The 43,822-nt window shown below is 62.3% G+C and carries 48 protein-coding genes and 1 tRNA gene (1 of these 49 only partly in view); 32 read left to right on the top strand and 17 right to left on the bottom strand.

Annotation, left to right across the window (positions count from 1 at the left end):
• Nucleotides 1–435 precede the first annotated feature (435 nt).
• The 7 genes from A3AY_RS0112770 (at nucleotide 436) to A3AY_RS0112735 (ending at nucleotide 5,077) form a co-directional block, all read left to right on the top strand.
• A complete protein-coding gene (locus A3AY_RS0112770) occupies nucleotides 436–1,191 on the top strand; it encodes a GntR family transcriptional regulator (RefSeq protein ID WP_018326057.1) in 756 nt (251 codons plus the stop codon).
• A gap of 29 nt (nucleotides 1,192–1,220) precedes the next feature.
• Entirely contained in the window at nucleotides 1,221–1,976 is a 756-nt protein-coding gene (locus A3AY_RS0112765) for a transporter substrate-binding domain-containing protein (protein ID WP_234913181.1), read from the top strand.
• Nucleotides 1,977–2,051: 75 nt separating this feature from the next.
• Nucleotides 2,052–2,723: an amino acid ABC transporter permease gene (locus A3AY_RS0112760; RefSeq protein WP_018326055.1), complete on the top strand. Its 672-nt coding sequence runs from the start codon at nucleotides 2,052–2,054 to the stop codon at nucleotides 2,721–2,723.
• Nucleotides 2,720–3,379, top strand: coding sequence for an amino acid ABC transporter permease (locus A3AY_RS0112755; protein ID WP_018326054.1), 660 nt, complete (start codon nucleotides 2,720–2,722; stop codon nucleotides 3,377–3,379). The genes A3AY_RS0112760 and A3AY_RS0112755 overlap by 4 nt, the downstream gene beginning before the upstream one ends.
• Complete coding sequence (locus A3AY_RS0112750) at nucleotides 3,357–4,082, top strand: amino acid ABC transporter ATP-binding protein (protein WP_018326053.1); 726 nt, start codon at nucleotides 3,357–3,359, stop codon at nucleotides 4,080–4,082. The genes A3AY_RS0112755 and A3AY_RS0112750 overlap by 23 nt, the downstream gene beginning before the upstream one ends.
• A gap of 273 nt (nucleotides 4,083–4,355) precedes the next feature.
• The gene (locus A3AY_RS0112745; protein WP_018326052.1) at nucleotides 4,356–4,682 is read left to right on the top strand and encodes a hypothetical protein; all 327 of its coding nucleotides are present in this window, start codon (nucleotides 4,356–4,358) and stop codon (nucleotides 4,680–4,682) included.
• Nucleotides 4,683–4,810: 128 nt separating this feature from the next.
• Nucleotides 4,811–5,077 (top strand): DUF1488 family protein, encoded by a 267-nt coding sequence (locus A3AY_RS0112735; RefSeq protein ID WP_018326050.1) that lies wholly within the window; start codon nucleotides 4,811–4,813, stop codon nucleotides 5,075–5,077.
• A 36-nt stretch (nucleotides 5,078–5,113) separates the two neighbouring features.
• On the opposite strand, the gene A3AY_RS0112730 is transcribed toward A3AY_RS0112735, so the two are convergent.
• Entirely contained in the window at nucleotides 5,114–5,419 is a 306-nt protein-coding gene (locus A3AY_RS0112730) for a hypothetical protein (protein WP_018326049.1), read from the bottom strand.
• A gap of 107 nt (nucleotides 5,420–5,526) precedes the next feature.
• Here A3AY_RS0112730 and A3AY_RS0112725 point away from each other — a divergent pair, with 107 nt between their 5' ends.
• From A3AY_RS0112725 to A3AY_RS0112695, 7 genes are all read left to right on the top strand, one after another.
• The gene (locus tag A3AY_RS0112725; protein ID WP_018326048.1) at nucleotides 5,527–6,147 is read left to right on the top strand and encodes a DUF6163 family protein; all 621 of its coding nucleotides are present in this window, start codon (nucleotides 5,527–5,529) and stop codon (nucleotides 6,145–6,147) included.
• Nucleotides 6,148–6,278: 131 nt separating this feature from the next.
• The gene (gene ldtR, locus A3AY_RS0112720) at nucleotides 6,279–6,791 is read left to right on the top strand and encodes a transcriptional regulator LdtR (RefSeq protein ID WP_018326047.1); all 513 of its coding nucleotides are present in this window, start codon (nucleotides 6,279–6,281) and stop codon (nucleotides 6,789–6,791) included.
• Between the two features lie 624 nt (nucleotides 6,792–7,415).
• A complete protein-coding gene (locus A3AY_RS0112715) occupies nucleotides 7,416–8,741 on the top strand; it encodes a L,D-transpeptidase family protein (protein WP_018326046.1) in 1,326 nt (441 codons plus the stop codon).
• Between the two features lie 196 nt (nucleotides 8,742–8,937).
• The gene (glyA, locus tag A3AY_RS0112710; protein ID WP_018326045.1) at nucleotides 8,938–10,239 is read left to right on the top strand and encodes a serine hydroxymethyltransferase; all 1,302 of its coding nucleotides are present in this window, start codon (nucleotides 8,938–8,940) and stop codon (nucleotides 10,237–10,239) included.
• 13 nt (nucleotides 10,240–10,252) lie between these two features.
• The gene (gene nrdR, locus A3AY_RS0112705; protein WP_018326044.1) at nucleotides 10,253–10,726 is read left to right on the top strand and encodes a transcriptional regulator NrdR; all 474 of its coding nucleotides are present in this window, start codon (nucleotides 10,253–10,255) and stop codon (nucleotides 10,724–10,726) included.
• A 65-nt stretch (nucleotides 10,727–10,791) separates the two neighbouring features.
• Nucleotides 10,792–11,913, top strand: a complete 1,122-nt coding sequence (gene ribD / locus A3AY_RS0112700) for a bifunctional diaminohydroxyphosphoribosylaminopyrimidine deaminase/5-amino-6-(5-phosphoribosylamino)uracil reductase RibD (RefSeq protein WP_018326043.1) — start codon at nucleotides 10,792–10,794, stop codon at nucleotides 11,911–11,913.
• Nucleotides 11,913–12,530 carry a riboflavin synthase gene (locus tag A3AY_RS0112695; protein ID WP_018326042.1) on the top strand — a complete coding sequence of 206 codons (618 nt, stop codon included), beginning with the start codon at nucleotides 11,913–11,915 and terminating at the stop codon, nucleotides 12,528–12,530. The genes ribD and A3AY_RS0112695 overlap by 1 nt, the downstream gene beginning before the upstream one ends.
• A 74-nt stretch (nucleotides 12,531–12,604) precedes the next feature.
• On the opposite strand, the gene A3AY_RS0112690 is transcribed toward A3AY_RS0112695, so the two are convergent.
• From A3AY_RS0112690 to A3AY_RS0112680, 3 genes are all read right to left on the bottom strand, one after another.
• Nucleotides 12,605–14,356, bottom strand: a complete 1,752-nt coding sequence (locus A3AY_RS0112690) for an adenylate/guanylate cyclase domain-containing protein (RefSeq protein WP_018326041.1) — start codon at nucleotides 14,354–14,356, stop codon at nucleotides 12,605–12,607.
• Nucleotides 14,357–14,488: 132 nt separating this feature from the next.
• A complete protein-coding gene (locus tag A3AY_RS0112685; protein ID WP_018326040.1) occupies nucleotides 14,489–15,007 on the bottom strand; it encodes a GNAT family N-acetyltransferase in 519 nt (172 codons plus the stop codon).
• Nucleotides 15,008–15,049: 42 nt separating this feature from the next.
• Nucleotides 15,050–15,553 (bottom strand): cupin domain-containing protein, encoded by a 504-nt coding sequence (locus A3AY_RS0112680; protein ID WP_018326039.1) that lies wholly within the window; start codon nucleotides 15,551–15,553, stop codon nucleotides 15,050–15,052.
• A gap of 206 nt (nucleotides 15,554–15,759) precedes the next feature.
• Between A3AY_RS0112680 and ribH the strand changes: the two genes are divergently transcribed.
• From ribH to A3AY_RS0112660, 4 genes are all read left to right on the top strand, one after another.
• Entirely contained in the window at nucleotides 15,760–16,221 is a 462-nt protein-coding gene (gene ribH / locus A3AY_RS0112675; RefSeq protein WP_018326038.1) for a 6,7-dimethyl-8-ribityllumazine synthase, read from the top strand.
• Nucleotides 16,218–16,700, top strand: coding sequence for a transcription antitermination factor NusB (nusB, locus tag A3AY_RS0112670; RefSeq protein WP_018326037.1), 483 nt, complete (start codon nucleotides 16,218–16,220; stop codon nucleotides 16,698–16,700). The genes ribH and nusB overlap by 4 nt, the downstream gene beginning before the upstream one ends.
• Nucleotides 16,701–16,709: 9 nt before the next feature.
• Nucleotides 16,710–17,945 carry an MFS transporter gene (locus A3AY_RS0112665; RefSeq protein WP_018326036.1) on the top strand — a complete coding sequence of 412 codons (1,236 nt, stop codon included), beginning with the start codon at nucleotides 16,710–16,712 and terminating at the stop codon, nucleotides 17,943–17,945.
• Between the two features lie 220 nt (nucleotides 17,946–18,165).
• On the top strand, nucleotides 18,166–20,301 hold the full coding sequence (locus A3AY_RS0112660; RefSeq protein ID WP_018326035.1) for a sodium-translocating pyrophosphatase: 2,136 nt from the start codon (nucleotides 18,166–18,168) through the stop codon (nucleotides 20,299–20,301).
• Nucleotides 20,302–20,412: 111 nt separating this feature from the next.
• On the opposite strand, the gene A3AY_RS0112655 is transcribed toward A3AY_RS0112660, so the two are convergent.
• Nucleotides 20,413–20,946 (bottom strand): outer membrane protein assembly factor BamE, encoded by a 534-nt coding sequence (locus A3AY_RS0112655; protein WP_083925959.1) that lies wholly within the window; start codon nucleotides 20,944–20,946, stop codon nucleotides 20,413–20,415.
• Between the two features lie 131 nt (nucleotides 20,947–21,077).
• Here A3AY_RS0112655 and A3AY_RS0112650 point away from each other — a divergent pair, with 131 nt between their 5' ends.
• From A3AY_RS0112650 to A3AY_RS0112610, 9 genes are all read left to right on the top strand, one after another.
• Nucleotides 21,078–21,617, top strand: coding sequence for a ubiquinol-cytochrome C chaperone family protein (locus tag A3AY_RS0112650; protein WP_026203381.1), 540 nt, complete (start codon nucleotides 21,078–21,080; stop codon nucleotides 21,615–21,617).
• 76 nt (nucleotides 21,618–21,693) lie between these two features.
• On the top strand, nucleotides 21,694–22,245 hold the full coding sequence (locus A3AY_RS0112645; protein ID WP_026203380.1) for a YceD family protein: 552 nt from the start codon (nucleotides 21,694–21,696) through the stop codon (nucleotides 22,243–22,245).
• Nucleotides 22,246–22,447: 202 nt separating this feature from the next.
• Nucleotides 22,448–23,506 carry a phosphate acyltransferase PlsX gene (plsX, locus tag A3AY_RS0112640; RefSeq protein WP_026203379.1) on the top strand — a complete coding sequence of 353 codons (1,059 nt, stop codon included), beginning with the start codon at nucleotides 22,448–22,450 and terminating at the stop codon, nucleotides 23,504–23,506.
• Between the two features lie 5 nt (nucleotides 23,507–23,511).
• Nucleotides 23,512–24,483, top strand: coding sequence for a beta-ketoacyl-ACP synthase III (locus tag A3AY_RS0112635; protein WP_018326030.1), 972 nt, complete (start codon nucleotides 23,512–23,514; stop codon nucleotides 24,481–24,483).
• 94 nt (nucleotides 24,484–24,577) lie between these two features.
• On the top strand, nucleotides 24,578–24,916 hold the full coding sequence (locus A3AY_RS0112630) for an integration host factor subunit alpha (RefSeq protein WP_026203378.1): 339 nt from the start codon (nucleotides 24,578–24,580) through the stop codon (nucleotides 24,914–24,916).
• A gap of 251 nt (nucleotides 24,917–25,167) precedes the next feature.
• Nucleotides 25,168–25,701, top strand: coding sequence for a MerR family transcriptional regulator (locus tag A3AY_RS0112625; protein ID WP_018326028.1), 534 nt, complete (start codon nucleotides 25,168–25,170; stop codon nucleotides 25,699–25,701).
• A gap of 139 nt (nucleotides 25,702–25,840) precedes the next feature.
• Nucleotides 25,841–26,086 carry a DUF982 domain-containing protein gene (locus A3AY_RS0112620; protein WP_018326027.1) on the top strand — a complete coding sequence of 82 codons (246 nt, stop codon included), beginning with the start codon at nucleotides 25,841–25,843 and terminating at the stop codon, nucleotides 26,084–26,086.
• A gap of 65 nt (nucleotides 26,087–26,151) precedes the next feature.
• Nucleotides 26,152–26,502 carry a hypothetical protein gene (locus A3AY_RS35185; protein WP_154663288.1) on the top strand — a complete coding sequence of 117 codons (351 nt, stop codon included), beginning with the start codon at nucleotides 26,152–26,154 and terminating at the stop codon, nucleotides 26,500–26,502.
• 4 nt (nucleotides 26,503–26,506) lie between these two features.
• On the top strand, nucleotides 26,507–26,773 hold the full coding sequence (locus A3AY_RS0112610) for a hypothetical protein (RefSeq protein ID WP_018326025.1): 267 nt from the start codon (nucleotides 26,507–26,509) through the stop codon (nucleotides 26,771–26,773).
• A gap of 263 nt (nucleotides 26,774–27,036) precedes the next feature.
• Here the strand turns inward: A3AY_RS0112610 and A3AY_RS37045 are convergent, their stop codons facing one another.
• Entirely contained in the window at nucleotides 27,037–27,615 is a 579-nt protein-coding gene (locus tag A3AY_RS37045; protein WP_018326024.1) for a hypothetical protein, read from the bottom strand.
• Between the two features lie 518 nt (nucleotides 27,616–28,133).
• On the opposite strand from A3AY_RS37045, the gene A3AY_RS0112590 reads away from it, so the two are divergent.
• Both A3AY_RS0112590 and A3AY_RS41450 read left to right on the top strand, forming a co-directional pair.
• A complete protein-coding gene (locus tag A3AY_RS0112590; protein ID WP_018326022.1) occupies nucleotides 28,134–28,436 on the top strand; it encodes a cupredoxin domain-containing protein in 303 nt (100 codons plus the stop codon).
• A gap of 643 nt (nucleotides 28,437–29,079) precedes the next feature.
• The gene (locus tag A3AY_RS41450; RefSeq protein WP_154663287.1) at nucleotides 29,080–29,274 is read left to right on the top strand and encodes a hypothetical protein; all 195 of its coding nucleotides are present in this window, start codon (nucleotides 29,080–29,082) and stop codon (nucleotides 29,272–29,274) included.
• Between the two features lie 376 nt (nucleotides 29,275–29,650).
• On the opposite strand, the gene A3AY_RS0112575 is transcribed toward A3AY_RS41450, so the two are convergent.
• Nucleotides 29,651–29,727: transfer RNA gene (locus tag A3AY_RS0112575), tRNA-Pro, on the bottom strand.
• 192 nt (nucleotides 29,728–29,919) lie between these two features.
• Between A3AY_RS0112575 and A3AY_RS35165 the strand changes: the two genes are divergently transcribed.
• Nucleotides 29,920–30,594 (top strand): thermonuclease family protein, encoded by a 675-nt coding sequence (locus A3AY_RS35165; RefSeq protein ID WP_018326020.1) that lies wholly within the window; start codon nucleotides 29,920–29,922, stop codon nucleotides 30,592–30,594.
• Nucleotides 30,595–30,604: 10 nt separating this feature from the next.
• Here the strand turns inward: A3AY_RS35165 and A3AY_RS0112565 are convergent, their stop codons facing one another.
• The 5 genes from A3AY_RS0112565 to A3AY_RS0112545 all read right to left on the bottom strand — a co-directional run bounded on the left by A3AY_RS0112565 (nucleotide 30,605) and on the right by A3AY_RS0112545 (nucleotide 36,479).
• Nucleotides 30,605–31,771: a glycosyltransferase gene (locus tag A3AY_RS0112565; protein WP_018326019.1), complete on the bottom strand. Its 1,167-nt coding sequence runs from the start codon at nucleotides 31,769–31,771 to the stop codon at nucleotides 30,605–30,607.
• A gap of 63 nt (nucleotides 31,772–31,834) precedes the next feature.
• The gene (locus A3AY_RS0112560) at nucleotides 31,835–33,106 is read right to left on the bottom strand and encodes an O-antigen ligase family protein (RefSeq protein WP_018326018.1); all 1,272 of its coding nucleotides are present in this window, start codon (nucleotides 33,104–33,106) and stop codon (nucleotides 31,835–31,837) included.
• On the bottom strand, nucleotides 33,103–34,665 hold the full coding sequence (locus A3AY_RS0112555) for an undecaprenyl-phosphate glucose phosphotransferase (RefSeq protein WP_018326017.1): 1,563 nt from the start codon (nucleotides 34,663–34,665) through the stop codon (nucleotides 33,103–33,105). The genes A3AY_RS0112560 and A3AY_RS0112555 overlap by 4 nt, the downstream gene beginning before the upstream one ends.
• Before the next feature lie 57 nt (nucleotides 34,666–34,722).
• Nucleotides 34,723–35,898 carry a glycosyltransferase family 4 protein gene (locus tag A3AY_RS0112550; protein WP_018326016.1) on the bottom strand — a complete coding sequence of 392 codons (1,176 nt, stop codon included), beginning with the start codon at nucleotides 35,896–35,898 and terminating at the stop codon, nucleotides 34,723–34,725.
• A 5-nt stretch (nucleotides 35,899–35,903) separates the two neighbouring features.
• The gene (locus A3AY_RS0112545; protein ID WP_026203377.1) at nucleotides 35,904–36,479 is read right to left on the bottom strand and encodes a polysaccharide biosynthesis/export family protein; all 576 of its coding nucleotides are present in this window, start codon (nucleotides 36,477–36,479) and stop codon (nucleotides 35,904–35,906) included.
• Nucleotides 36,480–36,687: 208 nt separating this feature from the next.
• Here A3AY_RS0112545 and A3AY_RS0112540 point away from each other — a divergent pair, with 208 nt between their 5' ends.
• Complete coding sequence (locus A3AY_RS0112540) at nucleotides 36,688–38,826, top strand: GumC family protein (RefSeq protein ID WP_018326014.1); 2,139 nt, start codon at nucleotides 36,688–36,690, stop codon at nucleotides 38,824–38,826.
• A gap of 11 nt (nucleotides 38,827–38,837) precedes the next feature.
• Here the strand turns inward: A3AY_RS0112540 and A3AY_RS0112535 are convergent, their stop codons facing one another.
• From A3AY_RS0112535 to A3AY_RS0112525, 3 genes are all read right to left on the bottom strand, one after another.
• Entirely contained in the window at nucleotides 38,838–40,109 is a 1,272-nt protein-coding gene (locus A3AY_RS0112535; RefSeq protein WP_420830301.1) for a GNAT family N-acetyltransferase, read from the bottom strand.
• A 202-nt stretch (nucleotides 40,110–40,311) separates the two neighbouring features.
• On the bottom strand, nucleotides 40,312–41,055 hold the full coding sequence (locus A3AY_RS0112530; RefSeq protein ID WP_018326012.1) for a metallophosphoesterase family protein: 744 nt from the start codon (nucleotides 41,053–41,055) through the stop codon (nucleotides 40,312–40,314).
• Nucleotides 41,056–41,069: 14 nt separating this feature from the next.
• The gene (locus A3AY_RS0112525) at nucleotides 41,070–41,282 is read right to left on the bottom strand and encodes a DUF2842 domain-containing protein (RefSeq protein WP_018326011.1); all 213 of its coding nucleotides are present in this window, start codon (nucleotides 41,280–41,282) and stop codon (nucleotides 41,070–41,072) included.
• A gap of 183 nt (nucleotides 41,283–41,465) precedes the next feature.
• Here A3AY_RS0112525 and A3AY_RS0112520 point away from each other — a divergent pair, with 183 nt between their 5' ends.
• Nucleotides 41,466–42,569: a COX15/CtaA family protein gene (locus tag A3AY_RS0112520; protein ID WP_018326010.1), complete on the top strand. Its 1,104-nt coding sequence runs from the start codon at nucleotides 41,466–41,468 to the stop codon at nucleotides 42,567–42,569.
• Between the two features lie 97 nt (nucleotides 42,570–42,666).
• On the opposite strand, the gene argC is transcribed toward A3AY_RS0112520, so the two are convergent.
• Both argC and speB read right to left on the bottom strand, forming a co-directional pair.
• A complete protein-coding gene (argC, locus tag A3AY_RS0112515; protein WP_018326009.1) occupies nucleotides 42,667–43,599 on the bottom strand; it encodes an N-acetyl-gamma-glutamyl-phosphate reductase in 933 nt (310 codons plus the stop codon).
• A gap of 81 nt (nucleotides 43,600–43,680) precedes the next feature.
• Nucleotides 43,681–43,822 carry the 3' end of an agmatinase gene (gene speB, locus A3AY_RS0112510; RefSeq protein WP_018326008.1) on the bottom strand. 815 nt of this gene lie beyond the right edge of the window, so 142 of the gene's 957 nt are visible here — the last part of the coding sequence; the start codon falls outside the window, past its right edge; its stop codon occupies nucleotides 43,681–43,683.

Genomic DNA, 43,822 nt, shown 5'->3' with positions numbered 1-43,822 from the left:
GATTGCTCCAGCATCGACGGCGCCACGAAAGGAATTGCTCGTCGCAAGCCCAGTCGCCGGTCCTGATGTGTGCCTCACAGGCACGCCCCGTCCTGTTTCAGACGAGAGGGAAACCATTTTCTGCCGGTCCACCGGGCAAAGGCTCACGTCCTTCCTTAACCCGGCACCGGTCCCGCCTCGCCGCGACGCCTCGCGGGGTAGCCGATGACGGAACGCCACGATCATGGCACAGGTTTTCGGGGCGGGGATCAGCGGGGAAACTGCGGGGAGGCGGACGCAACCAGATCGATTTCGGTATCACGAGCCTTGAAGCAAAAAACACCAGATGAGCAGGTCTCCTGCCGCATTTTTCATCAAGCTCATCGCGGTAAGGTACTAAGTGCTTGACGTGGCAGCCTTTTGAAACCTGGCACGCGGTTTGCTCTCCTGTCTGGTATGCAAGATTTACATACAGCACAGACAGCGCAGGATGATATCGAGCGGTCCATCGTCGCCGGTATCCTTTCGGCGCGCATCAAACCCGGCACCCGCCTCAGCGAGAACCAGCTGGCAACGGTGTTCGGCGTCTCGCGTACGCGGGTGCGGGAGGCGATGATGCGGCTCGAGACCCGCGCCATTGTCCATGTCAGCCCGCGCCGCGGCTGGTTCGTGGCCGAACCCTCGGCCGGCGAAGCCATGACGGTATACGCCGCCCGGCGTGTCATCGAATCCGGCCTGCTTCGCTCGATGAGTGAATTGACGGACGCCGGGCGGGAGAAGCTGCACGCGCATCTCGCCGAGGAAAAGGAAGCGATCGCCGCCGGCGACAAGCAGCGCTTGACCTGCCTGATGGGCGATTTCCACATCCGCCTCGCCGAGCTCAGCGGCAATGGCGTGCTTATCGACATCCTGCGCGACCTGACGGCACGGACAATCCTGATTTCCCTGCTCTACCAGTCGGATTTCCACGCCATGCAGTCCCACCTCGGCCACTGCACGATCGTCGCTGCGCTGGAGACTGGCGATTTCGCGAGAGCCGCCGAACTCAGCATCGCGCATCTCGAGGAGGTCGAGGAAGGTCTCGACCTGACGTCGCGCCGCGATCCGCTGTCGGACCTGCGCACCTCGCTTTCCCTTCCACCCGCGGCCGCGCAATCGACAGAAGCGGCCGTCCCGTCCCGAAGAAATAATCGTAAAAGGAGAACAGCATGACATTCACCAGACATCTCGCCGCCGCGGCAATGGCCGTTGCCGCTATCTTTGCCACGGCTTCGGCCTCCCGCGCCGACGCGCTTGCCGACATCACCGCGCGCGGCACGATCCGCGTCGCCGTTCCGCAGGACTTCCCGCCCTTCGGCAGCGTCGGCACCGACATGGCGCCGATGGGCTACGACATCGACATTGCCAATCTCATTTCCGAAAAGCTCGGCGTGAAGACCGAACTGGTGCCGGTCACCAGCGCCAACCGCATCCCCTACCTGCAGACCAACAAGGTCGATCTGGTGATTTCGAGCCTCGGCAAGAATGCCGAACGCGAAAAGGTCATCGATTTCTCGACCCCCTACGCGCCGTTCTTCAACGGCGTCTTCGCACCCGCCGATGTTGCCGTGACCAAGGCCGAGGAACTTTCCGGCAAGACGGTCGGCGTCACCCGTGGTGCCGTCGAGGATCTGGAACTCACCAAGATTGCCCCGGCCGACGCCGTCATCAAGCGCTACGAGGACAATAACGGCACGATCTCCGCCTTCCTCTCCGGCCAGGTGGACGTGGTGGCGACCGGCAACGTGGTCGCAGCCGCGATCCTCGCCAAGAACCCGCCGAAGCGCCCTGAGCTGAAGTTCCTGATCAAGAACTCGCCCTGCTATATCGGCCTCAACAAGGAGGAGCCGGCGCTGCTCGAAAAGGTCAACGCCATCATCGCCGCTGCCAAGACGGACGGCACGCTCAACGGCATCTCGCAGAAGTGGCTCGGCGCCGACCTTCCGGCTGACCTCTGATCGGATCGAAAGCCGCCATCCCGCAGGCTTGCGGGATGGCGGAACCGCTGCTGACGAGCGAGGGGACGACACAACGTGACCTATATTTTCGAATTCGGCTGGCTGGCCGAATATTATCCGCAGATCCTCAAGGGCGTTCTGACAACCCTCCAGCTGATTGCCGTCGGCGCGGTGCTCGGAATATCGTTGGGCACATTCTGTGCCTGGGCGCGTGCGCTTGGACCTTCGTGGCTGAAGCCGATCGTGGCCACTTATGTCGAGCTGATCCGCAACACCCCGTTCCTGATCCAGCTTTTCTTCATTTTCTTCGGCCTGCCGTCGCTCGGCCTGCAGCTTGGCGAACTGACGGCCGCCAACATCGCCATGGTGGTCAATCTCGGCGCCTATAGTTGCGAGATCATCCGCGCCGGCATCCAGGCGACGCCGAAAGGCCAGTTCGAGGCAGGCGCCAGCCTCGCCATGACGCCCTTCGAGACCTTCCGTCATGTCGTGCTGGTGCCCTCGCTGCAGCGCATCTGGCCGGCCCTGTCGTCGCAGGTGGTGATCGTCATGCTCGGCTCATCGGTCGTCTCGCAGATCGCCGCCGAAGACCTCACCTTTGCGGCCAATTTCATCCAGTCGCGGACCTTCCGTGCCTTCGAGGCCTATATCGTCTCGACCCTGATCTATCTCTGCCTCGCGATCCTGCTGCGCCAGGCGCTGGTCGTCGTCGGCGGCTTCATCTTTCCCCGGAGGGCGGCGCGATGATCGAATTTTCCACATGGGACATCCTGCGCAATCTGTTGCTGGCGACGCGCTGGACCATCCTGCTCTCGCTCGTCTCCTTCGTAGGGGGAGGGGCGGTCGGCCTGCTCCTGCTTTTCCTGCGCATCAGCAAGCGCAAGGCAGCGCGCGCCTTCGCCAAATATTACATCGAGCTGTTCCAGGGCACGCCGCTGCTGATGCAGCTTTTCCTCGCCTTCTTCGGCCTTGGTCTCTTCGGCATCGACGTGCCGGCCTGGCTGGCTGCCGGTCTGGCGCTCGTGCTGTGGACGGCCTCGTTCCTCGCCGAAATCTGGCGCGGCTGTGTTGAATCGATCGCCAGGGGGCAATGGGAGGCGTCCGCCAGCCTCGGCATGGGGCGGCTGCAGCAGATGCGCTACGTCATCCTGCCGCAAGCGCTGAAGATCGCCGTCCCGCCGACCGTCGGCTTCTCGGTGCAGGTCGTCAAGGGAACGGCACTGACCTCGATCATCGGGTTCGTCGAGCTGTCGAAGGCCGGGACCGTCGTCACCAACGCCACCTTCCAACCCTTCACGGTCTACGGCCTCGTCGCCCTCATCTATTTCGCGCTCTGCTGGCCTCTGTCCAAGAGCAGCCAAATTCTCGAAAGGAAGCTCAATGTCGCTCATCGAAATCACTGAGGTCCGCAAAAGCTACGGCACCAACGAGGTTCTGAAAGGCATCAATCTCGACGTCGAGCCCGGCGAGGTGATCGCCATCATCGGCAAGAGCGGATCGGGCAAGTCGACGCTGCTTCGCTGCATCAACGGGCTGGAGACGATCACCCAAGGCTCGATCTCGGTCGCCGGCGCGCAACTCATCGACGACGAGGTGCACCTGAAGGCGCTCAGGCTGAAGGTCGGGATGATCTTCCAGCAGTTCAACCTCTTTCCGCATCTGACGGCCGGCGGCAACGTCATGCTCTCCCAGAGCGTCGTCAAGAAGACCGCAAAGGCCGAAGCCGAGGCAATGGCGCGCAAGATGCTCGACCGCGTCGGGCTGGGGCACAAGTTCGAGGCCTATCCGGACGAGCTTTCCGGCGGCCAGCAGCAGCGCGTCGCGATCGCACGCGCCCTGGCGATGCAGCCGATCGCGCTGCTCTGCGACGAGATCACCTCGGCGCTCGACCCCGAGCTGGTGGCCGAAGTGCTGGCGGTGGTTCGCGAGCTTGCCGCGGAAGGCATGACGCTGTTGATGGTGACGCATGAAATGAAATTCGCCCGCGACGTCTGCTCGCGCGTCGTGTTCATGCATCAGGGCCGCGTCCATGAGATCGGCCGGCCGGAAGAGGTGTTCGCCAATCCGAAGACGCCGGAACTGCAGCAGTTTCTGGGCATGCATTAAGGCCGGCAACCACGGTCGTTCGCGGCGCCTGCGGCTCGCAAGGCATGGGCTCAAGCGCTCACCGTCTTTGCCCCGGGAGACGGTGAACGCTCGCCACATCGCGAAACCGGCGTCTGTTTCGCCGCCGCTCCGGTGCATGTGTCAAACGGTTCTCGGTAAAATTGTCTTGTATGTAAGCTGCAATTAGCGCATGTTTCCCCCTTCGGCAGCAGTTTGTGCGGGCGCTGCCGCTTGAGGGCTGTCATACCCTAGCCCCAATCAAAGGAGGACGTCGTGTCTTCCACCATTCAGCAAGATTTTGTCGATTCCATCGATCTGAGATCCATCGCCGAGAGCCGCCACTGTGGCGTGGACCTGAAGCGACCGGCTGCGCCACTGGTTGAGTGCGCCGAACTGATCTATTCTCTGCACAACCGGTTCAGACTGTCCGTGCGAAGCCAGACGTCGCATGCCATGGCCAGCGGCGCGGACCAGCCGTTCTCTGACATGAATGCGCCCTGTGTCTCCAAGGCGGGCATTGCCGTCTACAGCTGGAAGAATGGGCGAAGCGCACTTCACCAGGTGAATAAACAGGACGGGAGGAGACCCGAAAATGTTTAAGTCCAGCTTGCCGGTCGTATCCGTGGTGACGTTCCTGATCAAGTCGTCCCCTGTCTTGTCGCTGATCTTCGTCGCCTATTTCGCGATGCGGTAATTGGTACCGTCTCTTGCAAAATTGAAAGTGCGTCATGACGCTCTCGTTTCCCAACAGTGCCCGCAGCTACGACGAAGCCAAGAGGCGTATCCGGTTTACCGGTTACGATGGCATGTTCGAGGTGAAATTCTTTGTGACTGCCGACGTTCTTGCCAAGGGACTGGTGACCAGGACCGCGGCGGAGCAGGACTATCTCGCCGCCTTTGACAAGCTGCGTCCGAAAATCCTGGACGTTGCGACGCGTGCCTATAATGGCAAGCGGCAGGCAATGGTGCTTCTGGATTTATCGAACTTCAGATAATTCGCGCGCAAGCCCGCCCGCCGCTCATGGCTGACGCTAGTTCTGCATGCGCTTGGCCGGGACCTGTTTCTCCAGCTTCTTGGCGTAGCGGATCAGATAGGTGCCGAGTTCCTTGGCCGCGGCGGGCGACATCGCGACCTGGAGCTGATGCGGAGAAATGTCCGTATCCCGGTAGAGATCCCACTCCTTCTTGGAGATGGCGTACCCGATCCGCATGATGACGTGGTACGGGTCCGCGGTGGCTGTGCCCCACTCGAGGAGGGTGTAGGCGGTCAGCTTGTTTTCGAGGTCGACATCCCATTTCGACATGTCGTTTTCGTTCACGGCAAGGGCCTTCCCCATGGTCGTTTCGTCACGTTGTTGTTGCGTTTCCTGCTGTCCATAATTACCTGCAAATCTCCGCAGGCGCGCTTCTCTTTTAGACGTAATGACCATCCGGAAAAGGAGAGATGCCGACCATCAGCATGAGTGCCGGCAGCCAGGAAGACGTGCCTGGCAACGGTGTGGACGGCTTTTGTCGGGGTAGCCGGACGGCCTCGGGGCATCCAAGCCGGCCAAACGTCGTCCTGGCGGCCGCCAGTCGAAAAATACCTGTCTGGCCAACCGGCGCTCGGCCGCCTATCTTCCGCGCCATGGCTCCTGATTCTGTGAAAGTGCCAAAACTGTCGCTGACGGAAACGATCTTCGGGTTGTTGCTGCGGCTGGTTGCCGTCGCGTGTTTCTGGTTCGGGCTCAATTACTGGGCGCTGTTGATCGGCTTCTCGTTCGAGGGGAGTGGGCGGTTCGACCTGTTGCCGGTGCCCTGGCGGGTGGCGGCCACGGCACTTGCCGTTGTATATCCGGTGGCGGCCCTCGGGCTGTGGCTTCTGGTCTCCTGGGGACCGGTGCTGTTCGTGGTCGCGGCAGCGACGGAAGCCACCATGTTCGGCCTCTATCCGGAGATTTTCGGGAAGAAGCCGATGCTCTTGATGATGCACGGCTCGATCGCCGTCACCTACGTGCTTTTCCGGCTCGTGATGCTCTACCAGCGGGCCAAACAGGCCAAGGCTGCAAGAAATGATTTACCTTGAGACAAGGGCTGTGGATGGTAAGGCGCTGTTAAGGCTGTAGTTTAAGTCGAATTTTATACGTATTCGATAGTGTCTCACTCAAGGCGGGAAGACAAACAGACACCGCCAAACAAAACAGTGAGGCAGTCATCATGAACACCAAAATGAAGCCGCAGGCCGTTGCCGTCAAAGATCCGCATGAAGACGCGATCCGTTCGCTCTACATGGAATCCCTCCACCTCGTCGAGCGTCTCCACCGCCGTCTCCTGGACGTCATCAAGGACGAATTCGACCGCTCGGGCCGCTCGGACGTCAACGCCGTCCAGGCGCTTCTCCTCTTCAACATCGGCAATTCCGAACTGACAGCCGGAGAACTGCGCTCGCGCGGCTATTACCTCGGCTCCAACGTATCCTACAATGTTAAAAAGCTGGTTGACCTCGGCTTCATCAACCACCAGCGCTCGCGCATCGACCGCCGCTCGGTCCGCATCAGCCTGACCGATGATGGCCAGGAGATCGCCGAGACGGTCGCCAAGCTCTATGAGCGCCATATCGGCTCCATCCAGAAGGTCGGGGGCATCGGCACCGACGAGTTCGGCCAGATGAACAAGCTGCTGCAGCGTCTCGACCGCTTCTGGAACGACACGATGCTCTACAAGCTCTAAGCGCCAATGGGCTGGGCACAGCCGTAAATGCGTGATGTCTTGCTGACGGGTGCGTGACGAGCGCACCCGTTCGCGCGTTTTGGCGCACGCTGCCTGCGTCCCGCGGGGATCTGCCCCGAACTGTCATACGGCAAGCCAAGGACGCGGTGCGAGCGCTCTATCGTCAGCGCTCAGGGCTTGGAGCAAAGCTGCAAGTTGCGATCTCACCGCAACCACGAGGCATCAAGATACATCTTTCGAAATCGCGAGTTACCGTTTAAATTGTATGCCGACCTGGGCTGTCGCGCAGGCGGCCTCGTTTTGGCGGAGCCGCGGAGCCAAGGAGATCGGTCTTGCTGTTGCGCTCTTGTTGCCGGAATCCCACGGCAATCAGCATGTTACGGAAACGGGCGATCGGCAGGGGCCGCAGGCGACACGAATTGGCCATATTACTGTGACAGCGACGAGGGCTAAGAATGCGCGTCAGGACTCACCGATTCTTCTGTTGCCGATGGGACACGGACGGCAATTTGCGGTCGCGCTCTCACGCATGGGAACCGGGCAGGGGCCGGGTATAGTTTGCGTTTGTTAACCATATCTGTGATAGCGCTGCGTTTTGCGTCGCAGCATTAAATGGTAGGGACTATGTCGAAGAAAAACGGAATTGATGCTTTCTCACGCCGCAGCTTTCTGCGTTCGGCCGCAGCCTTGGGTGCCGCGACCTGGGCCGGTGGCGCATTGGCGCAAGACGCGCTCGACGAGATCATCAACGCGCCGCGGCGCGGGAGCTGGGACGACCAGTTCGACGCCAAGGCCTCGCGCAGCGCCACCGCGGTTGTCTCCAACAATCCGATTTTCGGTATCGACACGCTCGCCAACACGCAGAACGCCATTGCCCAGTATCAGCAGATCGTCTCTGCCGGCGGCTGGCCCGAGGTCAATTCGGCGGTTCGCCTGGAGATGGGCGTTTCCGATCCCGCCGTGCAGGCGCTGCGCCAGCGCCTGATCATCTCCGGCGACCTTTCGCAGTCCGCGGGGATTTCCAATTCCTTCGACAGCTATGTCGACGGCGCGGTCAAGCGCTTCCAGGCCCGCCACGGGCTGCCGGCCGACGGTGTGCTCGGCGAATATTCCATCAAGGCCATGAACATCCCGGCGGATGTTCGTCTTGGGCAGCTGAACACCAATATCGTCCGGCTGCAGTCCATGTCAGGCGACCTCGGCAGCCGCTACGTCGTCGTCAACATTCCCGCCGCCTATATCGAGGCGGTCGAAAACGGCCGCGTTGCGACGCGCCATACGGCCGTCGTCGGCCGCATCAGCCGCCCGACCCACATCATCAACTCGAAGATCTACGAGGTTATCCTCAATCCCTATTGGACGTCTCCGCGCTCGATCGTCGAGAAGGACATCGTTCCCCTGATGCGCAAGGATCCGGAATATCTGAAGAAGAATTCGATCCGCCTCATCGACGGCAAGGGTAACGAGGTTGCGCCGGAAACGATCGACTGGAATGCCGAGAAGGCGCCGAACCTGACATTCCGCCAGGACCCCGGCAAGACCAATGCCATGGCCTCGACCAAGATCAATTTCCATAACGAAAACAACGAATACATGCACGATACGCCGCAGCAGGGGCTGTTCAACAAGCTGGCCCGCTTCGAATCGTCGGGTTGCGTGCGCGTCCAGAACGTGCGCGATCTGACGACATGGCTTCTGCGCGACACGCCCGGCTGGTCGCGCCAGCAGATCGAGGCGACGATCCGTTCGGGCCAGAACTCGCCGATCCAGCTTGCCGTCGAAGTTCCCGTCTACTTCAAATACATCACCGCCTGGGCTGCCATGGACGGTATCGTCCAGTTCCGCGACGACATCTATCAGATGGATGGCGAGCAGCAGCTTGCGCTGCAGACGACCACCGGCGTCGAGCAGGTGGTCGGTGCGGTCGAGCAGGAAAATCTGCCGCAATAAGGCCAGCGACCCGATTGAAAGGGCCGTGCCTCCTGGAAGGGGCGCGGCCCTTTTGCATTCCGGCCCTTTGCATTCCAACCCTTGCCGCTTTCCCGGCGCGGCAGGTGGGGGAAATGGCGCAAATCGCACAGCCCGTATTGCCCTTGCCATGCGAGGACGATAAACAGCGTGCCACGGTCTCACAGGAGCTTTGAGAATGAGCGTTTCTTCCGCCGCCACTGACGTTTTCTTCAGCCGTTCCCTTGCCGACAGCGATCCGGACATTTTTGGCGCGATCGAGAAGGAACTCGGCCGCCAGCGTCACGAAATCGAGCTGATCGCCTCGGAAAACATTGTCTCGCGCGCCGTTCTGGAAGCGCAAGGCTCGATCATGACCAACAAATATGCCGAGGGCTATCCGGGCAAGCGCTACTACGGCGGCTGCCAGTTCGTCGACATCGCCGAAGAGCTGGCGATCGAACGCGCCAAGAAGCTGTTCGGCGTCAACTTCGCCAATGTTCAGCCGAACTCGGGGTCGCAGATGAACCAGGCGGTATTCCTGGCGCTCTTGCAGCCGGGCGACACCTTCATGGGTCTTGACCTCAACTCGGGCGGTCACCTGACCCACGGTTCGCCGGTCAACATGTCCGGCAAGTGGTTCAACGTCGTGTCCTACGGCGTGCGCGAGGGCGACAACCTGCTCGACATGGACGCCGTTGCCGAAAAGGCGCGCACCCACAAGCCGAAGCTCATCATCGCCGGCGGCACCGCTTACTCCCGCATCTGGGACTGGAAGCGCTTCCGCGAGATCGCTGATGAGATCGGCGCCTATCTGATGGTCGACATGGCCCATATCGCCGGCCTGGTTGCCGGCAACCAGCATCCGTCGCCGTTCCCGCATTGCCATGTTGCGACGACCACGACGCACAAGTCGCTGCGCGGGCCGCGCGGTGGCATGATCCTCACCAATGACGAGGATCTGGCGAAGAAGTTCAACTCGGCCGTCTTCCCGGGCCTGCAGGGCGGTCCGCTGATGCATGTCATTGCTGCAAAGGCCGTAGCCTTCGGCGAGGCGCTGAAGCCGGAGTTCCAGGATTATGCGGCGCAGATCGTCAAGAACGCCAAGGCGCTCTCCGAGACGCTGGTAGCCGGCGGTCTGGACATCGTCTCGGGCGGCACCGACAACCACCTGATGCTGGTCGACCTGCGCAAGAAGAACGCCACCGGCAAGCGCGCCGAAGCAGCACTCGGTCGCGCTTACGTCACCTGCAACAAGAACGGCATCCCGTTCGATCCGGAAAAGCCCTTCGTCACCTCCGGCATCCGTCTCGGCACGCCGGCCGGCACGACGCGCGGCTTCAAGGAAGCGGAATTCCGCGAGATCGGCAATCTGATCGTCGAAGTCCTCGACGGCCTGAAGGTGGCGAACTCGGATGAAGGCAATGCTGCTGTCGAAGCAAGCGTTCGTGAAAAGGTCGTCAAGCTGACCGACCGCTTCCCGATGTACCCCTACCTCTGATCGAGGAGCCCGGATGCGCTGCCCCTATTGCGGATCGGAAGACAGCCAGGTGAAGGATAGCCGTCCTGCAGAGGACGGCGCCGCCATTCGCCGCCGGCGCATCTGCCCGGATTGCGGCGGACGCTTCACGACCTTCGAGCGGGTGCAGTTGCGGGAACTGATGATCCTGAAGAAGACCGGCCGCAAGGCGCCGTTCGACCGCGACAAGCTGTTGCGGTCGTTCGAAATCGCGCTGCGCAAGCGGCCGGTCGACCGCGACCGGATCGAGCGGGCCGTCTCCGGCATCGTCCGGCGGCTCGAAAGCTCCGGCGAGACGGAAATTTCGTCCGAAGAGATCGGTCTGCAGGTGCTCGAGGCGTTGAAGGGGCTCGATGACGTCGCGTTCGTCCGCTACGCTTCGGTCTATCGCGACTTCTCCCATGCGGAGGATTTCGAAAAAGTGATCGCCGAGATCAGCGCCAAGATTGCCCGCGATCCTGGGGCATGATCAAAACCGACGCCGCCGAAAGGCGGCGTTTGACATTTCCGGGTTGAGGACGAAACGGCATCGACATGGCGGATAGGGCGGACAGGGCGGACGACGAACGGTTCATGGCGCAGGCGCTTAAGCTCGCCCACCAGCACCTTGGCGCAACCGGCTCCAATCCCTCTGTCGGTTGCGTGATCGTCCGTGACGATGGCGAGGGCCAGAGGATCGTCGGCAGCGCCGTCACGGCGCTCGGCGGCCGGCCGCATGCGGAGACCGGCGCTCTGGCCGTGGCCGGGGAGGCGGCGCGCGGCGCAACGGCCTATGTGACGCTCGAACCCTGCTCGCATCACGGCAAGACGCCACCTTGCGCCGAAGCTCTGATTGTGGCCGGTATTGCGCGTGTCGTCGTTGCGGTGACGGACCCCGACGAACGGGTCGCAGGCCGCGGGCTTGCCATGCTGCGCGCGGCGGGCATCGAGGTGGTGACGGGGGTGCTGGAGGGCGCGGGCGAGCGCGAGCTCGAGGCCTACCTCATGCGCAAGCGCAACAACCGGCCCCATGTTACCCTGAAACTTGCGGTTTCCGCCGACGGCATGATCGGGATCAAGGGCCAGGGGCAGGTGCGCATCACCGGCACGCCGGCCCGCGAGTTCGTGCACAGGCTGCGCGCCGAGACCGATGCGATCCTCGTCGGCATCGGCACGGCCGTTGCCGACGATCCGGAACTGACGGTGCGTCTTGCGGGGCTTGAGCACCGCTCGCCGCTGCGCATCGTCATCGATGGCGATCTCGACCTGCCGCTGACGTCCAGGCTCGTGCAGACGGCCCGCAACGTTCCCGTCATGGTCGTAACAGGCCAGCGTGAGGGAAACGTCGCGTTTTCCGAGCGGAGCCGGGCACTGGAAGCGGCTGGTGTCGAAGTGGTGGTCTGCGATCCGGCCGAGCCCGGCGATCTGCTCGCAGCGCTGGCGACGCGGGGGATTTCCTCGCTGTTGGTCGAAGGCGGCGCACGGACGGCGCAGACGTTTCTCAATGCCGGGCTTGTCGACCGGATTTTGTTGTTTACCGGGCCATCGACCCTTGGCGAACAAGGGGTCCCATCCCCACTTGACCGGAACCTCTTGCCCGTCGGCTTCGTCCATAGGCGGACGGACACTTTCGGCGACGACCTTCTCGATACCTACGAATACGAAAGAGCTCCCTGATGTTCACCGGCATTATCACCGATATCGGCACCGTCGAAACGATCACCCCGCTCGACGAGGGCATCAAGCTGCGCATCGCCACGGCCTATGATCCGAAGGGCATCGACATCGGCGCCTCGATTGCCTGCTCCGGCGTCTGCCTGACAGTGACGACGCTGCCGGAGGAGGGCGCCAACGGCCGCTGGTTCGAGGTCGAGGCCTGGGAAGAGGCGCTACGCCTGACGACGATCTCGTCCTGGACGGCGGGACAGGCCATCAATCTCGAACGCTCGCTGAAGATCGGCGACGAACTCGGCGGCCACCTCGTCTCCGGCCATGTCGACGGCAAGGCGGAAATCCTGTCGGTCGAAACGGAAGGCGAGGCGACCCGCTTTCGCCTGCGTGCACCGGACCATCTGGCGAAATTCGTGGCACCGAAGGGATCGGTCGCCCTCGACGGCACCTCGCTGACCGTCAACGCCGTCGACGGCGAGGAGTTCGACGTGCTTTTGATCCGCCACTCGCTTGAGGTGACGACCTGGGGGCAGCGCAAGGCGGGCGATTTCGTCAATTTCGAGGTCGACACAATGGCGCGCTATGCGGCGCGTCTGGCGGAGTTTCCAGCGCCGAAGGGGTGAGGTGTTGTACCCACCCATTGCCTGTCGCAGAGGTGACGCGATCCTCGGCGACGCCGGCGCTGCGGGCGGCTATATCAAACAGCAAGGCCCAGCCGCCGGAGACCCTCGACACGCAGTTCGAAATCGGCAGGGTTCTTGTACGGCATGACATGCCGGCGGTGTTCGATCGAATAGTCGGGATCGATCTTTAACGCTTGCGTCCAGGCGGCGCGACCCTCCTCGGTTCGTCCGAGGTGGCCACAGCACGACGCCAGCAAGGCGTAGGCCGTGGCGGAGGCCGGATTGCGCACCAGCCGCTTGCGGAGCGTCTCGGCGGCGAGCTCGAAACGACCGAGCGAGACCTGCGCTTCGGCGAGAAATTGCAGCGCAATTTCAGGATAGAAGGGATCGAGCTGCATGTAGCTTTCGAGTGTCTCGACCGCGTCGGCGGCAAGGCCGCTGAAGATCTGGATGTGAGCCTTGAGAACGCGCGCGTCCGCCGAACTGGGCTTGAGGGCAATGCAGCGCGCCGCGGCATCGAGCGCGCTGTCGATCTCGCGGCTCCACAGCAGCCCCACCCCCATGGCGAAATGCGCTTCCGGCTCTTCGTCGTCCATGGCGACTGCGCGGCGGGCGAGATCGAGGCCTTTCGCCAGAGTGCTATCCGGTTCGGCGGCCCAGCCGTTCACATAGTCGTTGATGTGGGTGAAACCGGTGTACGCGTAGGCCGCCGCATAATTCGGATCGATATCGATCACCTTTGCCATCAAGGCCCGGGCGTTGATATTGCCGGCCCGCGTGTGGAGCCACATCTGGTCACGCCCCTGCAGGAAATAGTTGTAGGCGGCGATATCAACGATCCGCTTGCCGGAGAGACGGTCCTTTTCCGACGTCGTCAGCCTGACCTTGAGCGCCGCGACGATCTGCTGGGTGAGTTCGTCCTGGACGGCGAAGATATCCGTGAGATCCCGGTCGAAGCGATCGGCCCAGGCATGGCCGCCTGTCATTGCGTCGATCAGCTGCGCGGTGACCCGCACCCTGTTGCCGGCCTTGCGCACGCTGCCCTCAAGGACATAGCGCACGCCGAGCGCGGCAGCGACATCGCGGATCGAAACCGGGCTTTTCTTGTAAACGAAAGAGGAATTGCGGGCGATGACATGCAGTTCCGAGAGTTTTGCAAGATCGGTGATGATGTCCTCGCTGATCCCGTCCGAAAAATATTCCTGGTCGGTGTCCCCACTCATGTTGTTGAAGGCGAGCACGGCAATCGAGGTCTTTTCCGTTGACGACGGTTGAGATGATGCGGCGGCGAGGGCGTCACCGTTGACGAGGCAGAAAATCTCGATGGGCCGCGCGATGTTCTTGACCGTCTGCGACCCACGGCTTTCGATCCCGACGGGAACCTTGTCGCGCACCTGATCGGCGGCGGACCGGGAGATGTAGATGCCGCCGGGCTGCGCCAGGGCCTCGATCCGCGCCGCGACGTTGACGCCGTCGCCGTATATGTCGTCTCCATCGACGATCACGTCGCCGACATTGATGCCGATGCGGAACCGGATCCGGTTTTCGGGAGAGCTGCCGGGATCATACTCGGGCACTTGTTTCTGGATCTCCATGGCACAGGTCACCGCCTCGACGGCGCTGGCAAACTCCAGCAGCGCGCCGTCGCCCATCAGTTTGACCATGCGGCCGCAATGGCGCGCCACGGCCGGGTCGATAACGGCGCAGCGCAACGCCTTCAGCCGAGCCAGCGTGCCGGCCTCGTCGGTCTCCATCAGGCGCGAGTAGCCGACGACATCGGCCGCAAGTATGGCGGCAAGCCTGCGCTGAACATGCTCGCCCGTCATGGTGCAGAGCCATCCTTGTCGTGTGAGGCGGCGAACGCGCCGCCACACGGACTCTAAACCTGATCGGTCCGCTTGACCATCGCGGTGTCGCGCCTGGTATGGGGTAATGGGAAGGGCTGCGACATTCCGGACCTACCGCTCCAGCAGGATCACCTGAGCGCCGTGATAGACCGTCCGGCGCGCTTCCCTGAAGTGCAGCTTCGACGCCACCCTGAGCGAGGCGAGGTTGGCGACGTCGATGATGCAGGTCTTTTTAAGCGACGGAAACTGCTGCTCGCCCCAGCGCAGCGCAGCGCCGACGGCCTCGGTGGCAAGGCCGCGGCCGTGCGAGCGGGGGGAAAGCGCCCAGCCGGTCTCCATCGTGCCTTCCAGCGAGGGGGTGATGACGCGGTGGAGGTCGTGAAAACCGGCTTCGCCGATGAACTGGCCGGTCTCGCGGTCCTGCAGCGCGAAGAAGCCGAAGCCGAAATAGTGCCACATGCCGACCTGACGCAGAAACCGCGTCCAGGCCTGTTCGCGCGAGAACGGCACGCCGCCGATGAAGCGCGTCACCTCGGGATCGGCGAAAAGCGTGCTGTAGGGGCCGAAATCGTCACGCCGGTAAGGGCGCAGGATCAGGCGTTCTGTCTCGATGGTGGGGACGCTGTGCATGAGGCTGTTCAGTCCGGTTTAAAATGCGATATCGTCATAGGATCAGATTCCCGGCTCGCCGTCCCAATAATCGACTTCGCTTTCCCGCCGACCGACGAAGCGGAAGCGCGGCTTGCCGCCGGCGGCATCACGGGACTTTGCCAGGAACTTGCCGGAATCCGGATATTCGACGATTTCGGCCTTCGCATTGGTCGAGATCGACAGGTATTTGAGCGGTGCGGTGCCGGTATTGATCAGGTGATGGGCCGTTTCGGGGCCGCCCGAGGGGGCGCCGAGAACGTCTCCGGCCTTCACGGCGTAGCGGTCAGGGCCGAAGCGGTATTCGCCTTCGCCGCTTAGGATGACGAACAGCTCTTCCTCGATATGGTGATTGTGAAACGGACAGCCGGACTTGCCCGGCGGCACTTCGCCGTAGCCGATGCCGAGGTGCTTAAGGCCCAGTTGCGCGCCGAAGGACGCGTCGCGGGATTCGAAGAACGTGCCCTCGGTCCAGTGTTCCAGTTCGAGTTCGGCGGGGTTGACGATCGGTTTTTGCATATCTGTCATGTCCTTCTTGCCTCCGGAACGTTTTATCGAGGTGCCATGAGATTGAAAAGGCAATAGCAATTGGCGCCTTTCGCTCAGTTACCCCTGCCGCGGCCTGACCGGAATCGGCGCCTGGCCGCGAAAAATGCTTGCCAACCGGGCCTTGGCATGATTTGACCGCCGCCTGCGCTGGAGATGTCCGGCCCCCCATTTCAGACAGGTGACAAATGTCCGATACCGAGAAACCACATATCCTCATTGTGGAAGCGCGCTTCTATGACGACATGGCCGACGCTCTGCTCGATGGTGCGACCTCGGCGCTGAAAGAGGCCGGCGCGACCTATGACGTCGTGACGGTTCCCGGCGCGCTCGAAATTCCTGCCGCGATCGCCATGGCGCTCGACGGCGCCGACAATGGCGGCACCGAGTATGACGGCTTCGTCGCGCTCGGCATGGTCATCCGCGGCGAGACCTACCACTTCGACATCGTCGCCAACGAATCCTCGCGTGCCCTGATGGACCTTGCCGTCAGCGAAAGCCTTGCCCTCGGCAACGGTATCCTGACTGTCGAGAACGACGACCAGGCCTGGGGGCGCGCAAGGAAGAGCGAAGGCGACAAGGGCGGTTTTGCCGCCCGCGCGGCGCTGACCATGATCGACCTGAAACTCAAGCTGGGCGGCGAACTGTGAGCGATATTCCTTCCGATCCGCCGATCAAGCAGGCAAACCAGCGCGGGGCTGCCCGTCTGGCCGCCGTGCAGGCTCTCTACCAGATGGACATTGGCGGCACCGGCGTGCTGGAGATCGTCGCCGAATACGAAGCCCACCGGCTGGGCCAGGAACTCGACGGCGACACCTATCTGAAGGCCGACGCCTCCTGGTTCCGCTCGATCGTTTCGGGCGTCGTGCGCGACCAGCGTCTGCTCGATCCCTTGATCGGCACGGCCCTTCAGGACGATTGGGCGCTGTCGCGTCTCGACTCGACGGTCCGCGCCATCCTGCGCGCCGGTACGTTCGAGCTTCGCGAGCGCAAGGACGTCCCCGTCGCCGTGATCGTCACCGAATATGTCGAGATCGCCAAGGCCTTCTTCGAGGATGACGAGCCGAAGCTCGTCAATGCGGTGCTGGACCGGATCGCCCGGACGATCAGAACCGACGTCAAGAAGTAGGATCACCCGATGACAGTGCAGGCAGGCGCGGTGCAGGACATGGATCATGAGCTGCGCGGCGCCCGCCGCAATGTCTATCTGCTGACGGCTGCTCAGGCTATCCTCGGGACGATCGGCCCGATCGTCTTTGCCGTCGGCGGCGTCGCCGGTTATCAGCTTCTCGGCGACGACAAGTCGCTGGCGACCGCCCCGCTCACGGGCTTCAATGTCGGCGTGGCGCTTGGTGCGGTCTTCGTCGCTGCCGTCTCCAGGCTGCTTGGTCGCAAGGCGGCCTTCATGGTTGGCGCCCTGCTTGGCGCCTTTGGCGGTATGCTTGCGGCCTATGCGCTGTTTCTCACCGACTTCTGGCTGTTTGCGCTCGGCCTGTGCGTATCGGGTGTGGCCGGGGGCTTTACCCAGAAACTGCGCTTTGCCGCGGCCGATGCCTCGCCCAGCTTCTACAAACCGCGGGCGATTTCCTGGATCCTGGCCGGTGGCATGGTTTCCGCCGTGCTCGGCCCGCAGCTCGTCATCCTGACCAAGGACATGCTCGCGCCGGTTTTCTTCGCCGGCGCCTTCCTCGCGGTGATCCCGACCTGTTTCGTGGCAATTGCCATAATGGCGTTCCTCCGGCTGCCCGACCTGCGGCCGGTTGCCGGAGCCGCCCCAATCGGGCCTGTGCGACCGCTGCGGCAGATCGTCGGCACGCACCGCTTTCTCACCGGCATGATCTGCGGCATCTCCACCTATGCGCTGATGACCTTCATGATGACCGGCGCACCGATCGCCATGGTCGTCGGCTGCGGCTTTTCGCAGGACATGGCGACGCTCGGCATCCAGTGGCATGTGCTGGCGATGTTCGCGCCAAGCTTCTTCACCGGCATGCTGGTCAGCCGCTACGGCGCCGAAAGGATCGTCGCCTGCGGCCTGGTGATCCTGATGCTCTGCGCGCTGGTTGCCCATGCGGGGATCGCGCTGTGGAATTTCTGGGGCGCGCTGATCCTGCTCGGCGCCGGCTGGAACTTCGGCTTCATCGGTTCGACGGCGATCGTCGCCTCGAGCTACAGGCCGCAGGAGGCAGACAAGGTGCAGGGCTTCCACGACATCATCCTGTTCACTGCGGTCGCGCTTGCCTCCTTCGGTTCCGGCAAGGTGCTGACCGCTTATGGCTGGGACATGCTGAGCGCTGCGGTCTGGCCTGTGACGGCTTTCTGCCTTTTGTTGCTGATTTCGCTGTTTTTCGCCGAAAAGCGGCGTCCCGCCTGAGATTTGACGCCGAAACTGCTTTCCCGCTCCCGTAAGCTGCCGCCAACATACCGAAAAACGTGGGTTTTTCCGTTTATGGCCGCTTGACGATCCCGATTCGTCACCGCACTCTGCGGCCACGTCTGCTACCGTCGCTTGAAGAGGAGGCACGGTCCGCAGCGCTTTTTGGGGGCCTGTGGAACGGAGTGAGCCCGCAGGCTTAAACGGAGGAAAGTGCGATATGACCATATTACTGGGTGTTATCGCATGCGGGTTGCTTTCGGTGGTTTATGCCATCTGGGCGACGCAGTCGGTGCTTGCCGCCGACCAGGGCAATGCCCGCATGCAAGAGATTGCAGGCTTCATACGCGAGGGGGCGCAGGCCTATCTCACCCGTCAATACAAGACCATTGCCCTCGTCGGCGCTGTCGTATTCATCGCGGCCTGGGTTCTTCTCTCCGCCACCGCCGCCATCGGCTTTCTGATTGGCGCTGTCCTGTCCGGCGCTGCCGGCTTCATCGGCATGCATGTCTCCGTCCGGGCCAACGTGCGCACGGCGCAGGCCTCCTCCGTCAGCCTTGCGGCCGGCCTCGGTATCGCCTTCAAGTCCGGTGCCATCACCGGCATGCTGGTCGCCGGCCTGGCGCTGCTCGGCGTGTCGATCTACTACCTCGTGCTGACGGCCGGCCTCGGTTTGCCGGAAGGCTCGCGTGAAGTGATCGACTCGCTGGTATCGCTCGGCTTCGGCGCTTCGCTCATCTCGATCTTCGCCCGTCTCGGCGGCGGCATCTTCACCAAGGGCGCCGATGTCGGCGGCGATCTCGTCGGCAAGGTGGAAGCCGGCATTCCGGAAGACGATCCACGCAACCCGGCGACGATTGCCGACAACGTCGGCGACAACGTCGGCGATTGCGCCGGCATGGCGGCCGACCTGTTCGAGACCTATGCGGTGTCGATCGTCGCGACCATGGTCCTTGCGTCGATCTTCTTTGCCGGCGCTGCGAACCTTGCGGTTGTCATGGCCTATCCTCTGGCCATCTGCGGCGCCTGCATCATCACCTCGATCATCGGCGCCTTCTTCGTCAAGCTCGGCTCCAACGGCTCAATCATGGGCGCGCTCTACAGGGGCCTCATCGTCACCGGCCTGCTGTCGATCGTCGGCCTTGGCGCGGCGACATCTCTGACCATTGGTTGGGGCTCGATCGGCGCCATCGAGGGCAAGGACATCACCGGTGCCAACCTGTTCATCTGCGGCATTCTTGGCCTCGTCGTCACCGCACTGATCGTGGTGATCACCGAATATTATACGGGCACCAACAAGCGGCCGGTGAATTCGATCGCCCAGGCCTCCGTCAGCGGTCACGGCACCAACGTCATCCAGGGGCTTGCGGTGTCACTGGAATCCACCGCGCTGCCGGCAATCGTCATCGTCGGCGGCATCATTTCGACCTATCAGCTGGCAGGCCTGTTCGGCACGGGTATCGCGGTCACCTCCATGCTCGGCATTGCCGGCATGATCGTGGCGCTCGATGCCTTCGGTCCGGTCACCGACAATGCCGGCGGTATTGCCGAGATGTCGCATCTGCCGCCGGAGGTGCGCAAATCGACAGATGCGCTCGATGCCGTCGGCAATACCACCAAGGCGGTCACCAAGGGTTACGCGATCGGCTCGGCCGGCCTCGGCGCGCTGGTGCTGTTCGCGGCCTATTCGAACGATCTCAAATATTTCGCGGCAAACGGCGACAAGTATCCCTATTTTGCCGATATCGGGGTGATCTCGTTTGATCTGTCCAATCCCTATGTCGTCTCCGGCCTAATCTTCGGCGGGCTCATTCCCTACCTGTTCGGCGGCATTGCCATGACTGCCGTCGGCCGGGCCGCCGGTTCGGTGGTGGAAGAAGTCCGCCGCCAGTTCAAGGAAAAGCCGGGCATCATGGCAGGAACGGACAAGCCGGACTATGGCCGCGCCGTCGATATGCTGACCAAGGCCGCGATCCGCGAAATGATCGTGCCGTCCCTTTTGCCGGTGCTGGCGCCGATCGTCGTCTATTTCGGCGTGCTGGCGCTGTCCGGCTCGAAGGCCTCTGCCTTTGCGGCGCTCGGTGCGTCCCTGCTCGGCGTGATCGTCAACGGCCTGTTCGTTGCGATTTCGATGACCTCGGGCGGCGGCGCCTGGGACAATGCCAAGAAGAGCTTCGAAGACGGCTTTGTCGACAAGGACGGCACGCGGCACATGAAGGGCTCGGAAGCCCACAAGGCTTCCGTCACCGGCGATACGGTCGGCGATCCCTACAAGGATACGGCCGGCCCCGCCGTCAACCCCGCGATCAAGATCACCAACATCGTCGCACTTCTGCTTCTGGCGGTTCTCGCCTGATTGCATCCCACAGGCGCCCGGTTGCGCCTATGGGTGTCACGCCACAAGCACAAAGCCCGCGGAAGTCTCTTCCGCGGGCTTTTCGTATCGAGGGCAATAGGGTCGAGGCTGCTACTTTTTGCCGTAGTCGGAACCGTCGGAGAAGATCGACCGGGCCATGGTCTTGCCGATGCCGTTGCCGGAGAGCAACTGGCCGAGGAAGGTCATTTCCTTGCCGCCGGTCGGCGTCGTGCGGGAAATCACGTCAAAGACCTTGCCGTCCTGCATCGTGTAGTGGGCCAGTTGCGAGACGACGCCTTCCTTGTCGAAATAGACGGCAAGAACGCTCTGGTCGACCAGCTTCGGCTTCATGAAGGCAACCGGCCGCTGACGCTTCTGCGAGATGTAGTAGAACACTTCATTGTCGAAGGTTGCGGTGGTCGACGGTGTGCCGAGCGACAGCAGCACCTGTTCGCGGCTGGAGCCGACCGGTGCTAAGGCCAGCGTTTCCTGATCGACGACATAACCCTGATTGATGGTCTGGCTGGTGTTCAGCACTTCGGCCGTCTTGCAGCCCGAAAGGGTCGTTGCGCAAATTGCCAATGTAAAAGTGACGTTGCTCAGAAATTTCATGTCTGACTTGAAATACCGTTTCGTCAACGACATCTCCCTCAAGGTAACGCTGGCAGATGCGCCATTGCATTTCGTGCCTGCTTCGGTAAACCAGCTTCAGCGATCATGCAATAACAGGATGCGCGGGCCGGCGCATTTTGAAGCGGTCAAACTTGGGCTTTATGATGATATTCGGACTGTTCGGCAAAAAAAACAGCAATGCGGCCATTGTCGCGCGCCAGTACGATCTTTTGACCGCGGCCGCCCGGCGGCCTTATCTCTATACCGATCTTGGCGTTCCCGACACGGTGATGGGACGCTTCGAAATGCTGTCGGCAACGCTGATCCTCTATTTTCGCCGCACCCGCAGTTCCGGCCGGGCGGGGCAGGAGATCGCGCAGGAAATCATCGACGCCTTCTTCGAGGATGTCGATCATTCGATCCGCGAGCTGGGCGTCGGCGACGTCAGCGTGCCGAAAAAGATGAAGAAGTTCGCCTCGATGTTCTACGGCCGGCTGGAAAGCTATGCGGCGGCGCTGGACAATAAGGATGGCGACGAGCTGGCGGCGGCGCTGAAGCGCAATTTCCACCCGCAGACGGAGGATCCGGCCCTCTCCATGGATGGGCTCGCCAGCTATATGTTGCGTGCTGAAGCGCAGCTTGCGGAAGTGGGAGAGGATGTCGTAGAAACCGGCCGGATCGACCTGGCCGATGCGGCTGCCTGAGGCACCGCACCGCGACGCCGGAGCCGCTACCGGCAGCACCATCTTGGGCGGCGACGCCGCCCGAAAGGACTTGACGATGAACCACGACGAGAAACCCGCGTTTTCCTTTCCGGTCAAGGTTGGCCATATCTCCGCCAATGCCGTGACGGTTCATCTCGAGGCCAATGAAGCCGAACGCAAGGCGCTGCGCGATCTGTGGGATGTGTCGGACGTGCTGTCGCTCTCCTCCGATCTGCAGATCGCCCGCTGGAAGAAGGACGGCGTCAAGATCAAGGGCAGGGTCAAGGCGAAGATCGTCCAGGCCTGCGTGGTGACGCTGGAGCCGGTGGAAGCGGAGCTCGATGAGCCGGTCGAAGCAATCTTCGTGCCGGAGGGTTCGCGGCTGGCGCGGATCGCCGCCAATGACTCGGGCGAGATGATTCTCGATCCGGATGGCCCCGATCTTCCCGACATGTTCAGCGGCGACACCATCGATGTGGGCGTGACCGTCACGGAACACGCGGCGCTGGCAATCGACCCCTATCCGCGCAAGCAGGGGGCGAGCTTCGGTGAGCGGGTCGAAAGCAGCGAGAAGGATGATGTCCGTCCCAATCCTTTCGCCGTGCTCAAGGATTGGAAAAAGGACTGAGTCTGGAAAAGCTCGCGACACAAATCGGTTGTCACATCAGCGAAAAACGGTATTTTGGCCGAAATCCAGCCCGTTGGGCCGTTTGCCCCGCAAGCAGGGGCCGTTGCGTCTCAAACGTCATAAACACGTGTGTCTCCATCGCTCACACTGATTGCGCCGGAACGAAACATGCAGTGTGGCAGGAACAAAGGATAAGGCACGCGTGGTCAGAATTTCTCTTGATGTGATGGGCGGCGACTTCGGTCCGCAAGTCGTCATCCCGGGTGCCGCAAGGGCGCTCGAACGGCACCCCGATATCCGTTTCGTCCTGTATGGCCTCGAGGATCAGTGCGCGCCGCTCCTGGAAAAATATCCCAAGCTGAAGGCGAGCAGCATCTTTCATCCATCCGAGCTGGCGATTGCCATGGACGAGAAGCCGAGCCAGGCGCTCAGGCGCGGCCGCGGCAAGGCGAGCATGTGGCAGGCGATCGACGCCGTCAACAAGGGAGAGGCGGACGTGATCGTCTCGGCCGGCAATACCGGCGCGCTGATGGCGATGTCGGTGTTCTGCCTGCGCACCATGGCCGGCATCCAGCGCCCGGCGATCGCGGCGATCTGGCCGACGCTGAAGGGCGAGAGCATCGTGCTCGACGTCGGCGCAACGATCGGCGCGGACGCACAGCAGCTGATGGATTTCGCCCTGATGGGAGGCGCCATGGCGCGCGCCCTGTTCGAGATCGAGCGTCCGACGCTCGGTCTGCTCAATGTCGGCGTCGAGGAGATCAAGGGCCAGGAAGAGGTCAAGGAGGCCGGTCGGCTGATCCGCGAAGCAGCTCCCGACAGCATCGACTATCTCGGCTTCGTCGAGGGTGATGACATTGGCCGCGGCACGGTCGACGTCGTGGTGACGGAGGGCTTTGCCGGCAATATCGCGCTGAAGGCATCCGAGGGCACCGCCCGGCAGATCGCCGAATATCTGCGCGCCGCGATGTCGCGCACGTTGCTTGCCAAAATAGGCTATATTCTGGCCAAGGGCGCGTTCGACCGCCTGCGTGAGAAGATGGACCCGCGCAAGGTCAATGGCGGCGTCTTCCTCGGCCTTAATGGTGTCGTGATCAAGAGCCATGGAGGAACCGACGCGGAAGGTTTCGCAGCGGCGATCGACGTCGGCTACGACATGGTCCGCAACGGCCTGAAGGCCAAGATCGAAAACGATTTGCAAAAATACCATGCCTCACGCCCGTCCGAAGGTGCGGCGCGCGGCATGGCCGACGAGGTTTGAAGAGTATGATCCGTTCTGTGGTTCGCGGTTTTGGGGCCTCGCTTCCCAAACGGGTGATGACCAATAGCGAAATGGAAGAGAAGGTCGACACGTCCGACGAATGGATCGTGCAGCGCACCGGCATCCGCCAGCGCCATATCGCCGGCGAGGGCGAAACGACCGCATCGTTGGGCGAGGCGGCAGCGCGCGCCGCCCTCGACAAGGCCGGCCTGACGGCCGCCGACCTCGACGTGATCATCGTTGCGACCTCGACGCCGGACAACACCTTTCCGGCGACCGCGGTCAACATCCAGAATCGCCTCGGCATGCATCATGGCGCGGCCTTCGACGTGCAGGCGGTCTGTTCCGGCTTCATCTACGCCGTCGCGACGGCCGACGCCTATATTCGCGGCGGGCTTGCCCGGCGCGTGCTGGTGATCGGCGCGGAGACGTTTTCGCGCATTCTCGACTGGAACGACCGGACGACCTGCGTCCTGTTCGGCGATGGTGCCGGCGCCATCGTTCTGGAAGCGCAGGAAGGCAGCGGAACGACCGCCGATCGCGGCGTCCTGACCGCCCAGCTGCGCTCGGATGGCGCACACAAGGAAAAACTCTATGTCGACGGTGGCCCGTCGACGACGGGCACGGTCGGCCACCTGCGCATGGAGGGCCGTGAGGTCTTCAAGCACGCGGTCGGCATGATCACCGACGTCATCGAAGCGGCTTTCGATGCGACCGGCACGACGGCCGAGGATCTCGATTGGCTGGTGCCGCACCAGGCCAACCGCCGCATCATCGACGGGTCCGCCAGGAAGCTCGGCATCCCGCTCGACAAGGTTGTGGTTACAGTCGACCTCCACGGCAACACCTCCGCCGCCTCCATTCCGCTCGCACTCAACGTCGCGGCTTCCGACGGCCGTATCAAGCAGGGCGATCTCGTCCTGCTCGAGGCCATGGGCGGTGGCTTCACCTGGGGTTCCATCCTGCTGCGCTGGTAAAGAAAAGACAATATAACGCAGAGGCTTGACCGGAATGGACAAGGGCAATACTCTTCCGGGCTAATCGATATTTCAAGAAAATCGGTGGGGGACGATGAGCGGAAAAACGGTGACACGAGCAGACCTGGCCGAATCGGTTTTTCGCAAGGTAGGTCTTTCCCGAACGGAATCGGCCGAACTGGTCGAGACCGTGATCGACGAGATTTGCAACGCCATCGTCCGTGGCGAAAGCGTCAAGCTCTCCTCCTTCGCAACGTTCCAGGTGCGCGACAAGAACGAGCGCATCGGCCGCAATCCGAAAACCGGCGAGGAAGTGCCGATTTCGCCCCGCCGCGTCATGACCTTCAAGGCCTCCAACGTGCTGAAGCAGCGCGTTCTCAAGGCGCATCTGTCGCGCAAGGCCAAGCTGAAACCGCAATCGCCGGCTTCGTAATTGCTCACTTATCATTAAAGTGGTTGAAAACACGTCCATAAGCCGTTGAAATAGGCATGATTCGTGTAATCATGCGTATTGCTGCCAGGGACGACGCAGGACGACGGTCGCGCCCGATCCGTCTACGGCCCCGCGCGCCTGTTCAGGCGCGTAAAGGACGCTGTAGAACTTTCAGATTGCCGCATAATGTCATTCTTGGATCGTTTCCGATTTGAGCAATTGTGCAGCAGCCGTGTTCGATGGGGGAAGACATGGACAAGAGCCCGGACGCGTTCCGCACCATCAGTGAAGTGGCCGACGATCTCGACCTGCCGCAGCACGTGCTGCGGTTCTGGGAGACGCGCTTTCCGCAGATCAAGCCGATGAAACGCGGCGGCGGCCGGCGTTATTACCGGCCGGAAGACGTCGATCTGCTGAAGGGCATCCGCCATCTGCTCTATGATCACGGCTATACGATCAAGGGCGTGCAGAAGCTTTTGAAGATGAACGGCAACAAGTTCGTTGCGGCGATTGCCAGCGGCGATCTGGCAACCGTCGAGGCGCTGGCCGCGGCCAATATCGAGGAGCCGGCGCAGCCGAAACTCGGCAATCCGGACGAGGACCAGATCGTCGGCCGCGCCAAGGCGCCGGCGAGCCGGCGGTTCTTCTCCTTTGTCGGCGGCAATGACGAGGCGCCGGAAATCTCTGTCGGCAAGACATCGGTCGGCAAGGAGGATCGCGCCCTGCTGCAGGAAGCGCTCTACGACCTCTTGGAATGCAAGCGGCTGCTCGACCAGGTTCGCTGAGGCAGGGCAGGCATGCCGGTTTCGCAGCGGATGCGGCGTAGCGATGTGGGGCTGCGTTCCCTGTTGCTCTGCTTTCCGCTGGTATCGCCAGCGACGTATACGACCAATCTCCATCGATTTGACGAGCAAGGCGCAATGCATGGAAAAGCCCTGGACGAAAAGCGTGACGCTCGCCCTTGAGGGGCCGGGCAAATACGTGACGATCTCCAACACCACCGAGGCATCCTGGGCGATGATCGAGGACTGGCCGCTCGACGATGCGCCCGCCTTGAACCGCGCGCTCGACATTTGCGCCGCCGCCGTGGAGGGCAAGAGGCCGGCGGAGGATGCGCGAAAGGCGTTTATCGAGGCCGCCGTCGAGGCGGATATCGAAATTCGGGAGTAAGAGGGCTTGGCTGCGGCTCGGTGCATCTCCATATCTCTGCTTCCACGGATGAAGAAAAGAGCGACATGACGAAGTCCCTGCAGGCGAAGTTCCATGCCGAGATGCTCGCCCTCTACGACCATTGCGCCCGCTTTGGCTTCCGCCCCGTTCTGTTTCGCCGCCTCGTCATCCTGAACGGCGGCGTCGAAGCGGCGAAGGAACTGGTGTTCAAGCCGGGCACAACCGGCCTCGAGCGCCTGATGGACGCCGGCAAGACCGAACTGTCGATGGAGGCGGCGATGGTGCGGGCGGACTATCGGTCGCTGTTTACGCCGCTCGAAATCAAGGAAGCCGCCAAGCGCCTCGAGGGGACCGCTACCCGCGAACGCTCCAAAGGCCGGCTCATCGTCACCGTCACCAACCCGAAACAGGCATAGTCAAATGGCAAACAAGCAGAAGCTCGAGCATTCGGATTTCGCCGGCGAATTCACCGATGACGGCGTCACCGTGCTCGTCGATATCTTCCGCAATGCCGGAAGCAACGACGGCTGGACGATGGAGGTGATCGACCAGGATGAGGGCCTGACCGTCTGGGAGGAGCCTTTCCCCACCGACAAGGAAGCCTTCGAGGAATTCCTCGCAACCGTCGAGCGGGACGGCATCCGGTCGTTTCTGGAGGACCCGGAGCCGGAGGTGTCGGTGCATTGACGGGGCCGCCGGTGAGGCGGGGCAGGAAAATGCGACGAGGGCTTCAAGTGCCCGACCTGAGATCGATCCGAAAACTTTGCGACGACATTTTAGACGCGAACTGGATCGTGGCGCAGCGCGCGTCGAGGCCAAGCTCGTCGGCAATCTTCTGCGGTTGGCGAACGGCAACGACGGGGTTGCGCTCGAGGCGATCCGGTTCAGCTTGCGATGTCTTTCTGGGTGGTCTGAATTCGCGCCGCCGCCGCGTTGATTAGCGCTACTGCCTACGGCGTGACGCTGAACGGCGTGACCATGCCAGCCGCATAATGCCCCGGCAGGTTACAGATCAGCAGATATGAGCCCTGCGGCAGGGTGACCTCCAGCGCTTTTGACTGGCTTGGTTGAATGTCCTCAGCTTCGCCAAGCACCTTGATCTGCTCTTCCGGTATTTGCGCCCGCGTATAATCATAGGGCAGCGGCGCGTTGGGGTTGTCGACAGCGACGATGAGCATTTCATGCAAGACGCTCCGCGACCAATTGGTGACGTCAAATGTCACTGTCCCTGCCTTGACGGTCGGCTTGTCCGTGCGGATTGACATCATGCCCATCATTCCCTGGCCCATCATGCCACCCATCATCCCCGGGCCCATCATCCCGTAGCCGCTGCCCGGATTCATCGAGCCGGGAGCTTGCCCCATCATTCCCTGGCCCATCATGCCGTATCCCATCATTCCCATCGGCATGGCGCTGGACATGTCGAGCAGGGCCACTTTGACCGTAGTAGCTTCATTAGCCGCCCACGTAGCTGTAGCAAACGCAACGGATATAAGCAGCGCGCCCGCATAAGTTGGAAGTCGACGCATTTCGATACTCCCTTGGCATTATTCCGGATAGGAAGACAAATACGTCACCTGATGAAGGTGGGCATTGATCGGCCTCAAGCCGATTGTCAGGTGACGGTGATGCAAATGCACAGAAATCCCCGTTTCAATTTAGCCTCCTCCGCGTCTCTGGGTGCAATCGATAATGCCCAATTGCCCGCCGATATTTCTGCAAGCCGCCCTTCCCGACTTTCGCTGGTTGCGCAATTTTACCAGGAAACCTGGACCCGGGCGGGGTAGTTCATCAGCCGGTTCATGTCCCAGAATGAGGCAAGCAAGACGAGGAATCCGAACAGCATCGGCAGCAACATTTTCTTTACTCCTTTGTCGAATCTTCCTCCTACGATCGCCGTTTGGCAATTAGTCACTTCGGGGGTGGTTGGAGGGTAAAACGGCAGCAGGTCGGGAATAAATCATCCATCTGAAGCGTCAGTAGTAATCGCCCCCGTCGCAGAGCACCGCCGCCCACGCGGCAAGGGAAACCAGAGGAGGAACATCACATGCGCATTGCCCTGACAGTTGCCATGCTTGCCCTTGCGTTGCCCGCGTTTGCTGCCGGTCACGCCGTCCAAATCAAGGGCATGAAATTCAGTCCGGCCAGGCTGAATGTTGCCGTCGGCGACACGATCACCTTCACCAACGGCGATTCCAAGCGCCATACCGCCACGGCGCTGGACGGCTCCTTCGACACCGGGCGGCTTGCCGCGGGCAAGAGTGCCACCGTGAAGATCGTCGCCGCTGGTAAGCATGATTTCAAATGTAGGATTCACCCGTCGATGGCAGGCAGTATCATTGCGAAATAAGTGCGTCAGTGGCTGAACGGCGTTGATGTAGCCGCGCTGATCCTTGCCGAGAATGTCGCGCGCCGGAACCTCTCCGCCGGACAAAGGGCAATGGCTAGGGCGATGCTCAAGCCCATTGGTGAGCAAGGAAAGAGGACGGACCTTGATCCAACCTCTTTCGCGAGAAAAAAGTTTCAGCGGCTTCGCTCTCGAAAGCCCGCTTCCTCCTCCGCCATGACGAGGAAATGGCCCGTCATGAGCGGTGCGTCTTCGCTGAACGCCAGCGTGCAAGGCCGGTGAGACTGCGAACATTGGCGTGGCCACGCCAACGGTTCTCCCCCAAGGGGGGAGGCGTCCGCCAACGAACGGCAGGAACTCGGTATTTCCAAAAAGCAGGATAAGCGCTGGCAAAAGCGGCCTTACGCGGCCTTTTCCGTGCCGCGCTATCTTCCCCGGCCAAACCCGGATTCGCGCTGTCGGCGCGTCCAGGCGGCAACCGTTGCTGTTATCGCCGGGTCGCTAGGTTCCACATTGCGGCGAGGGTATCGAGATGGGCGCGGAGATCATTGGCGGCGGCCAACTTGGCGCGCTTGCTGCTACCCGGTCTCGCGACTTCATTGAGTGAATAGCCCTCGCCACATATCCGGGACACGACCCAGTATCCTTGATCGCCCAGCTTACGGTGGGCGCGGCGCAGCTCATCCGCCGCATTCATCTGTCGTACCGTGATCGGGTCCCGCACTTTGCCGCCGTCGACATATTCCCGGCCGTAATCAACAGCCGACGCGCCTTTGCCACCATCGCCTCCCACAAAGCCCGAAACCTGGTTGCGGCGGCCACCTGTGCAGCATCGATCTGATTTCGGGATGCCAGTATGGTAATGGCGCTCTCCCGGATGTTGACGACGGCGCTGATCTTCCGGGGATTGGTAGCGTCACCAGCATGGACGCGACTGAAATATGGATTTTCCACAGTGACGGCGCGCAAGGTGCGGTGTGGATCGGCGAGGGGGCGGCGGAGCTTTCTTTTCGAGGGCGCGGGCATGCTGCAAAGAATGCCAGATCGGCGCCGAATCGTCGCCATCGCGCGAGCGTTGGGTCCATAACCAAAATCCGCCTCTAAGATTTTTCGCCCTGCGGCTTGCCGAATGGACCCAAAATGGACCCAATTTTCGGAATTCCCGTTTTCGATGTTTTCCCGGTTTGAGAAAAACCCTTTGTTTCTAAGGGTTTAAATGGTCGGAGCGGCGGGATTCGAACCCACGACCCCTTGACCCCCAGTCAAGTGCGCTACCGGGCTGCGCTACGCTCCGAACCGAAAAGAGCCGTATATAATCGGGACTTGTGGCGCAAGCCCTGATTTTGGAAAAGGCTTAGAAATCGGTGAGAAAAAGCGCGGGCGTCTGGTGCTGCATCCCCGCCGGTCGCGCCATTTTTTCCGATCCTTAAAGTTTTCAGCAACCCGTTGTCCCGATAATGCCGGTTGCGAATCGGGGAGCCGGGTGATGGCGAAGACAGCGGGTAGAAAAGGCCACAAGCGGCGGACGGGCCGGAAGCAGGCAAAGGGCGCCATGTGGCCATGGTATCTGGCCGGCGTCCTGTCGGTGAGCGCTGCGGTCGCCTATGATCACCGGGCAGAGATCGCGCCGATGGCAGCACCCTTCTACACGGCGTCGATTGCCAAGCCGCGACCGGTCGAGACGCGCGCCGAAAGGCAGCCGGACAAGGCAAGACCGGCCTTGGCAATGCCAAAACCCGGAGCGCGGCCGGTCGAGCAGGCGGCCCTTGAACCGCCGGCGCGGATCACCGGTGAGGGAAATTCCCGCGACAGTGGGCCGGGAACCTATTATTTCTGCACGGTGACGCTTGAAAACTGCGTCGTCGACGGCGGCACGTTCTGGTACGGGCGCCAGAAAATCCAGATCGCGGATATCGAGGTGCCGCGCATCAAACAGGCCAAGTGCGACAACGAGCGCAAGTTCGGCTCGCTGGCAAAGCGGCGGCTTTGGGAAATCCTCAATGCCGGCGAGGTCCGTCTCGCCGCAGCGGGTGAAAAGGCCGGCGCCCAAAATGCCCGGGTGACGGTGGGCGCGGGGCGTTCGATCGGCGACATGCTTGTGGCCGAGGGCCTGGCGCGGCACAGGGCGGATGGCAAGCGCGGCTGGTGCGCAGAGGGGTAGCCTCAGCGACCTACGCCCCTGCGGCAAGCCGGCGGTAGACGGCTTCGGTCCTGTCGATCATCTTCTCCATCGAAAAATCCGACATTCTTGCCTCAGCGGCGGCGACCAAGGCCTTGTAGCGGTCAGGATCGGCGCTTTCGACCATTGCGTTTGCCAGCTTGCCCGTGTCGCCGTCATTGGCAACGATCAGGCCGCTTTTGTCCCTCTCGATCGCCGTCGATGCGCCGCCGACATCCGTCGAGACGATCGGCTTTCCGGCGGCGGCTGCTTCCAGCATCACATAGGACATCGCCTCGTAGCGGCTCGGCATGACGAGGACGTCGAAGGCGGGGATGGCCTGGGAACCGCTGAAGGCCGAGGTCAGGCGGATGCGGTTTTGCAGGCCGCTCTCGGCGATGGCCTTGCGCACCTCGCGCTCGCCTTCGCCCGCGCCGACCATGATCAACTGCGCGTTGGGCAGGCGGGTGGCGGCGTTGCGAAAGGCTTCGATCAGCCGTTCGGGCGCCTTTTGATTCGACAGCCGGCCGACGAAGCCGAACACGAAGGCTTCGGCCGGGATGCCGAAGGAAGCGCGCACCGTCTTTGCCATGTCGAGAGGCAGCGGCGCTACGCCGTTGACGATGACCGATAGTCTGCTGCCAGGGATTCCAAGCGACCGCGCATGGGCATATTCGTCATCGGACACGCAGATGAGATGGTCGGTGAAGAGGCTCGCCAGGATCAGCTCGATGGCGCCGTAGATCAGGCGTCCGGCCTTGCCGAGCGCCGGGTCCATGGTGCGGAAGGCATGCGGCGTGTAGACGCGGGGGATGTGGCGGCCGGGCAGGTGAGGGCGCGACAGCGCGCCGGCCTTCGAGCTGTGGCCATGGATGACGTCGAATGGACTGCCCTCCGCGATGATGTCGCGCAGCGCCCGGAAGGCGGCAATGTCCGACCAGCCCGGCGCGCGTTTCATCGCAACGGTGTGGACGGCCGGCAGATCGATCGACTTCAGCTCGCGGACAAAGGCCGCCTCCGCCCGAACCGGCGAGTAGACGGCCTCCACGTGATGGCCGCGCCGTTTCAGGCCGCGGCACAGATCGAGGAAATGGCGCCCGGCGCCGCCGCCGCTCGGCTCGAGGACCTGGAGAATGCGAAGGCTGCCGCCACTTTCGGCGATGGGAGGGTCGATGCTCATTCTGACAATCCGCCGCCGGCCCCCGATGTGGAGCCGATCCGCACCCTGTGTACAATGTTGATGTTAACGCTGCGTTGGCGCGCTCAGATGACGATGCGTCAAGGCACCAGCGGCGTTGCGCCGGTGGCGGTATTCCAGGGCGCCACAGCCCCAGATGATGCCGAGCAGCAGGTAGAAGTGCCGCCAGTGATCGGTGTCGATGACATTGCCGATGGCGGCGTGGCCGATCAAGACGATCCAGGCGATCATCAGATAGGGTTGCCACGGCCGGTTAAGCAGCAGGAAGCGAAAGCCCATGGTGACCGTCCAGATGATCAGCGTGACATAGCAGACGAAGCCGAGCCAGCCATAGGAGGTGAGGCACTTCAGCCAGATATTGTGTTCGTCCTCGGGAAAGATGTTGCTGAACACCATCGGGCCGATGCCGAGCGGCTTTTCCATCGACATCAGGAAGCCGATCTTGTGGCGGTCGAAACGGCCCAGATGGCCGCCGTCATAGTCCTGCACGAGCTGCGTGCGGTTGGAGAACAGATCGGCGACCTGCGGGATCTGCAGAGCGACGACCAGTGCCGTGATCATCAGGAGCGCGCCGCCGAGCGCCAGCACGAGGATCTTCAGCCGGAACGCGCCCGTGCGTTCCTTGAGCAGCATGACGAGCACGAGAGCGCAGGCGCAGAAGAGATAGAGTGCCCAGGCCGCGCGCGAGAAGGAGAGGAACAGGCCGAGCGCCATGATCAGGATCGCGACCGCCCTGGGCGCCGCGGTGGTGATCCGCTCGGTGAGCAGCCGGTACATGAGATAGAGCGACGGGGCGACGAGAAACGGTCCGAAGACGTTGGGATCCTGGAAGGCACCCTTGGCGCGATCGTAGAGTGTAAAATTCTGCGCCCCGGGTATGGCGCCGAAATAGCCGAGGATGCCGAGCAGCGAGGTCAGAACACCGGCGGCGACCCAGGCGTCTAAGATCAGCTTCAGGCGTTCATGGCGGGCTTCGATGATGGCCGCGTAAAAGACGGCCGTGAGGGCGAGGAAGCCGGAGACGGCCATGTACATCGGCGCCGTCGCAAGATCGCGCATGACGGTCAGCGACAGGAGGCCGCCGGTGATGAACAGGATCAACAGGGCAAGCAGCGGCGCGACCGCGCGCGAGATTTTCAGCCCGAAGAGGAACCACAGGCCGATCAGCGCCGCCATGAAGACTTCGTAAGGGGCAGGTTCGGCAATGACGAAACCGGAGAGGAAAACGCCGAAAGTCACCATGCCGGAGCCGAGGATCGCCACGGCGGCAAGCTGCGGACGAAAAACCGCGGCAGACGTGGCGCCAAGCGTGCTCAATAGGCATTTTCCGTGTTGAGAAGCCGGATCGGCGTCAGGAACAGGATCTTCAGGTCGAACCACAGCGACCAGTTTTCGATGTAGTAGAGATCGAAGGCGGTGCGGAACTTGATCTTCTCGTCATTGTCGATCTCGCCGCGCCAGCCGTTGATCTGCGCCCAGCCGGTGACGCCCGGCTTGACGCGGTGGCGGGCGAAGTAGCCTTCGACGACGTCCGAATAGGTGCGGTTGGCGGTCTGGGCAAGCACGGCGTGGGGTCTCGGGCCAACGAGCGAGAGTTGGCCCTTCAGCACGTTGAAGATCTGCGGCAGTTCGTCGATCGAGGATTTGCGCAGGAACCGCCCGACCGGGGTAACGCGCGGATCGCCCTTGGTGACCGCATTGCGCGCCGTGGGATCGCTCATGTGGGTGTACATGGAGCGGAATTTGTAGACTTCGATCGTCTCGTTGTTGAAGCCGTGGCGCTTCTGCCTGAAGATGATCGGGCCGGGTGAACTCACCTTCACCGCGATCGCCGCTCCGATGAACACCGGCCAGAGGATGGTCAGCGCGAGAAGACTGAAGAACACGTCGAAGACGCGCTTGGCAACCGAATCCCAGTCGGCGATCGGCTTGTCGAAGATGTCGAGCATCGGCACCTGGCCGACATGCGAATAGCTGCGCGGGCGGAAGCGGAGATTGTTGGCGTGGGCCGCAAGACGAATATCCACCGGCAGGATCCACAGCTTCTTCAACAGTTCCAGGATGCGGTTTTCGGCCGTCAGCGGCAGAGCGATGATCAGCATGTCGATGCGGGTGAGACGGGCGAAATCCACCAGTTCGGTCACGGTGCCGAGCTTCGGATAGCCGGCGACGATCACCGGCGAGCGGCGCTCATCGCGGTCGTCGAAGATGCCGCAGATGCGGATGTCGTTGTCGGATTGCTGTTCGAGCGAGCGGATCAGGTCCTTGGCCGGCTTGCCGCCGCCGACGATGACCGCGCGGCGCTCCATCGTGCCGTTGCGTGCCCAGTGGCGGATCGAATAGGCGATGAAGGTGCGTTCGGCGACGAGGAAGACGGCGCCGAGGACATACCAGCCGCCAAAGGAGAGCCGCGAGAAGGTGCCGCCGATCTTGAGCAGGAACAGTGCCAGCGCCATCGCGGCGAAGGCCAGCGTCCAGCATCCGATCAGCCGCGGCAGAGCGCGCGCGGCGGAACGCAGCAACGGCACCTGGTAGCCGTCGCACAATTGCAGGAAGCCGACGGTCAGGGCCGAACCGCCGGCAATCAGGCCGCAATAGCCGAGCAGCTCGTCAAGCCGCGGCGCGACATAGAATGCATGGACGGCGTAGCCGATGGCAAACAGCGCCGTGAACTCGAACAGCCGCATCAGACCGATGATCATGTTCGGAGAATAGGTGTCGGTGCGGAACTGTTCGGCGATGCGGCGGGCCAGCGGGTTGAGTTCGCGGTTCTCTTCGCTCTCCCTTCTTTCGTCGGGCGCGATGGTGCGGATTTCCGAAATCTTCTTTCGCAGCGCTTCGGTATCGAAGGTTTCCGGTTTGTCGATCTGGTTCATGATATCCGCTCGGCCGTTCACATGCGTCCGGGATAGCAGAAAGCCCCTAAGAAACGCTTACGGGCGGTTGTGCCGCTCGTGCTGCCGCGCGGCCGATTCCGGGACAAGCTGGCGATAGAGCCGCATGATGCTGCCCGCCATGGTCGATGTCGAGAAGGCAGCCTTGAAGGCGCCCGCATCGGGCATCACCTTGGCCGCCCAATCCTGCTCGGTCATTGCGGTGGTCATGACGTCGGCAAGCGACTGTGCGTCGCTCGGCACGGCAAGAGCCGAGCTTTCCGGACCCAGCACCTCCGGAATGCCGCCGACCCTGGCGGCGATCACCGGCTTGCGCGCAGCCAGCGCCTCAAGCACGATATAGGGCATGGATTCGGCCCGCGAGGGCACGACGACATTGCGCGTCAAGGCAAATGCGTCGCGCGCTTTCATCGCCGGCAGCATCTCGATACGGCGGCCAAGACCGCGTTCCAGCATCATCTGCTCGTATTCGGCCTTTTGCGGGCCGTCGCCGATCATCATGGCCGAGAGCGGCTTGCCGATGATGCGCTCGGCCCGCGCGAAAGCATCGACGAAGAGGTCGGGTCCCTTCAGGTCGCGCAGCATGCCGATATAGAGGAAATCGACGGCGTCGGGCCGGGCATGGACGGTTTCGAAATCGCGATCGTCGATGCCGTTGTAGATCAGTTCGCTGCGGGTGCGCGGCTTGCCGACCTTCTGCTCGTAGGTCGTCCGCTCGAAATCGCACACGAAGACGATCGCGTCCGTGAGAAACTCCTGGAGACGCTCGAGAACAAACACGACCTTGCCGGAAAACGCGCGGCTGTCGTAGTGCAGGCTGCCGCCATGCGGCGAATAAAGGCGGGCAACGCAATACCTGTTCACCCGCAAGGCTGAGCCGATGATCCGGGCCAGGGCGCCGCCTTTGGCGCCATGACCGTGCAGGATATCCGGCCGCAAACTTCTGATTTCCTTGTAGCTGCTCCAGAGTGCCGCCAGATCCGTTGGGCCGATGGACCGGGGGATCGGCAGGCGGACGAGACCGAGCGTGAGAAATGGCCTTATCTCGTCGAAAAGAGCGTCTTCGTAGCTGCCTCCCGTGGTGCTGTCACAGATGATGCCGATTTCGTGACCCTGCCTGGCATGTGCCTCGGCCAGATCGCGGACGTGGCGGAAGATTCCGCCGATCGGCGATCTGAAGCAATGAATGATGCGCAGCGGGCGGGAATCCGACATGGCTGTCAGAACAGCCGCTCGCGCACATAGATGGTGTCGCCGGCCATGATCGGATCGGAAATCGAAACCCGGCCGGTAAGGATACGTCCGTTGATCTTGCGGGTGACGTCGACATTCGCCTGGTTGGCGCGCGGCGAGTAGCCGCCCGCAACCGCAATGGCGTTCTGCACCGTCATGCCCGGAACATAGGAATATTGCCCGGCCTGGCCGACTTCGCCCATGATGAAGACGGAGCGGTAGCGATCGACCTCGATCGTCACGTCCGGATCGCGCAGATAGCCCTCGCGCAGCTTGCCGGCGATCATCGATTCCATTTCGGGCAGGGTATGGCCGCGCGACGGCACGGCGCCGATCAGCGGGAAGGCGACATAGCCCGCCTGATCGACCGTATAGGTGCCGGTCAGGCCGGCCTGTTCGAAGACGCTGATCCGCAGCCGGTCGCCGCTGTCGACGCGGTACGGCTGGATCGTCGCTTCATGAAACGCCTTGGGCGCCGGCTGATAGCTGCTGCAACCGGATACGGCGAGGCACAGAGAAAGGGCCATTAGGGAAAGGCCTGTTTTCAATCCTGCGGACGTCATTGGGGGCTCTCGCGCTCCGGAAACCTTGTCATGGGTCGATGTTATCAATCCGTTAGGGTTAATAGCCGGTAAAGGCGCGGCACTTTTTCGTCGTTACGGCGCGTTCCCCCTGCATTCAGCGGTTGTTCGGCCGAGAGCTGCCATTAACCGTTGCGTTACCATGTTTGTTTACGTTGCGCCGAGTTGTGCAGGTTCGGGGTAAAAGCGCATGTCGGGCGTCAACGGCGGACATCAGGATGTGGACATCGATCTCGGTGGGCTGTTCCGTGCCATCTGGCGGCGCCGGGGCAGGGTGCTCGCGGCGACCGTTGTCTTTGCCGGACTTGCATTCACCGGCACGAGCCTGATGTCTCCCGACTATCAGAGCGAGGCGCGGCTGCTGATCGAATCACGCCAGCCGGAATTCAGTGGCGCCAACAACCAGGGGCCGCCCCAGACAACCGACAGCCTGTTCGATGAATCCGGCATTTCCAGCCAGGTACAGGTGCTGCGTTCGATCGATCTGATCAAGCAGGTCGCCCGCGAAATGAAGCTGTACGAGCTGCCGGAATTCGACCCGACGGCGAACCCGTCGGCTGCTTCCGATATTCTGGTGATGCTCGGCATCAAGAAGAACCCGCTCGACCTGCCGCCGGAAGAGCGGGTGCTGAAGGAGTTTCAGGAGAAGCTGCAGGTCTACCAGGTCGAAAAATCGCGGGTGATCGCGATCCAGTTCACCTCAAAGGATCCGCGCCTGGCGGCCGCCATCCCGAATGCGATGGCCAAGGTCTTCCTGTCGTTGCAGAGCGGTGCAAAGCTCGATTCCAACACGGAGGCCAGCCGCTGGCTGGAGCCCGAGATCGCCAATCTGCGCGAAAAGGTTCGCGATGCCGAGGCCAGGGTTGCCGACTACCGGGCCTCGTCCGACCTGCTGCTCACCGGCGAAGCCGGTGGCACGTTTGCGACCAAGCAGCTGAACGATATTTCCACCGAGCTTGCGCGCGTGCGCGGCGAACGCGCCAATGCCGAGGCGCGCGCCGAAAACGTGCGCGCAGCGCTTGCGAGCGGCCGCGCCGTCGATACGCTCAATGACGTCGTCGCCTCGCCGATGATCCAGCGCCTCAAGGAAACGGAATCCAATGTCCAGGGCCAGATTGCTGATCTTTCCACGACCCTGCTTGACGGACATCCGCGTCTGAAGGGGCTGAAGTCGCAGCTTCAGGGCATCCGTGGTCAGATACTCAGCGAGACGAAGAAGATCCTGGGCAGCCTCGAAAACGAGGCGAACGAATCGCGGTTGCGCGAGCGCCAGCTTGTGGCCCAGCTCAATACGCTGAAGGCGACGTCGGCCAAGGCAGGCGAGGACGAGGTCGGCCTGCGGGCGCTGGAGCGCGAAGCGACAGCGCAGCGGCAGTTGCTCGAGACCTACCTCGCGCGCTACCGCGAGGCGATCTCGCGCAGCGGCGAGAATGCGGCACCCGCCGACGCGCGCATCATTTCCCAGGCGGTCGAGCCGACGGAGCGGCATTTCCCGAAGGTTCTGCCGATCACGATCGTTGCGGGTTTCGCCAGTTTGCTCGTCAGTTGCGTGGTCATCATGCTCTTAGAACTGTTCAGCGGCCGCGCCTTGCGGCCGATCGGAGAAAATGGCGAGCCGGTTGTCGACGGCAGGCGCCAGGCCCGGGCAGCGCCGGCGAGCGGGATACCTGCCGCGACCGGCGGCACACCGATCCTCGCGGAGGAGGAAGCGGCGGAGGCAGCGGACGATAGCGACGACGATTTCTCGATCGAATCGGTCGCCGCCCACCTCTGCAACGAGGATATTCGCGTTGCCATCTCGGTATCACCGGGGGGCGATGCAGGTTCGACCAATGCTGTCATGCTCGCCCGGCTGGTCGCGGAGGAGGGGCGCAAGATCGTGCTGATCGATCTGACCGGCACGGCCTGCCCGACCGGCCTGATGGCGCAAGCGGCCGATCTCCCGGGCATTACCAATCTTCTGGCGGGCGAGGTGCCGTTCACCGAGACGATCCATGCAGATCGCCTGTCTGACGCGCATGTCATCCCGCAGGGCGATGCGGACCCGGTTCTTGCAATGCGCGGCATCGAACGGCTGCAGATGATCATCGACGCTCTGTCGAATGCCTATGACACGGTCCTTGTGGAGTGCGGCCCGGCCGACGTCCGCGCCGTCCGCAAGGTGGCGCGGTCCAGGGATACGAACATCATCATCTCGGCGCCGGCCGTCGCCAGTGAGGACATTATCGACCTGATCACCGGTTTCGGTGCGGAAGGTTTCGGCGAGATCGTGCTGATGACGGGAACCGGCCACCCGCAGTCGGGGAAACCTGGCCGCCGCGCCGCCTGAGCGCCGCTGCTTCAGTCGTCATCGACGGCGCCGGTCAACGCGCCGCCCGTTGCTTGTCGGCGTTGGCGCAGGCGCTGAAGGAAAGCGTAGGCCCGCTTGTTCTTCTTGATCTCGGCCTTGAGCCGCACGGCCAGTTGATGGACCCATGCAGCCAGACGTCCATTGAGGGTCAGTGGCAAGACGATGTCGCGCTGCACAGTTTCGACCGTGCACCAGGAGCGCTTATAGGCCTGGTCGCCGATGCCGAAATCGAAAAGCGAGACCCCTTCGGCGTTGAACTTGCGGATCATCAGATAGAACAGCAGTTCGCCCGGGCTGGCGTCGGCGGCAATATCGTCGTCGATCGAACCGAATTGGCAGATGACGTGATCGCCCTTGCGCGACAGGCCGGCGACCGCGACGATGCGGCCCTCGTGCTTGCCGCGCAGCCGGATGGCGTGCAGTTCGAGGGGCTGCCCGTCGCCGGTTGGTCCGACAGCCGCGAGTGCGTGGAAGAAAGCCAGCGTCTCGCAGTCCTGAAACACATTCGGCAGACCGAGCGCCTTGAAGCGGATGGCTTTCTGCTCGAAGAACAGATCCAGCATCTGCCGCCGCTCGTCTAGCGTTGTGGCTACAACGTGTTCGTAACCGCCGAGGGCTTCGAGCCGCTTTTCCGAAACCCGAAATTTCTTGCGCCGCCGCTTGGCATTGAGCTGGGCGAGCGTCGCTTCAAAACTATCCAGAAGCGGTAGCTGGAACGAGGAATTCTGGTTGCGCACGGCCGGAAGCGAGGCGAGCGGATGCGAGACGCCGCGCCAATCGAACGGCAGCTTTTCCAGCGTGACGATATCGGCGACGCGCGACAGTTTCGTCGTGAGCTCCGCAATCAATGTGCTGGCAAGCTGTTCGCGGGTGAGTGGATCGAAATCGGCAGCAAAGAGGCCGGTATTGATGTTGCTGTGCGGCGAGCCGATGAAGCGGGCCGTACGGAAGAACCGGCCGCGGACCAGTTCGAGCGGCAGGATGAAGACGGTCTTGCGATCGATGGTGCCGCGCACCAGCAGCAGTTGACTGGCATGGGTAGTTGCCCATGCCGCGCACCAGTCGAAGCTCTGATGCAAAGAGGTGGCAGGTGATGCCTCAAGTGCTCGCCAATCGGCTTCAAGCGCCTGCATGCTGACGTGAACCGACAGCCTGAGGTCGCGCGTGAGGACAACATCCCGGACGGCTTCGCGACGGGCATGCCAGACGCGGCTGCGAGCCTCGTTAACGGGCATCATGTTGAAGTCCACGTCCGTCATGATCGCTTGCTGTTCCCGAAAATGGATGACGCCCTTCTTACGCAACCATGCCGTTATTTTCATTTAAATTGGACGCGCCGAGCCGGATCTGGCGGGGATTTTCTCAAATGCGGTTACCGAATGGCTAAAGCGGCCCGGGGCACGGGATCACCCGCAACATTGCGGCGATTACCGGCGCCGAGATGGAGGCGCCGGAGGGCGCGCTTTAGCCGTCGAGCCAGCCGCTGGCGAGCGCACTGGCCCAATCCTCGCGACCGCGCTGACGCGCAAGGTGCGATATGATCATGTGATCATAGGGTATGCGCCGGAAGGTGACGTCCCAGCGCTGTTGCATCTTGGAAATGATGGCGTAGGCGGCATCCGGTGAGCCGGTCTCCACCTTGTGGAACACCGGCTCGTCGTCGTCATAGCCGGGGCAGCCGACGCTGCCGGGATTGACGATCAGCCGGCCGTCGGCAAGCCGGACAGCGCGCGGAATGTGGGTGTGGCCACAGAGGATGACGGGAAAGTCGATGCCGGCGGCGAAACCTTCGATCCGCTGGCGGCTTGACATATGCACGACGCCCTCGGTCGTCAGATCTTCCAGCCAGTAGGTGAGATCGTCCTGCGGCGTGCCGTGGCAGAGGAATATCTCCTGCCGGTGAACGAGCGTCGGCGGCAGGGTGCGCAGCCAGTCGAGATGGTGCGGCTGCAATTCGCTATGGGCCGATCGGTCCGAGAGACCCATGTCCGCCGGCGCCTTGGAAACCAGCCAGCGATCGTGATTGCCGCGGATCGACGGGAAATTGCGCGCGATCAGGATATCGGCCGTGCGCGCCGCATTGAGCGGGCCGCTGAAGTGATCGCCGAGATTGACCACATCGTCGATACCCTGAGCCGCAATGTCGGCGAGCACGGCCTCGAGCGCGAGATCATTGCCATGGATATCGGCGATTACGGCGATTTTCATGCGGTCTCCCCGGCTCAGCGCGGCTTGGCAGGCTTCTCCATCCACTTGATGACCAGCATGGCAGGCAGCACCCACAACAGGCCGGTGAAGAAGAAATAGGCAAGGTGCACCCACCAGGGGGCAGTGCCGAGCAGCAGCGAGGCAAAGGTGGTTGCTGCCAGCGCATAGATGACGACGAGAATGATAATGATGATCGTGCCGATCAGTTTTCTGAGGCGTACAGGCATTGACGTCTTTCCGGTTGGCAGGTTTTGCCGTGTATCGGCATCGGGCCGCGACGGCATGCCGCAAAGGGATAAGTCTTGTTTTGCATGCTGCTCTCGTGCAAATCAACGCCTTTGATGCACGGGCCTTTAAGACAAACCGCCTCTCCGCAGGCAAGGCCATGCCGTTTAACACTGGAGTTCCCGATGGCGAGCACGGATTTGGCAACGCAACAACGCCTTCGGAGCGAAATCGACTCAGTCAGCCGCAATCGCGCCCAGATCAGGATCTGGCTCGGCGTGGTCGTGCTGGCGCTGTTTGCGCTGGTGCTCGTCGGCGGCGCGACGCGGCTGACCGAATCCGGCCTTTCGATTACGCAGTGGAAGCCGATCCACGGGGTGATTCCGCCGCTTTCCGACGCCGAATGGCAGGAAGAGTTCGCGCTCTACCAGCAGATCCCGCAATATGCGCAACTCAACAGCGATATGACGGTCGAAGGCTTCAAGACGATCTTCTGGTGGGAATGGGCGCATCGGCTGCTGGCACGCTCGATCGGCCTGATCTTCGCCCTGCCGCTCGCCTTCTTCTGGATCAGGGGTCAGATCGAGCCGCGTTTGAAACTGCCGCTGATCGGCATTCTGGCTCTGGGTGGCCTTCAGGGTTTCATCGGCTGGTGGATGGTGTCCTCCGGTCTTGCCGACCGCACCGAGGTCAGCCAGTACCGGCTTGCAACCCATCTCGTCATCGCCTGCCTGATCTTCATCTCCTGCCTCTGGATCGGCCGCGGACTTGCGCCGCATTCGGACGATCCGGCGCCGACGAAAAGCTCGAGGAAGATGGCTGCCATCATCGCCTGGATGGCGCTGTTCCAGATCTATCTCGGTGCGCTGGTCGCCGGGCTCGATGCGGGCCTGAGCTACAATACCTGGCCGCTGATGGATGGCTCGCTCGTGCCGGGTGACCTGTTCGTCCAGCAGCCGGCCTGGCTCAATCTGTTCGAGAACCCGAAGACGGTGCAGTTCGTCCACCGTATCGGCGCCTATGTGCTGTTCGCCTTCGTGCTGATGCACATGATCGCCTCGCTGCGCAGCGCGCCGGACACGACGCATGCGCGGCGTTCGGTGCTGCTGTTCGGGCTGGTGACGATCCAGGCGATCATCGGCATCACCACGCTGATCCTGCAGGTGCCGGTCGGCTGGGGCGTTGCGCATCAGGGCGGGGCGCTGATCGTGCTCGGTTTTTCCATTGCCCACTGGCGCGCCTTCGTCGGGGAATATCCGCGGCCGCTGGCGATCGAAGTGCGGGACTGATCAGAGCGCGTCGAGTGCGGGCATGCCCGGCACGGCGGATGCGCCGATCAGCACGGTGAAGAAGCGCAGGCGAGAGCCTGCGCCGCAGCCAGCCGGTTCAGGCCGACAGCATCAGGTCCATGTTCTGCACGGCCGCCCCCGACGCACCCTTGCCGAGATTGTCGAGGAGGGCGACGAGATTGACCTGCTCGCCGCCGCTCGATCCGAACACGTAGAGCTTCATCGTGCCCTTGCCGGCGAGCTCGACGGCGTCGACGCGGGCCAGTTTCGCGCTCTCTTCCAGGGGCACGACCTCGACGATAGACTGCCCGGCATAGTGGGCAACGAGGGCCGCGTGAATGCTTTCAAGCGTCGCGCCGTCGGCAAGCTGGTCGATGAACAAAGGCACCTGAACGATCATGCCCTGCGGGAAGCGGCCGACCGACGGGGAGAAGATCGGTGCGCGGTCGAGCAGGCCATGGGTCTTCATTTCCGGCACGTGCTTATGCTTGAGCGTCAGGCCGTAAAGGAAGTTCGGCGAGGTGATGTGATCCGGATTGGTCGGGTCTTCCATCTGCGCGATCATCTGCTTGCCGCCGCCGGTATAGCCGGAGACCGCATTGACCGTCACCGGATAGTTTTCCGGCAGGATGCCCGCCTGCCGCAGCGGCCGGATCACGCCGATGGCGCCGGTCGGGTAGCAGCCCGGATTGGCAACAAGCCGGGCGTCGCGGATCCTGCCGGCCTGGCCCTGGTCCATCTCGGCGAAGCCATAGGCCCAGTCCGGCGCGATGCGGTGCGCCGTCGAAGTGTCGATGATCCGCACCTTGTTGTTGCCTTCGAGCATGGCGACGGCCTGTTTCGAGGCGTCGTCGGGCAGGCAGAGGATGGCGACGTCGGCGCTGTTCAGAAGGTCTTCGCGAATGGCGGCGTTGCGGCGTTCGGCTTCCGGAATGGACAGCAGTTCGACATCCGAACGGCCCGCCATGCGACTGCGGATCTGCAGCCCCGTGGTGCCGTGTTCGCCATCGATGAAGATCTTCGGTTTCATGGTTTTATCCTGTCCTGCCAATTGATTAGCCACTGTTGCGGAATCACTTTGGCATGAAATTGAATCAGTTTGACAACAACGTCAGCCACGCCGCTCCGCCAGCTGTTCGGCATGAAGGCCGAGCATATACATCGCGATGGTGGAGGCCGCAATGGCGGTGATGTCGGCATGGTCGTAGGCTGGCGCCACCTCGACCACGTCGGCGCCCCTGATGACGAGCGCG

The sequence above is a fragment of the Rhizobium giardinii bv. giardinii H152 genome (assembly GCF_000379605.1).
Classification (GTDB): domain Bacteria; phylum Pseudomonadota; class Alphaproteobacteria; order Rhizobiales; family Rhizobiaceae; genus Pararhizobium; species Pararhizobium giardinii.
This window is presented reverse-complemented; position numbering and strand designations above follow the sequence as displayed.

Bases quoted from the DNA above. Each gene is read 5' to 3' on its own strand.
- A3AY_RS0112660 (WP_018326035.1), top strand. From the start codon at position 18,166: ATGACCATATTACTGGGTGTTATCGCATGCGGGTTGCTTTCGGTGGTT.
- A3AY_RS0112590 (WP_018326022.1), top strand. From the start codon at position 28,134: ATGCGCATTGCCCTGACAGTTGCCATGCTTGCCCTTGCGTTGCCCGCG.
- A3AY_RS35185 (WP_154663288.1), top strand. From the start codon at position 26,152: ATGACGAAGTCCCTGCAGGCGAAGTTCCATGCCGAGATGCTCGCCCTC.
- A3AY_RS0112765 (WP_234913181.1), top strand. From the start codon at position 1,221: ATGGCCGTTGCCGCTATCTTTGCCACGGCTTCGGCCTCCCGCGCCGAC.
- A3AY_RS0112555 (WP_018326017.1), bottom strand. From the start codon at position 34,665: ATGAACCAGATCGACAAACCGGAAACCTTCGATACCGAAGCGCTGCGA.
- A3AY_RS0112530 (WP_018326012.1), bottom strand. From the start codon at position 41,055: ATGAAAATCGCCGTAATCGCCGATATCCATGGCAATGATCTCGCGCTC.
- A3AY_RS0112665 (WP_018326036.1), top strand. From the start codon at position 16,710: ATGACAGTGCAGGCAGGCGCGGTGCAGGACATGGATCATGAGCTGCGC.
- A3AY_RS37045 (WP_018326024.1), bottom strand. From the start codon at position 27,615: ATGCGTCGACTTCCAACTTATGCGGGCGCGCTGCTTATATCCGTTGCG.
- A3AY_RS0112525 (WP_018326011.1), bottom strand. From the start codon at position 41,282: ATGCCTGTACGCCTCAGAAAACTGATCGGCACGATCATCATTATCATT.
- A3AY_RS0112695 (WP_018326042.1), top strand. From the start codon at position 11,913: ATGTTCACCGGCATTATCACCGATATCGGCACCGTCGAAACGATCACC.
- A3AY_RS0112755 (WP_018326054.1), top strand. From the start codon at position 2,720: ATGATCGAATTTTCCACATGGGACATCCTGCGCAATCTGTTGCTGGCG.
- A3AY_RS0112540 (WP_018326014.1), top strand. From the start codon at position 36,688: ATGTCGGGCGTCAACGGCGGACATCAGGATGTGGACATCGATCTCGGT.
- nrdR (WP_018326044.1), top strand. From the start codon at position 10,253: ATGCGCTGCCCCTATTGCGGATCGGAAGACAGCCAGGTGAAGGATAGC.
- A3AY_RS0112625 (WP_018326028.1), top strand. From the start codon at position 25,168: ATGGACAAGAGCCCGGACGCGTTCCGCACCATCAGTGAAGTGGCCGAC.
- A3AY_RS0112630 (WP_026203378.1), top strand. From the start codon at position 24,578: ATGAGCGGAAAAACGGTGACACGAGCAGACCTGGCCGAATCGGTTTTT.
- A3AY_RS0112645 (WP_026203380.1), top strand. From the start codon at position 21,694: ATGAACCACGACGAGAAACCCGCGTTTTCCTTTCCGGTCAAGGTTGGC.
- ldtR (WP_018326047.1), top strand. From the start codon at position 6,279: ATGAACACCAAAATGAAGCCGCAGGCCGTTGCCGTCAAAGATCCGCAT.
- A3AY_RS0112650 (WP_026203381.1), top strand. From the start codon at position 21,078: ATGATATTCGGACTGTTCGGCAAAAAAAACAGCAATGCGGCCATTGTC.
- A3AY_RS0112520 (WP_018326010.1), top strand. From the start codon at position 41,466: ATGGCGAGCACGGATTTGGCAACGCAACAACGCCTTCGGAGCGAAATC.
- argC (WP_018326009.1), bottom strand. From the start codon at position 43,599: ATGAAACCGAAGATCTTCATCGATGGCGAACACGGCACCACGGGGCTG.
- A3AY_RS0112610 (WP_018326025.1), top strand. From the start codon at position 26,507: ATGGCAAACAAGCAGAAGCTCGAGCATTCGGATTTCGCCGGCGAATTC.
- A3AY_RS0112725 (WP_018326048.1), top strand. From the start codon at position 5,527: ATGCCGACCATCAGCATGAGTGCCGGCAGCCAGGAAGACGTGCCTGGC.
- ribD (WP_018326043.1), top strand. From the start codon at position 10,792: ATGGCGGATAGGGCGGACAGGGCGGACGACGAACGGTTCATGGCGCAG.
- A3AY_RS0112690 (WP_018326041.1), bottom strand. From the start codon at position 14,356: ATGACGGGCGAGCATGTTCAGCGCAGGCTTGCCGCCATACTTGCGGCC.
- A3AY_RS0112715 (WP_018326046.1), top strand. From the start codon at position 7,416: ATGTCGAAGAAAAACGGAATTGATGCTTTCTCACGCCGCAGCTTTCTG.
- A3AY_RS0112680 (WP_018326039.1), bottom strand. From the start codon at position 15,553: ATGACAGATATGCAAAAACCGATCGTCAACCCCGCCGAACTCGAACTG.
- A3AY_RS0112550 (WP_018326016.1), bottom strand. From the start codon at position 35,898: ATGTCGGATTCCCGCCCGCTGCGCATCATTCATTGCTTCAGATCGCCG.
- A3AY_RS0112620 (WP_018326027.1), top strand. From the start codon at position 25,841: ATGGAAAAGCCCTGGACGAAAAGCGTGACGCTCGCCCTTGAGGGGCCG.
- A3AY_RS0112750 (WP_018326053.1), top strand. From the start codon at position 3,357: ATGTCGCTCATCGAAATCACTGAGGTCCGCAAAAGCTACGGCACCAAC.
- A3AY_RS0112770 (WP_018326057.1), top strand. From the start codon at position 436: ATGCAAGATTTACATACAGCACAGACAGCGCAGGATGATATCGAGCGG.
- A3AY_RS0112635 (WP_018326030.1), top strand. From the start codon at position 23,512: ATGATCCGTTCTGTGGTTCGCGGTTTTGGGGCCTCGCTTCCCAAACGG.
- A3AY_RS0112735 (WP_018326050.1), top strand. From the start codon at position 4,811: ATGACGCTCTCGTTTCCCAACAGTGCCCGCAGCTACGACGAAGCCAAG.
- ribH (WP_018326038.1), top strand. From the start codon at position 15,760: ATGTCCGATACCGAGAAACCACATATCCTCATTGTGGAAGCGCGCTTC.
- A3AY_RS0112730 (WP_018326049.1), bottom strand. From the start codon at position 5,419: ATGGGGAAGGCCCTTGCCGTGAACGAAAACGACATGTCGAAATGGGAT.
- A3AY_RS0112655 (WP_083925959.1), bottom strand. From the start codon at position 20,946: ATGTCGTTGACGAAACGGTATTTCAAGTCAGACATGAAATTTCTGAGC.
- A3AY_RS35165 (WP_018326020.1), top strand. From the start codon at position 29,920: ATGGCGAAGACAGCGGGTAGAAAAGGCCACAAGCGGCGGACGGGCCGG.
- A3AY_RS0112565 (WP_018326019.1), bottom strand. From the start codon at position 31,771: ATGAGCATCGACCCTCCCATCGCCGAAAGTGGCGGCAGCCTTCGCATT.
- A3AY_RS0112685 (WP_018326040.1), bottom strand. From the start codon at position 15,007: ATGCACAGCGTCCCCACCATCGAGACAGAACGCCTGATCCTGCGCCCT.
- A3AY_RS0112545 (WP_026203377.1), bottom strand. From the start codon at position 36,479: ATGACGTCCGCAGGATTGAAAACAGGCCTTTCCCTAATGGCCCTTTCT.
- glyA (WP_018326045.1), top strand. From the start codon at position 8,938: ATGAGCGTTTCTTCCGCCGCCACTGACGTTTTCTTCAGCCGTTCCCTT.